The sequence below is a fragment of the Mycobacterium sp. TY815 genome, from assembly GCF_030755135.1.
Classification (GTDB): Bacteria; Actinomycetota; Actinomycetes; order Mycobacteriales; family Mycobacteriaceae; genus Mycobacterium.
The window spans coordinates 1-57,671 of the sequence record NZ_JAUFRX010000007.1; the positions used below are offsets into that span (position 1 = coordinate 1).

A 57,671-nucleotide genomic window follows, 5' to 3' on the forward strand; every position below is an offset into this window, starting at 1 on the left:
CTGCAGGCCGGCCATCGTCATACCTTGTCCGTAGGTGGGGTCAAGGCTGCACAACGCATCCCCGATCACCACAAGACCCGACGGGAATCTCGGCATCTGGTCAAAGCGGCGCCAGACCGCCGCGGTATTGCGAAGAATCGCGATCTGCCCAACGGGTTCGGCTTTGCGCAGCCCCTCCATAATCGGCTTGGGTAGGGATTCTTTTGCTAGCGAGAGCATCTCGGCCAAGTCGGCCGGTGGCCGGCCCGCCGCAGTGGAACGGCCGATTGCCAGCATCCAAGTGTCGTGCTCGCAGGCCATCAACAGGCCCCGGTGCCTGTCGATCCCTTGATTGAACAGTGCCAGCCGTTCGACGATGCACCCTTCGGGGATGCTCAACGGTTGGCTCGAATAGCCCACGTTGACCACGGACCGCTCCTCAGGTGGGCGGCCATATCCCAGGTCTTCCAGAAACGCCGGGGTGCGCGCGTTCCTGCCCGTGGTGTCGACCACCAGATCGGCATTCACGGCGGTGACAACACCGTTGTCGCGGTTGACGACTCGCACCCCAATGATGGCGTCGTCTTCAGCGATCGGTTCAGCGACATCGTGCCCGTCAAGAAACCTCACGTTGATCAGAGCCGCGACACGTCGGCGGACGTGGAACTCCAGGAACGGTCGGCTGGCCAGATACACCGCCAACGCAGCCGGATCAGCCAACGTGCCCGAACGCTTCAACTCGTAGGGACCGTTGCGCACATACACCCGCGACAAGTCCCCGTCGTCAACAACGGCCGCTCCCGCTGAGGCCAGCTCATTCGGCAGCCCGGGAAACAGTTCACTCAACACGCGGATGCCGCGACTCAGCAATATGTGCACGTGGTGTCCCTGCGGGATGCCCCTGCGATGGGCAGAGCGATCCGGCAACGTGTCGCGCTCCACCACCGTGACCGAGTCGTAGAACTCTGAAAGCACCCCAGCGGCAACCAGACCCGCCATCCCGGCACCCAGCACAACCGCATGCTTACCGACTTCTTTCACGCAAGGCCCCTTCCGATAAAGCACGGGCGCGGCATAGGGGACCACGCGACGAGCTGGTGATCACCGCCAACGCAAAAGCTTCTCAACCCCGACAAGCGACCGTACACCAAGAATAAGAAATCTAAGAATTATCTAAGGATATGGTAAGACGTGAGACGGTCGGCTGGAGGCAGGCTCGCTCGCTCGCTCGCTTTGAAAGGTGCAAATGAGCGCCAACAGATAACTGGAAAACCACTCACTCACATGACCAATGCTCGTTTGCGGCTGGTGACACGATTCTTACCGACACCCCAATTACGGCGAGATTGACGGCCGACTGTATGTCGACATGCGATTGGTGGAGGGCCGTGATCTACAAGAACTGCTGAGCGAAGGACCGCTTGAGCCATCGCGAGCAGTAGGGATCACGGAACAGGTTGCCAAGGCCTTAAACAGCGCGCACAAATCTGGTGTAGTACATCGCGATGTCAAGCCCTCCAACATCCTGGTTGACGAGGACCACTTTGCGTACTTAATTGACTTCGGTATTGCACGCGCTGCAGATGCGACCGACCTGACTGGTACCGGCGCAACCATCGGCACCTGGGCATATATGGCCCCCGAACGGTTCCAAACGGGGGCCGCTGACGCCAAGGTGGACATCTACGCCCTCGCGTGTGTCCTCCATCAGTGCTTGACTGGCAATTCAGCATTCCCAGGTGCGAGTCTCCCGGAGCAGATGCACGCGCATATCTACCTCGATCGGCCACGTCCCAGTCTTCAACGTCCAGGTCTATCAACAGGATTCGACGAGGTCATTGCTCGTGGTATGGCAATAGACCCCGACCAAAGATATGCCACAACTACGAAGCTGGCCGCTGCGGCCCGCGATGCCATCACCGCCACCGTCCCGTCGACCAGAACAACACCGGCCGCCGGCAGACCTCCGTCTGGCGGGGCTACGAAGCCGAACTCTGCCAAGGCGGGCGCTGCGAAGGCGAGCCCGGCCAAAAACCGCGCGAATACGGCTGTGCCGAACGACAGCCCCGCCACGGGTACCTCGACGGCGAGCAAGGCCAGACCTTGCAAGGGTCCAGGCAAGGCAAGCCCAACACAGGGGCCCACACCAACACCCTCGGCCGACGAAGCAAGGGTGCTTGCGCCCCGACCGACCAGGACCTCAGTAGGGTCATCAACGAAAACCTCGTCGCGAGGTAAGCGACCAACGGACTCCTCGTCAGACAAATCGGGCGCGAAAGGGGCAACCGCAGCCGCCAAGTCCAGCAATGTATGGTCGAATTCCCCCCGACGGATTGCACTGACAGCGGCCACGATCGCAGCCGTCGCGGCCCTTGCATGGGTGGCCTGGCAAGAAGATCACCGAGACACGGCAAGACTTTCAACTACTTCTGCGCCGGTGAGCACCGCGTCGCCAGCACCCCCTGTGGGCAGCCCAACCATCGCGAAGACTGATGTGCAGACGACTATTGCCATCTTTGGCAATCAGCTCGTCAGTGGCTACCGCGAGGTATATAACTCGCCTGATAAGCGTCTGTCATCGTGCGGCGAGCCATCGCCCGCGGCAGTGACAGCGAATGTCTACTTGTGTACGCCATACGCAGAAGGCGCGGACGTGTGCTGGGCGGCAGCGTCCACGTCAATGCTGTGCCTCGATGATCCATGGTCCAAAGGACTGCGTCGATACACCTACAACACGACGCTGCTTCAGCAGGTTTATCCCGAAGACAACCCGAAGCCCTATGCGTTACTTCTGGAAGACGGCACTCGGTGTCGTCTGTTGGTCGGAGGCACACGCTGGGTTCGCCCCGATGGCTACATACAGGCCTACAGCTGCGGCCTAAAAGCGGGCTCAGACCTGTCGGTCATGATGCCTTCTGACTTGAGCCCGATCAACCGATCTTCGCCACTATGGACGGTTGTCGTCGGGGTAAAAGATTCGACCTTACAAACCCATTCAGTCGCTACGGCCTGGTTCGCTGGCTCTGAAGGTGATGGGTGACATCACACTCACCCGGCTCAGGACCGGCTTTGTTTTCTCGGCTTCTGGCCATGGCGCGGCCACTAAGAGCCCCGGCCTTTGGGAAGTCGAGGCGGTGCATTCGTCGATATCCGCGACCTACGGTCACTGATTTGTGCACGTCTTGACTGCTATGTTTACTTTGTTCTGTGGATCTGCAGCAGTGGCAACCCGCCAGAAAGGTGATCAATGTATGTGAAACCGGACACACCCTATTGCGGTTTCATGAGGCGGCTGGTGAAGGATCCCAGCGGACGCCGGGTCCATAAGTTGTTCATGCCGCGCACCGGACCGCATGTTCTGATCACAGCGCCCACGGGCACGGGCAAGACGAGGAGGGTCATGGCTCCCGCAGCGGTGCTGTGGGGCGGGCCCGCGGTGGTGGTGTCCTCGAAAGACGATCTCATGCAGCTCGTCATGCAACGCCGCTACGGTCCCACAGCTCTAGTCGACTTACGGCCGGTCCGCAGCCCGGTCTATCCCGTGGGTGTTGATGCGGTCGCGTACGACCCGACGGCGACGATCACTACACCTCTTGAGGCGTTGACCATTGCCGAGACGATCATGCAGATGGCAACCGTGGGGCTCGGTGCGGGGGCGGATCAAGTCTCGGACGGCGGGGTCTGGGAGTCGCAAGCAGCCGGTCCGCTCGCGGCGTTTCTGTACGCAGCCTCCCCGCAAGGCAACAACGAAGGTATGGACTGGGTTTTAAGGGCCGTCGACAATATTGACACCACCAGCCCGGACGCGCGGTCCAAGCCGGGATGGCTACAGGCGGCGGCGATCTGTCACCGCTACGAGGTGTTGGCCATCGGCATGAACCGCATCTTAGAAATGGAGCCACGCCAACGTGATTCGGTTGCTATTACGATGCGCAAGGCCATCACCCCTTGGTTGAGGCAAAGTCTGATGGTGGCTGGCCTCAAGGATCTGCGTAGGAAATTCGACCCGGCGTTTCTCGATGATCCCCACGCGACTCTTTTCGTTCTCGCTCCGGCCGACGGTACAGCCGCCGGCGCGGCGGTCACATTGCTTGACTCGCTCGTCCGGCGTTGGCGAGATAAGACCTCGGCGTTAGAACAGATGCACAGGCTGCTGATGGTTGTCGACGAGTTGCCAAACACCGCGCCAATCCCCAGCTTAAGGCGCATCGTGGGCGAGGGCCGGGGACTGGGCATCAACCTGATGGCGGTCGTGCAGGCGTCCTGCCAGCTCGACACTGTCTATGGCCCGGCTTACGCCCACGAATTGCGGCACATCTTTCCGGTGAACTTCATCATGTACGGGGCGCACGAAGAGGAGCTGCTTACACCGGCTGAAGACTGGTCTGGACTTACTTTTCGCCGCTCCGAGAGCTATGGACAGGCCGACGGACATAAGGGGCTTACTAGCGACTTCGGGCCCGCGCTGCGATGGCAAGAGTTGCTGCCCCCCGATCGCGAGCATGCGCGCGTGATCGTACGGGGAGGGCTTGGGCATTGTGTGGAAAGTCCAGATTGGAGTCGCTTCTGCGCGATGTATGACGCTGCGGTGCAGCATCGCATTGTAGGGTCTCACGCCTGATGTCTATGTCTGATACCCAACGTGTGGACGACCTTCGTGAGGTGGCACGAGGGCTGCGGCGGGGATCGACGAACTTGCCAGCGCGACTCCGTGGCGGACGTTCACGTGGCACCGGCGGAGAAGGTTGACATGCACGACGTACTACGGGATCTGGTCGATCGCCCATGAAGCCCTACTTTGTTCGCTCCGACGAAGCCACGATCGAAATATGGTCTGGAAAGCGAATCCAACACGGCGACGAAGCCCGTAGTGATTGGCAACGAGCAGTGAAAAGCGATGTACGACAGGCAGCTTCGCGATGGACAATGCCGCCGGACGCAACGCTTGCGGGGTACTACAACACCACCAGTTCGGACGTCACAGATGTCGAGAACAGCCTCTTCACCAACATGGGCGAGACCATGCCCCGTTCATTCACCACGTTGCGTTTCGAACGCGGCACCGGCACTCCCAAGTCACCGCCGGTCCCCATCGACTTGATCAGTGGCCACCTTCACTACTACCGCTATAGCGTCGGCGGCCCCTGGACCACATGGGTGCCCGACCAGACAATCGCCAGTTGGAGGCATGTCCCACGCCGCGTCTCCGTCGGTACCGACACAGCACGCCCGGTGTGGTTCGCCCTCCGTTACGCGAACTCCGACGGGGCCGTCGCCGTTGAAAACGTCGCTGCATTACAGCCCGGAGCGATCTTCGGTCTGCGCATCATCGTGCACACGACGAAAGCCCGTTCTCACATGGCGATCTCGAACAGCGAGTTCGTGATCGACGGCGCGATCGCTGCCTTCCATCACGATCCACTATCAGATGAACTCGTCGCAGCACTCCTTTCGAAGCTGCCCACCGTCACTGAGTCTGACCTTCGCCATGCCCTGAGCCGATTAGCCGGGCCGGTGTTCCCTACTCCTGCGGTGCAGATCTCAAAGAACGGCTCCCTGCGAATCGATCCTGCCGACGACCGCTGCTGGTTGGGTGAATACACCGTTCGCGAAGACTCAACCAGCCAGTGGCCAGAACTCAGCGGCAAGCTGTTCACTATCCGGCCAGTACAACCTGGTCAGCAAGGCGGGAGGTAATTGGTCCGCACAGGATATTGCCCGCAGATGGGCGTTTCCCACGCCGGTTGATGTCGGCGCCAGTTTCGTCGCTGTGGTTCGTGGAAAGGGCGTGCGAATCACCGCCAGTGCGGTGCCGTCAATGATGCAGCTTGTAGGTTCTCAACGCTGACTGCACTTCTCAGGACTGCTGCACGCGAGAAATGTTGATGGACCATTGAATTGGTGGACTCGATGCCTGAGCCAGCTGTTAACCAGGGCTACTGGTCCGGTGAGCAAGCCAGTGTGCAGCTCGTTCGGCGGCTGCCCGATGGGGCTCTGGCACGGTCGCTAGGCGGCCAGTGATTTCTAGTGGGTCCACGAGGTCTGCCGTAATGAGCGCGTCGACGAAGTTCTGGTCCTTTTCCCTGAGAGCGCACAATTTCGCAACACACAGGTCCTCCTTGTCGAGGCACCAACCGATGAACTGAGGTTCTCCCGACGGGGCGGCAGTGTTCGCGTTCTGAACTTTGATGAGCCGACCACGCCATCCCTCGGGTAAGGCCGAGGTCTGCAGATCGACACCGTCGATGTTGAAGCCGTGGAGCTCGGCGAAGGGGGAGAACTCGCCGGCCACTCCTTCGATTTCGTCTGCCAGACGTTCGATTTCGTCACTATCATCGGCGATCGGCAGCACGTCCACTTCTGCTGACCTGGTGGCGTAGAAGGGCAATTCATCTTCGCTGTAGGTACCGAGGATTGCCTGTGAGCCGACGATGATCACTTCAGTTCGGCCAGTGATCTGGCACGCGGCCCGGATGGCGTGCTCGAGCTGGTCGCGCCGCATTAACCGACCGAGCGCAGCAAGCGGATGCGCTGTTCTTCGGAAAGAAGACCACCCATCGGGGAGACTTCACGCATCTCGATGCAGTCGCGGCCTAGGCCAGTCAAGACACGATGAATAGCCGGGATATCGCCGTCACCGAGGAGGGACTGCCAACGGTCGAGGTTGCGCACGTGCGGCTCACCGGTGACGTTGGATCGTAAACGTCGTAGGTTCCGTTCGATCGTGGGTTGCCACTGTGTGAGGGTGGAACGTGTGAGGTGTTTGGCGAGCTCGCGGTGAAGCTTCCATGAGCGGCGTTCTGACCGAGTCATCTCGGGAGTGATTGCGCGGCGGGTAATTTCGAGTCGATATCCCATGCAGGACAACAGCCGGTCTAGCTGCTCATCGCTGAGTTCAACCTTGCCGGAGAGGAACTGGCTGATGCTTGGCTGATGTACGCCACTCAGCCGGGACAATTCAGACTGGGTAGTGCCCGTTTGGTGCATCACCGTTCGCAACACGCCGCTACGATCACTCATAGCTAATTATAGCAGATAGTACTATAGTTGTCGGCTTGCGCGCACCACCCGCGTGCTATCCCGGCATTCGCGAGGCAGGTGGGGACGGGTTAGGAGATTGCAGCACTCTGTGAGAGACAAATTCCGCGCCATGACTGTGAGACGAGCCTCACGGAACGTACAGAGTGGTGCGCTTCTCCATCCGTCGCACGGCAGCCGGGTGAGGTTCAGGATCGCATTCAGCCGGCACTCGCCGGCCAGAAGTTTCTTCGCAATCAAAGCCTCTCTCTGCGTATTGTGTCCCGATGGAAGGCACGGCGTTCGGGCGATATCGGCTGGTAAAGATGCTGGGCCGTGGGGGCATGGGCGAAGTCTGGCGGGCCGATGACACGGCTACCGAACGGGTGGTGGCGTTGAAATTGCTACAAACGCATCTTGTTAATGATCCGTCGTTTGAGCAGCGGTTTCGGCGGGAGGCTCGAGCAGCAGCTGGGCTCAAGAATCCGCACATCGTGCCCATCTACGACTTCGGGGAGATAAATGGCCGCTTCTCGTGAGGAAGGGATCCAATGCGCGGTGTTCTAGACAGATGTAAGCGTTTTTCGAGGTTGATTTTCTTCGTGGTCATCGCCTCGATGATGTACGCGGCTCTGGTGGTCCCGTTTCAGGCTCATGCAGACTCGCCCTTGGCGGCGTTTTGCGCCGACAACGCGGCTCAGCTTCAGAGGACTTTTCACGAGTCGGGGCTTGATCCGGCGCAGTGGGCGAGCGATCCAGCGAACCTTGCCAAGTTCGGCTTCCACGGGCCTGGGGACATCGACACCCTCTACCACATGGTCATTGACGCAGGTGCACCCAAGATCATATCGCACTACTCGAATATGAATGGCGGTATCGAATGGCGCTGCGCGGGCCAATGACTGGCCGTGACAGTGTGCTTTGGCCCCGGCTGCATACTGCGACCAAATGGGATGGCGTCACTCCGGGCTGAGGCCTGAGACTTGCGGCCAGTGATGCGGTCACTGAACAAGAGAGTCAACGCTTAGGCGAGGGTTCGCGCCTCTTGCCACAGCAGTCGAGGCGCCGTACAGGCCACTCAAAACTGGCTCGTGTTCGCTGAAAGTTCCTGCGAAATAGCTTGATTGAGCCCGACGATGACCGCTCCGATCATCCACAGCGCGCCTAGCAGACATGCCGCTAGACCGAGGTAGGCCCAGCGAGTGGGTTGAGCAGATTGGCTGATCTGGGTAACGGGGGTCAGGTCGACCGCAGATTCGGGGTCAACCATCTCGAACAATGCGGGCGCGGTGAGGTCGTCGGGATCCAGCGAAAAGCTGAAGTCGACTGGGATCGGCGGTGGCGTGAGTGGCCACCATGCCGCTGAGCCGTCGATGGCCAACCATCCGTTGAGGATTCCGTAAACGCCCGCCGTCGCGAAGGTGGCTGGGATCTGAGCAATGAGGTAGGGCGCTCCCGCGGTAACGGCAAGTGAATCGTCGGGCGTGTAGAGCAGTGCGGTGAGGGCACCGATCCCTGTGGCGGTCCATAGCAACGCGGGGATGGGGTAGGCCCGGAGCCGATCGGGGATGAGTTCCACAATGCGGCCGTAAAGGACGTATCCCAGGGGCCATCCGATCGGCGCTACAACCGCGCAGATCAGCACAATCGCTGCTTCAAACCATGCCTCGATCGTTGAGCCTTTGCGTGCCCATAGCGGATGACTGATGTTGTCGTCGTAAGGATTTGGCCGGGCGCCTGCCGTCAGGCGGATGCGCTTGCGGATACGTCGGTTGAGCAGTTCGGCGCGGCGCTTTTGCACAGTCCAGACGCCGGCATGTTCGGCAATCCACTCACGCCGCAGTTCGTCGAATCGGTCAGGCAATTCGTGTTCCATTGATGTTCACCTATTGATTTGGTTGATGTTCTCTGACACACTGTGTCGTCATGGGAGTGAGCGTAGCGGCTGGCGGCGGATTCGTCGCCATCTCGACGGAGAAGGGGTGACGGTGATGTTGCTAGTGCTTGCGGCCGGGCTATCTGCGCTGTTGACATGCGCTTTTGGAGCACTTCTCGTTGCATGTCTTTTGCTGGACAGCCCGAGCGGCACTGCGATTGATCCCCGGCTTCACCCGCGCCGTCGAGCGAGTCTGTGTGCGCAACCGTTGAACACATCGATTGCGCCTCAGAGTGTTCACGGCGGGATTCGGCGTGAAAACGTCGCCGTCGGGAGAGCGATCCATGAACCGGCAGCCGTACTGGTTGCCGCGCGACCGTTTCCCGGGCAGCAGCGACGCCCGCCAGCACTAGCGCGTCAGCGGCGGCAGCTCAGTGCGGTGGGGTTTCGTATCATCAGCCACAGCCCGGGCGCATGACGAGTTCCTTCGAGTCCGAAGACGAGTTCGCGGCCAAGGTAATCAACTTCGGCCGGCACGACGATGAAGTTGGTGGTGCTCCATCTTCGGCAGGGATCACTCCGTTCGAGCCGACTGCCGATGGCGCCGAGGACCCGATGTCATTGAGCGAAGAGGACATAGACCACGCTGGGGAACGGCCGCAGGAGCGTTTTGACCATAGAGTCGCTTGGCGATTCGGCGGGCTCGTCGCGTGCGGGCTGGTAGCAGCCCTGGTTGGAGCGGTCGTTTTGTATTCCCACGGATCACCCACACCACATGCTGGCGGCCGATCGCTCAGCGAACCGCAGGCGGTAGCGGTAGCCAAAACGTCAGCGACGCCTTCCCCGGCAGTAACTGGTGGTGATCGGCCGCTGCCGTATACGGCTGACGCGTTAGGCTCTTGTGCGCCGGGTTCATCTGCAGCGCAGACGATGTCGGGCAGCGATCCGCGTAACGCTTTTGTGTGTGTGCGCGCGGGCGGGGACGGACAAACCATCCTGATTGATTTGGGCCACCCTTACGTCATTACGGCGATCGCGATCGAACCGGGATGGGTCAAGCTCGACGCTAGTGGGGTTTCACAGTGGTCTCAGCATCGGGTTGTCACGTTGGTGCAGTACGTATTCGACCACGATCCGACCTCGTTGGTCCTCCAGGACACCAGAAATGTCCATGGCGAGGCGGTGCAGCCGATCAAGCACCAGGTGGCATCGACAATTCAGGTGTTGATCCGTCAGACGTCACGTCCCCCGACTCAGGCCACCTCAGCACCGTCGGCGCCTGCCTCGCCACCCGGGGGTGGAATGTTCGGCATCTTTGGTTCTGCGGCACCGGGAACACCAGCTGATCTACCGGCACTGTCGGGCGCTCAGCCGACGGGCACGGCCGGTGATACCAATTCCGATCCAGTGGATGCCAGCTTTGCGATCGGCAGCCTGCAAGTCATTGGCAGAGAGGCGCTTTAACATGCCGAGAATAGGGGAGTGGCACGCTCAGACGCCGCGATATTGCACAGCACGAATCACCCCTGGGGGCAACAGTGTCCCCAGAGTTCATGGATGGCGCAGCCTCGGGTTGTGGTTGCTCCTTCTATCGGTGACTGGATGGGCCCTTCGCGGTAGGTGGGGGATTGGCACAGACCACCACTGGCTTGACCACCGATCACCGGCTATCTCGGTGGGCACGGTGTGCGATGCGCTTGAGATGGCCGAGGACATGCTCCTCCCCCTAGATTTTGAGAGTCAGCTGTGGTGCGCAGCGGCGGTGAGGCCGTTAACGGCCCTTCTTTATGCTTTCTCACCGGCCGGCAACGGCCAGGGGTGGGACTGCCTGATCGCGTTGACCGAATCACTCTGCCTCCATGATGCTTCCGCGGCTTGGGATCGCGCCGCGGCATTGGTTAGCGATGTCGATGTATCCCTGTCCTGCTGGGTAAGCGAGGTGAGCCAGTGGGAGGCGCGTCAGCGCGACAGCCTGGCCGCCGTGGTTCACCAGGCAGTAAGCAATGGCGCTGGGCTGTCACGGTGAGACTCAACAAGACCTGGGATACGCGCCTTTCGGCATCGCGGTCAGTCGCAACCAGCGTCGGCCGGTACGCCGTCATCTCGCTGGCTGTACTGGGAGGTCTGAGCGCGTTGTGGCAGTGTCACTTTGGTCAGGATGCTGACATTGAGACGCCGTCTCGGTCGGTGGTGAACAAGTCGGCAGTGGTGAGCTCTTTTGCTCAGGACTTCGTCACCACATGGCTGACCGCGACCTCGACCGGTGCTGAGACGCTAGCTCAGTTTGTGACCTTGGACGCCAGGGGGTTGCAATTACCACCCACGCCACCGGTAGTGATCAGCGCTCCCACGGTTGTCGCCGTCACCTTCGAAGGCGTCGCGGGCAAAAACGCTGATTGCGAGATTTTTTCGGTGGTGGTGGGGGTCAACGAACGGGCTTATGAGGCCTCGCCGGCAACTCGGGCGCTCTATCGCGTCCCTGTCGTGTGGTCGAAGTTCGGGCCCCGCGCGGCGAGCCTGCCCGCTCGAGTACAAGGCCCCGGCAATGGTGCCGACCTCGCGCTGGCTTATCGGACCGCCCTTGTTCCCACAGACCCCGCCTACCAAGTGGTCTCGGGCTTCATCACCGCATACCTCACCGATGCTGGCGGAGTGGATCGCTATGTGACCGCGGATTCGATGCTGGTTGGCCTGGGCGGGGCCTACCTGAACCGACTTGACGGATCGGGCCACCCCATTCCGATGGTAAGCGCAGTGTCTGCCACAGCGACCCCCGATGCCGCCCCCGCAGACGGGCAGACTGTGCACGTTCTTGCCACCGTGACTGCGGTGACATCTCAATATGCGCCAGTGTATTTGACCTACCCGCTGACACTGCGCGGGGTGGGCGGACATTGGGCCGTGGCCGGAATCGACCGAGCACCAGTGATGTCCTCAGCGGACGAGTTGGTACCTGTAGCCAGCACCACAGCTAGCCAGCAACCTAAATAACACCAACCGGTTACACGAATTGTCGGAGAAGGAGAAGATCGTAATGATCGAAACAATCGTTTCTGCAGCCGATTTGGTAGACGCGATCCCCTCGTTGTGGGAGTCAATCAAGAAGCCCGGCGCCATCCTCCTAATCATGGTGGGTTTGGGTGGAGCCATTATGGGCCTGGGCAGGGGATTTGGGACCGCCGCCGGAAAGCTGCTGGGCGGGATTGCTCTGGCTGCAATCACTTTGGGAGCTGTCGGCCTCATGGGCTCGCTGGACGCAACAGTAAACCGCCATGGCGGAGGCATCCTCACCGGGCAATACGGCAACTAGTCCTGCCTACCCCTCAGCACAAATGACGAAGAATGGTCCCGTAATCGACTCGACAGCAAAGGTTTTCGCTGACGTTATCGACTTTCCCATCTACTTGTCGCGTATCGACGACCAGACACGCATCATGGGCGGACCCTGGCGTGGTTGGGACTTGGCGACCGCACTGGCTGGCGGGGGCCTGACATGTGCGGGAATATACTTCGGCTTCAACTCTGGCTACGCCTCATGGATCGGCGTATTCGGTTTTGCGTTGACCGCGGGACTCACCTACTTGGCCAGGCAGATGCCGGTGAACAGGCCTTCGCCGTGGTTCCGCGTGCTGTGGCTGCTCAACTGTATTACAGGTACACAACACCGCACCGGCCCGGTTAAGGGCGCTGATCCATTCCTGTCACCACCGAAGGCTGTGATCGGCAACCTGATCTTCACACGGGGCGGGGTGTACGCAGAATTCTTGTTGGCAGGCCAGCCCGGCGGTATGGCGCCCTATGAAGTGAAGAGGATGGTCGCAAAGGCCCACCGACCCTTAGTGCGGCAATTGCCTTCCGGAATGGTGTTCTGGGGCATGTCAGCGCGGATCGATCCGCTGCGCTTGATGCAGCGGATGCTGACCGGCTACGAAATGAGCCGCCCTTGGGTCCGCGAGGTCCGTGATTGGGAACAGTACCTGCACAGCACCGAGTTCTACGAGCAAGTCTTCGGTGTAAGGATTCCGGTGGATGCGGGAATGGTGGGACGCAGCGGTGCCGGCGCGGTGTCCAGAGCGGTTCAGTTCCTGATTGGCCGCGAACACGACGCCCCGGAAACCTTGCAGGGATACCGCGCCATTGTCGATGAAATCATGAGCAAGATTCCTGAGCGGTTCGCGGCCAGGCCGGCCACTCCCCACCAAATCTATTGGCTTTACGAACGGCACTTGACTCGCGGAGCCCTTAGCCGCCCATTTCCCCACAGCGACGGTGGCCCGCAGCGCCTGGCAGCAGAGGACTTCTCACAGTTGACCGCTGACTTTGACGAGGGTGATCAACAGGGCCGCAGACAGTTGCGGTCATGGCTGCGTCGAAGGCTCCCCTCATTTCAGGCTGTCCTACGGATCAAGACGCACAACGGCCCCGAGAGCTATCAGGCATCCGTGGCACTGGCTGAGCTGCCGCGCACAGGCCTGGCCTTTCCCCGCGCCGAGATTCTGCTGTCCCCCTACGACGTCGGTGTCAACGCCACCGTCGATTGGTATCAGCACGTCACAACCCACGCCCGGGAGAAGGAGCTGATCCGGGTCGACCGCGCCCAGAGAAACCTTGAGGACCAAGCATTTCACCTATCGGGCCGGCGCGCCAGCAACACCGACCTCGCGCGACGCTTCGATGCCGCAGAAACCTACCTCGCCGAACTTAATTCCACACAGCTGGAACGCGCCACCGAGTCGACCACCGTCATCGCCGTCGGTGCGTCCACAGCCGAGGCGGTCAGTCTGGCCGTCCAGCAGTTGAAGACCCATTTCGCTGAAGAACTCGACACAGCACTTGCTTGCCGCGCCGGAACCCAGACATCGCTATGGCAACTAGGTCAACCAGGCAGCGAAGGGCGCGCACCACGTAGCCAATTCAAGCAACCCACCACCACCGACCATTGGGCGCGGTTCGCGCCGCTGGTGACCGGCGATCTCGGACACGAGAGCGGAATACTGCTGGCACACAATCTTGCAACGCGTCAGCGCACTCCGGTGTTTGTCGATCTTGAAGGGACCACTGACCGACGTGGCGCCCCAGGAATGCTGTTCATTGGAGCACCTGGTGGCGGCAAGTCACAGACGGCCAAGCGCGTAACCGATGCGCTACTCAAGCGCGGTCACCAAGCGTCGATCATTGACCCGGGCACCATGCGGGAGTGGGAACCAGCCTTGGCCCACCACGGCGACCGGGTCGCGGTCATCAAGCCCACCGGCGGGTCCTGGTCCCTCGATGGATTGCGGATCTTTCCCCGCGAGAAGGCAGTGGAACACACACTCGACCACCTGCTGCCGATGATGGGGCTCGAAGCCACCTCATCGCTCGCACGCCAAATGCGGCAACTGTTGCGTCCTGACCGGCGCGTGGCCGAGAGCCTAGGGGGGCTGGTGCGCTATCTCAACGGGTTGGAACGCCGCCAGTACACCGAATACGCCGAACTCGCTGACACCTTGACGTACTGGTCGGAGATGGACTATTTGCGATCGATGTTCGACGAGTCCCTGCCCGTCCCGCCGGTCGCAGACAAGGACGCAGTGATATGGCTGACCGCTGATCTTGAGTTGCCCGAGATCGTCGAGGTCGAGCAAACCCACCTGTACAAGCGCCAATCAGCACGCGCGAGAGCCGGATTGGCGATCTACGGCATGATCGCGGCGCTGACCCGATTGACTTACACCGACCCCGCGCGGCGGCGGCCAGACGCCTTCGGCTGGTTCGTCGCTGAGGAAGCACGGACGTACTTTTCCTCCCCGGTCGGACGCAAAGACGCCCTACGCATCGCCACGCAAGGCCGCAAAGAGCACTACGGACTGCTAGGGATCTCCCAGCACGCAGAAGAGTTCGACGCGATAGGCGCCCAGAACCTCCCCATGCGGGTGATCACACCGTTTAAGGCTACGGAGCGCGAGTATGCGCGCGCCTCATTCACCAAATTAGGCATCGATCCCGACGAATATCCCGAAGTGCTCGATCTGCGCACGTGCGAGGGCCACGGCTACGCCTACTTCCTCGACGATCTCGGGCGTGCGGGGCTCGTTGATTTGCTACCACCCGTCCAACACGATCTCGTCGATGCCTTCGACACCCGCCAGCTCAACGCCTACCCGCAGAAGGCTGCGTCTTGATTACCGACTTTCTGGCCGCCTGGCTCTACACCCACCCCCGCGCACGCCGGGTATGGATGCTGTCCCAGCTGCTCTGGGGAGGCTCGCTTACCGCCGTCGCTACTGCCCCCCAAGCAGCCGCGGAATCCCTCGCGGGCAGCTTATCCTTCACTGGCCTGCATGACAGCTACGGAGTGCCGATCGGCTCGATGTTCATCTCCGTATTGCCCATGGCTGAGGTGGTCGGAGCGCAGGGCCCCCAGTTCAGCACGAGTCCAGATACCTGGGTACCTGCCCTGACGGCGGCGATGCAGACGACGCTGACCTACACCCAACTGGCTGGATGGCTAGGTCTTGAGTGCGCAGTCTTCCTGTTCATCTGCTCGATCGGAATATGGTTCATCAAGTTCGCCCTGGGCACCATTTGGTTGAGCTGGCTGGCCGCCGTCGCAACCCCGGTGGTTGCGAACGTTCAAGCTGTCGTCGCACGCATGCATCTGGTCGCCGGCGGCATGGTGATATCCCTCATCGTCGGCGGGATTACCTGCTTAACAGTCGGTTACGGGACTGGAATGGGCATTATCGCCGGCGGGCTCCTAGTTGTACTGCTGGCATCGACACTGCTGCGCGATCCTGTTGGTGAACTGGTCAGCGACAACGGTGTTCTGGGTGTCGGCCGATCAATAGGTTTCACTCTGTCCCAGGGTGTTGGCTACAACGGGCCGCTGGCCGGCGGGGGTACCAGCGCGCAGTTGGACACACTGACCAGCTGGCTATGCGATGTCCTGGTGCGCGGGGTCGTCCAACTGATCTCATTCGGACAGGTCGTCGACTCAATTCCGGGCTGCGCCACGGCATTTAACCAGGCGATCATGTCGGGCATGACGTCGGCACCAGCGCAGGCGATGAAAAACTGTGCGCCAACGGCTTACGCCCACTCACAGCAGCTCTCCATGACAACCGTCGGCCTGTTCGCGATCGTCATCGTAATGATCGCAATTGTTCTGCTAGCCCTGGATTACATCGCTTGCGAAGCCTTCCGGATCGGCTTCACTGCGTTTTGGGACGCCTTAGTCATCGTACCCGCTGTTGCAGCAGCGATGTTCCCTGGCCCGACGCGCCGCTTCGCTAAGAAGGCCGCCCTGAGACTCCTCCTGCACGGAGCTGAAATGATCGCCGCGACAGCGGGTTTGGGAATCATAGTGATCATGATGGCACGAGCGACCCGCGGAACATTGCCTGCGGCAACAGGTATGGCCGTACCACTGGCCATGCTGCTGGTGGTCCTGCTGATCGCGGTCTTCGGTGCGATCGGATTTCGGCAGATGCTGCACAAGTTTGGGGATCCGGGCATCCCAGGACCGATACGCACCGCCAAAGCGGGCCTGAGCACAGCATTTTGGACCCAGCGGACCCTCAGAACCGTGGACTTCTACACCAGCGGCAAACCCAGATCCCGCAAGATGCTCGCGGCACGGCCTGAAAAGTCAGCCGGACAAGGGCAATCCGAACAAGGACACACAGGACAGGGCGCACCTGGTCGTCAGGCACATCCTCCCACCGCAGCGAGCACAGCACCCTCACGCAGCTCCCCTGCGGGCACCCCTCGTCCCCCCGACCCGGGCCGCACATCCACAGACACCGACAGCAGCCGCTACCGCAAACCCGCGGCTCAAAGGCAGGCACGCCCCTCCCACACCGACTCACAAAGCACGGTAGGCGACGTGGCCCACAGAGCCGGGGCGAGCCTGGCACCCGAAGTGGCCATTCCAGCGGCAGCCGCAACGGCAGCGGCCAGGCGCGGCAAGCCCACGGCGTCGTCGTCGGCGCCCGGCCGCACCGGACCACCAACGGATCGACACTTGCCGGGGCACGGGCTATCTCGTGCTGGCGCGGAAGACGGCCAGAGACGCACACCGTCAGACGTGAGCTCGGCGCCAGCACTGGGGCGGCGTCCACCCGCAGGGGGACACAAGGACACCAACAAATGACACGAATGCCAGCAATAAGTCTATGGCGAAGGAGGTTAAGCGGAATTGGCAAGTACCCGGTTTAGCCCCATGGAGAACCACGGGCGTGACCCGCGGCCACGAGTGCATCGCTGCGGCGAGCACGCCCCCGGGGGCTCGACAGCAGTATCGATTACCAGTCGATTCAGCAATCCCTTTGAAGTGTCCGACGTTCCTGAGCAAGATCGCTTGGGTGCGCTGGTCCGCTACGGCGTGTGGTTGGCGGCTCAGCGCGACCTGTTGAAGGAGCTGCGCGGGCTGGCGGGGCGAGACCTTGCATGCACATGTGCGTTGGACGACGTGGCGTGCCATCGCAATGTTCTGCTTGATGTCGCCAACCCACCGTCAGGAATGACGGGTGGTGGCCGCGCGATGGGGCTGACCGTTCGCCGGCCATGGGCTTCGTTGCTGTTGGTTGCAGAAGAACTGGGAGGCAAGACCGTTGAGAATCGAACCTGGTCCACGGACTACCGAGGGCCAGTGCTGCTCTACGCCGGAACGAGAATCGACAACGTCGGGATCAGCGCAGCTCAACATGCAGGCTTGGACGCCGACTGGCACACCGAGCAGCGGGGCTGGCTCGGCGCGAGCGCACTGATCGACGTCCACGCGGCCATCAACGGATGCTGCCAGCCCTGGGGTCAGCAGCAATCACGCTCGGCGACAACGGTTTATCACTGGGTGTTCTCTCATCCGCATCGCCTAGCTGACCGAACCTGGGGTCGCGGCTTTGTGGGTCTTCGCCCGACATCATGGGCGGTCCTTGTGCGCCGCAGCGCTCTGGCACCCTTTGCCCCGTCTGCGAGCGTGCCGAGATGACAGACAACCTTGACGACGCGCTACGGATGGAGGCTCAGCGCCTGGCGCGTCGGCGTGCCCGCAAGCGCCGCGATTCCCTTGCACTACGCGTGGGTGTTCTCGATGACCTATGCATTGACCGAAATATCAGGCTTCCCGCCGAGCCGACCATCGTCGATGTTGCAGCGTTCTTTGAGATCGACCGTGGACCCCTGACAACACTGCTACGCGACTACCGCGAAGAACTGCTGCGCGACGGGTGGGAGCCTCGACATCCACGCCATGACGGCCAAGATTACTGGAGTGAAGAAGCCATAGTAAGGGCGGCACTGCTTCTTGACAGCGCCGTTGGGTGTGACTCGGAAGTGGCAGAACAGATTCGGTATTTCCTCGGGCAAGGTGAACTTCCACTGGTGTTTTCTGTGACCGATGCACGATTGTCACAGTCCGCGAAGCTCTATAGTCGCGCAATAGAGTTGGTTGCTGATGTTCACGGGGAGCAATGCCCTGCTGCAGTGTGGCGTGAGCTGCAGGATATGCCGCGCTATCAACTGCAATCGCTGGCCATCGCGTTGGCCGCTATCGTTCCCGACGATCGGCCCGGCCTAGGCAGATACTTGTGCGAGTTGTCTTCGCGGCCGGGCTCGCCGGGCAGCCGTGAGCGCGGCCTGGCGCTGCTAATCCCTCGATGCTCGAAGCTGCTGAAGCGACGCCGACAGCCTGGGCGGCCTCAGTGCTCGTCGGAGCCAGGCGGCGCCACGGTCGTGGCTGAGCGATGACGACAGCCGACACCATCCGCCTCCGTGAAGCCCTGCTCAACGAACTACGCAAGGCCCACCGGCCCGTTTCGACGGCAGAACTCGCAGCGCTCATGCCCTGGCGGGTCGAACGCACTGACGACACCTGCGCCCTGCTCTGTCAGCACGCCGGGGGCAACAAAGATGTCGAAGTTCTTGAATGCCATGGGAGTTGGCATGTGGTCCAGTATCGACGTACTTCTCAGGGCTACAGCGGCATCTACCGACACCTGCGCAGCCTCGAGCAGCAGAGAATCGTCCGCCGCACGCTGCATGACGGACGTAAACGCGTCTGTTGGAGCTTGGTCGTATCTGAGACTTCAGCTGGCTTGCCCGCAGACCAGGGTGATCGTGGTTAGGCGGTTCTGTCAGTGTCGTCACTTCGGGCGCAAGGACGTCGATTGATCAGCAGCCCCGGCAATGAGGAGGCAAAGGCAGTGGAGGTTTCTGCGAGTCGGCAGGCGGTGACCCTGACGCGTCTGACCGCCGTCACAATCACTTTCGGAGTAGGAGCAGCCAGTTTCGCCTTGTCGTTCACAGCGCTCCGCGACCTCGCCACCCGTGGTCACATCCCAGCCGGGCAAGCGTGGTTATGGCCGCTGATGGTGGACGGTGCAATATTGCTGGCGACCCTTGGGGTGGTGATCATGGCAGGTGACGACCCCCAGTACCGCGACGACCGACGCTTCTTTTGGTGGGTGTTGGGCGGCGGTGCGGCGGTGAGCATCACCTGCAATGCGTTGCACGCGATCTTGCCGGCAGATCAACCTCTTAACGCATGGTTTCGTGGCTTTCTGGCTGGGGTAGCTCCTGCTGCGCTGCTGGTGACCACCCACGGCCTCACGCTCTTGACTCGGATGCAGCGTCGCAACGCCGTGAACCCGCTGTTGCCACGGTCCACTGAGGATCAGGCGCAGCCGTCGGTCATGGCCACGGATGAGCCCGCCGCCGAGGTCGGTCAACCGATGCCCAGCGTTAAAGAAGCCGTGCAGTGCAATCAGGCGCTCGTACCGTGTGACGATTCACGCAGCGATTCGGCGGATCCACATCCCTACACAGTGCCCGCAGATAGCAGATGGCACCAGGTCGCACCCCGAGTCTTGGAAAACATCTCTCTCAAAGATGCCGGTTGCGGTGACGTTGCCCAAGTTCTGTACCTGAGCTTCGAGCGCACGATGACTAACCGCGAGATCGGCCGCCATCTCGCCATGAGCCATCACACGGTGGGAAAGATCCAGGCCGCGGCTGCTCGTGTACTTCGCGATGAGCAAGATTTGGCATCCGTCGCATCATGAGATATTCGGTATGCGGCCAACTGCGGGGGTCGCCAAGTCGACGCCGCGATCCATCCAGAAACCGTCACTTCTACGCCCTGCCGTATCGTTCGACGTTCCGACAACACCTTTGCATGCAATCGCTCAGGATGGCCGCGCGGATATTGCGCTTAGACGCTACGTGTAGGCACGAAAAGGTATTAGTCGTCACCACGGTATTCCCGACGATCACATAACGATTCGTGATGAACCCGGATTTTGAGTAAAATTTTCGTTTTGACTCAACGGGTTGAAGTCGGGCCTTCTGGCATTGGTGCGGCTCACTGGTGGGGCCACACTTGGGCGCGCCGAAAGCGTGAGCGCAGATTGCGGATAGGTGCTGGTACAGGAAGGAGATGACGTCGATGGCGGTCGTCGAGGTCAATCGAGAAGGATTGACCGCCGCGGGTAAGGAATTAGGTGCTGCCAACCAAGCGTACGCACCGGCGCTCGCGGTTCCTCCGGGGGAGGACCTGACCTCGGTCAGTGCAGCTGAGAGCCTAAACGCGCTGTCGCGGGCCCTGGCTGCACGTTTAGACCACGGCAGCATTCTTCGTGAACTCGGCGCCCAGGCCGTCATCCATACGGCCATGACTTTGTCCGGCCAAGACGACGCTAACGCGGCAGCAATCACCAACGGAGCGCCGGTTGGTGAGCTTGCAGGTGCACTGATGAGCGTGCCCACGGTGCCCGCGCCGGCGCCGCCCGCCATCCCGGCTATACCAGGGGCACTGACACCCCTGCCAGGGGAGGCCCATGCAAAGCTTCTCTACGCAGGCCCCGGCGCAGGCAGTGTGCGTGAGTTCGCCGATGCTTGGTCGAATTACGGCGAACACTTGCAGGCCCTCGCTGAAACGCTGAACGGCGTGGCCGGGTCCATCAACGACAGCTGGGATCGGGGGCAGCAGCAAGCTGGTGTAAACACACAACGCCACGGCTACTGGGTCGCTGAGATGAGCCAGCACGCCCACGACCTTGCCGGGTATGCACGCAGTGTCGCAGCGGGCTTCGATACCGCCCGGAGCTCAACTCCTGGTCCCGAGGAATTCACTCAAACCCGCAAACAGCTGCAACAGGCAGTGCAACGTTTCAGGGCCACCAAGGGCGCCAACGCTGCAGAGGTCCAGCATTTCACCCAGCGCTATGCCAACTTGCAGGCAGAAGCTACCCAGGCAGCATTGGACTATCACGCGCACGTGACTTCTGCCTCTTTCGGGATCGGTGAGGTCAAGGACGCGCCCGCGATCACTGGTAGCGGGCCGGCAGTGCCGCTGAATTCAGGACCATGGAAACCTGGCGATCGCCGCCACATCCCCTATAACGCCGGCCCTGGCGGGCGTCCGCCCTCCAACTGGGTTGATAGTCCGACGTGGATTGAGATCGGACCTGGATCCGGCCAGTTTGTACGGGCGGATGAGCTTCCTGGCGTGGTAGTCCTTAAACCCGGTGAACTGGGACCACCGGGTTATTACGGCGGCGGCGATTCGCCAAATCACTACATCGAGTTGGCTCCACACTCGGGTGTTTGGGTACCACAGGAGAGTTTTCCCGATCGAATCGTGGTTAAGCCTGGGGAATTACCACCGCCGTTCTACCAGGAATACCTCCCCGGGTCGGGCATGTATCTACCAAGCAAGGATCTAACTGTTGATCCTTTCACCAAGTTGGATCCCAACCGGACGTTTCCGTCGTGATGGGTTGAGAGTGTTTCTCCGCTTCTCAGCGCTCTCGCCCGGTGTCGCGGTTGAGTGCGGGGTTGCCGTTTACGAGTGCTGAATTCACCCGGTGAGTGCTGGCGTGTTGGCGGCGCAGTTGGCGGCGTTCCTCGACGGCGGCGGCGACCTCCGGGGTCAGCAGCTGCTGCGAGCAACGGTCCGCTTGGTCGAGAACCGGATCTAGATCGGGTTGTGGGTGCGCAAGTCTGGCTGGTGTGGCAGAGGCGACGCTGAGGACCTCCGACCATGGCAGGTCGTGTTGTAGAAGGGTGAGCAGGGGCGCCGACGGGGGTGGTGGCCATCCGCGGTTGCCGTCGTCGAGCAACAAGACTCTCGCCCGATGTGCTTGGGCATGTTCGGCGAGGTCGGCTAGGACGGCGGGATCGGCTGTCGCGGCGCGGTCGACGATAATGGTGGTGGATGTGTTGATGGTCAGTTCGCCGGTTGCGATCTGTTCATGGGCTTGGTCAAGGTGCAGGATCGTGTCGGCGACGCCGGCGTCATTCAGTTGTGATCTGCGGTCGTCACCGGTGTAGCACCACAGGATGCGGTGGTCGTGAGATTGCGCTGCATCACGCAGAATTGCCATCGCGCGTAGCGCTACGTCGTCATCTTCGCCGTATAGGGCGGTCACGGTAAATCCGCCGTTGGCCACGTTGTTGATGGCGCGCGCGGTCAGGTCGGGCAAATCGTCGGTGGCGGCGGCGGGAAGAGCGAACCCACGTTCGATGTGGTAGTCGCCTGCGACGCGAAGCATGTCCAATTCGGTGTGCAAGGCCTCGATGTTGTCGATCACGTGTGCGGCGCTGCGGGTTTGGGCTTCAGCGAATGCCCTGGCGGTGGCCGCTTCCGCACGATCGAGGTCCTGCCTGATGTGGTCGCGGCGCGCGCGTGCGGTTGCCAGAGCACGCAGATCCTCGTCGAGGGCGCTCCGACGTGCGTCCTCGACGTCATCGTCGGTGATGATGCGGTTGGGATCGTCAGCGGCCGCAACGCGTCGGGCGATAGCTGCGGCGAGTTCATCACGGAATTGTTCGGCGGGCGTGGTGGCGGGTACGGCGAGCGTGGCCAGGTGGACGCCGGCTCGTGCCGACGCGATGTCGAGCGGGTCGCTGTCGGGATCGTTGAGCGCGGCATCGAGTTGATGTTGGCTCCAGTGCAGGTACTCGAGACCGTTTTCGTAGCTGGTTTCGGCGTCTGCCCAGCGGGCGAGGATGTCGTGGATGGCCAGCCTGTAGGGGCGGTCGCGCTCGGCGCGTACGCGCAGTTCGAGAAGGTGTTGGTCGGCGGCGCGCAGTGCGGGTCCTTGTCCGCAGGCGATCTGGCTTTGCAGCGTGTGAAGTGCGTTGGTGCTGTCGTGGTACTGGGCGCGCAGCTGTGTGACGTTGGCCAGCGCGGGGCCAACCGGTTGGGTGAGCGGCCGCTGCGTGAGCAGGTCGTCAAAGCCCAGGGTGCCGTCGCTGTAGGTGTCGAGCAGTTGGGGGTCTGGTGGCAGGGTGCTGCTCTCGTCGGGTGCGATGAGGGTGGCGCCGTAGCCGAGTCCCAACATTTCCAGCATGGCGTCGTCGGTGAGGGTGTGCCCCGGAATATGGGGATCAGGGACGTGATGGCGAAGTTGTTCGGCTTCCTCGGGTGTCATTGGGACATCGCTGGGCACCGGAATGTCGAGATGGTCGTAGGGGGAGTCGCAGGTGAATAGGTCGATGGAGTATGTGAGTAGTTGTGCGTATTCCTCTGGACGTAGGGGGTCGTTGGGGTCCTCGACGTCGCGGAGATGTTCGTGGGCTACCTGCAGCAGTTGCAGCGGTGTCCAGCGCGCCGGGTCGGCGCTGGCGATGGCGGCGACCAGCCTGGCGAATGCGGGGTCGGCAGCGATGGTTTCGGCGGTGGCGGTGCCGAATTCGTGGTGCAGGTCGGGCAACCAGGTCGGACGCAACATCGGCATTGCCGTGTCCAGGGCTGCGGGTTGGATCCGACCAGCCAGGCGCCACCAGAGCGCTGCACCGGGCATTTGGTCGGGTAGGGGGCCCTCGGCGGCGGCATCGGCAAGTAGCTGGTGCAGGTCTACCCCGGTTCTCATGACCTGGGCCAGATGTGCAGCCAGCTGGGGCCAGTACGGGTCGCGGCGCACGCGAGGGTCGATGTCATCGACGATGCTGTTGAACCGGCGGGTGTCGGGGTCGCGGCGGCCGAGGTGTTTGTCGGCGAGCTTTTCCAGGAGCTGTTGAGTCCGGCGGTCCCGCACGGCGTATTGCTCCGGCCCTGTCAAGCGGGTATCGGCGTCGCAGATGTCGTGGGCGGCGCGGAATACGGCAATCTCAGCGCGGATGCCGGGGGTTCCGTTAAGGAGTGGCCGAGCCCATCGCGGGGCGCTGACGGTATCCCAGTCTGCTGCAATCTGGCGTATCGATTGGGCGAGGTCGACGACGAGGTCATGGCGGGCCTGGAGGTAGCGCGCCCAGTCGGGGTTGGCATTGAGCGCGGCGGGGATTGCGGGAAGCCAGCGCAGCGGCCCGTTGCCTGTTGAGTGTTCGCCGGTCTCGTCGAGGCGCCAGTCCAGTGTCGCGGCGGGATCTGCCGTCGTGTGCAGTTCTCGCCGAGCGGCGGCCTCGGTGAGAAGACTGATGGGGTCATGACCGTTGATGGCCAGCAGCGCCAAGTGCATGCGCAGTGTTGGCCAAGCGGGCATTTCAGTCAGCTGGGGGTAAACGTTTGCGGCGCCGGTGTCGATCGCGGCCATTGCTGCGGTGCCGAGGCGGTCTTCGGCAAGCGCGCCGATGGCATGGACGTAGGAGCGGGCGGCGTGCGCGAGCCGTTGGCGTGGGTCTTCGGCGTCGCGTTGCTCGGTGGTGGCGGAGCGTTGGGATCCGTCGCGGGCCAAGACGCGCTCAAGAACATCCAGGGCAGTTTGTGGGTGGGTGGCCTTCGGGCTCAGGATGCGGTGAGCGTCGGTTTCGGCGGTGGCCAGGTAGACGTGATTTTCATCGGTGGCTCGTGACATTGCGGTGTAGAGCTGCTGGCGCGTGAGTTGGTCAGAGCCCATCACATGGCACGTCCCAGGTGTTTTTCTGTTGCCGATGGTCATGCCCTGCGACGCGTCGATGGTGGAGGCGTATCCCAGCGTTACGTAATTGCGGACATACCAGGGCGGCAGCGTCGCCTTTTGTCCGGTGTCCAGTCGGGCAACGCTAAGAGTGCCGTCGTGGGTGACCATTTCCACGCGCCAGCGGTAGCCGTTGCGCACGAAGTCGCGCCCGCCGCCGATGCGCAGGCTGCGGTTGTTGCGACGGGTGGCGATGGTGTCACCGACTGAGGCGCATAAGCCGTCGGAGAGGATAGCTTGCAACGAATTCGCCGAGCGCATAACGCTACTGGCGTCACGGGCAATGGTTTCCAGTCGCTGTAAGCGGGCGCGCTGGTTAAGTTCGGCGACAATGGAGTTAGTTGGCGCCAGCATCGTCGTGTCGTAACCGCGGGCGTGATCAGCGGCCCACCGCTGGTACACCATGTCGATAACAGTGTCGTCGGAGCCGACGTGAATACGCTGTTTGTCGGCGTAAAACGCCAGTGCGGCAGGGTCACCGACGCGGAGTCCCAGGCCCGCTTGGGCTTCAGCGCGCGAAGTGAACCTCACCACTTCTGTCAGATTGAGCGCCCCATAGGTGTGTTCGATATCGCGCAGAACGCCGCCGGCCGACACCGACGCCAGTTGGCGGTCATCGCCGACGAGTCGCACGCTGGCCCCGCGGGCTGTCGCGATGGCGATGACGCCAGCGAGCTGAAGGGTGCTGGCTTTGCCAGCTTCATCGATGATGATCAGCGTGTTCTCGTCGATCGCATCGAACCACCCCCGCGCGGGATCATTCGTTGCGTCGGGGTTGTTGTGCAGCCAAAGAAATTTGTCGACGGTGTCGGTGTCGGTGCCGATGTCGTTACGCAACAACTGCGCTTGGCTGGCTCCGGGAGATAAGCCAAGGACACAGCCGCCCGACTCTTCCCATGCTCGCGTCAACGCCGACATCGCTGTCGTTTTGCCGGAGCCGGCGGGAGCCAATGCGAGTTGGACCCGCACGCCTGAGCAGGCCATCTCGCGCACAACGGCTTCTTGCCCGGGGTTGAGGACGCGGCCCTGGATGGCCTTTTCTGCCATCAACGCAAGGTCAACGTCGGCCTGCGTGGCGCGGCGTCCGTCAGTACGTCCTGCCGCATCTAAGACACGCTTTTCTGCAGCGAGGATTTCGCCGCTGGTGAACAGTTGCGTGCCGTGGGTGGTGTAGATGCTGGCCCCGTCACGGCGGCGCAGCTGACCGGGTTCGCCCAGGTCGTTGTCGGCGACGCGGGCATATGCTCGACTGAGCGGCTCTGAGAGCGCGGCCGCGGTGATGATGTCGGCCAAGTCGCGTTGGGTGGCCAGACCAGAGGCCCGTACGCGGCGCTGAGCCTCGGCGTAGATGTGAATGCGTTGCCAGCTCGAGCGCGCCTGAGAGACCGTTTCGACGACCACGCGTGCTTGTTCGGCGATCCACTCATCGGAGCACTTCGCAGGGTGCTGGTGTCGTGGCAAGCGAACGTTGGCCAGCATGGCTGAAAGGGCGTGCGGGCTGCCCAGGTGTTCGATTGCTTGGGTGCGCCACGCCTGGCGCTGCTCTGCCAGTGAGCGGGGCTCATGCTTGGCCGTGCGGGTTTCTAGGTTCGCGCGTTCACGTAGCGCGATGGCCTCAGCGGTGGTGGGTTCTCGGCCGTGGTCGCGCTGAAACTGCTTAGCTAGATCTGTATATCGGTGGTTGATCATCACCCGCCGCGATGAGAATTCCTCACACAACTCCTGGGGAACACCGACCACCTCGCGGACCGCACGCTTGCCTCGCTCAGCAGGCTGGCGCTCCTCGAACGCCAGCGCCGCCTTCTCCATTGCGTACGCCTCTAGGCGTGTGTTGTAAAACTCCGAGGCCGCAACATTGTTCTTGAAGACTGGGCGGCCATCTAATGCCAGCCAACGGCTAATGCCGTCGGGCCCGCTGGCGCGAACCTTGGCGCTGATCGCGACGTGGGTGTGTAGGTCAGGGTCCCCAGCGCGGCTATCGCGGTGGGTGAATTGGGCCGCGATGAAGCCGTCGCTGTCCACTTGAGCGACTCCGCCGGTGCCCATTCGCGTAAACGCAGCGTTGTCTTGCAGGTAGTCCAAAGTGTCAGAAACGGCCAGATTGTGGCATTCCTCAAGGATTTTGGATAGCTCTGTGGGGGCCAGTGCCCACAGGACTGAGAAGCTCTTTACCGGGCTAAAGGTTAGGTCGTACCCGGCGGTGGAGGTGGTCTGATCGCGCGACTGCGCGGCGACAAAACCGGTTAGCTCCCGCCCATCCAACGGAGCCCGTCCATATTCTCGGGCGAAGAGGTCCCGAGCGATGTCGGTACGCATCTGTGCGCGCAGGGTCTCTTCGATCGGCGTATTCCACGGCAGGCTGTTGCTGAGGTTGTGGTCGCGATAGGCCACCGCCAGACGCCGCCCCAGCTCGGTTGAGGCGTCGTTGATCAGGAACGGACGACCAAGGCTGACGGCGGCTTTGGCTGCAGCTTTGCTCGCGCCTTGCAGAATCAGGTGCTCGGCGATTACACCCGCGTTGGGGTGTAATCCCAGACCGAAGAGGGCCTTCATTTGGCCTTCGGTGACCTGCGAACCGGACGCGATGTTCCACTGCGCCCGCTCATGATCGGTCAGCAGCACCCGCCCTGCCGGCTCCGCGAGCCCGGACAGCCCGCGCCCGACCCAACGACCCGGGGACTCACCCTTATCCGTGTAGTAGTCGCTGAGGGATCCGCGTCCTCGTTTGTCGGCATCTTGGGCCGCAACTTGGCGGATCAGATAAAGGTATCCATCGCCCGCGGTGAGCTTGTGCAAACTCATCATCGCCGGATCACGCGGCGACCCTAACTCGATCTCCGTACGCCTCCAGCGATCCTGGAAATCAGTGTGCGCGAGCGAGTGTCACCCAAACGTGACCTAAGTGCATGAGGTGTGTGGTGCCAGGGAGGGGCCAGTCTGATGGCTGGTGGTGACGGACACGGGATGTCCCGTACGGGTGAAGGCTGCAGTGTTTCGGTGAAGGCTGCAGTGGACGTTGCAGTGTCCGGGTAAAGCTTGCACTCGGGTGCGAGTCGCTGCGGTACTGCGGTCCCGTGATCGGGAAGCATGTTTGCCGTGACAGCGGCGCTGGCCGAGGCGGCCGGGATGGTGATCAAGACGGGCAGTGTTGAGGTCGATTGGGTGACCGCCGACGGCGATCGGCGGCGGCTGGCGCTCGACGCAGCCGCGGTTGTGGGTTTCGAGGATGGGGTGCCGGTGCGGCGGTTCACGCCCCGAAAGGGGCAGCGACACCTGGGTGGCCGGTGGTGGTGCGCGACGACCGGCGGCCACGTCGGATTCGAGTCGTGGCTGGAGCGCGACCACGTGATGCTGCTGGACTTCGATCCAGCGGTGGTCGGCATCGCGGCGCAACCGTTCTGGCTGTCCTGGCCGAACGAGGCGGGGACGCGGACAAGGCACGCGCCAGACTTGTTCGCCCGCCGCATCGACGGCACCGCGCTGGTGGTCGACTGCCGCCCGGTCGAGCGACGCCGGCCGCAGGACCTAGCCAAGTTCGCAGTGACGGGGCATGCGTGCGCCCGGCTGCGTTGGGAGTATCGACTGGTCGCCGGCTTGGACCCGGTGCTGGTGGGCAACCTGCGTTGGCTGTCGGGTTACCGTCACCCGCGCAACGACGTCCCGGCCGTCGGGGTCTCGCTGATGGATGTGTTCGCGACGCCGACACCGCTGCTGGCCGGTGCCGAGGCGGTCGGTGATCCGATCGCAGTGTTGCCTGCGTTGTTCCATCTTCTGTGGCGGCAGGTGTTGAGCGCGGACTTAAGTCGGCCGCTGGGTGAGGCGACGCTCGTCGCGTTCGGGGTTGCTCCTTGACGGCGGCACGACCGGCGGTACTGCGCCCCGGCGATCGGGTGGAGTTCGACGGGGGCGAGCACCAGGTGCTCGGGCTGGTCGGCACCGCGGTCCGGCTGCGCTCGGGTGAAGGTGTCGAGCAGGTCGTGCTGGTATCGCATCTGTTGTCCTCTGCGGCGTTCGCGCTGCTGGGCCACGACGACCCGGTCGGGTTGGAGCCGTTCGGGCTGCTGGACGGCCTGCCAACCGAAATCGTCGATGCGGCGCGTGAGTGGGAACGGCATGTGGTCGAGGTCGAGACCGGATTGCCGCCGGGAGCAGAGCCGGGCGCGGTGTTCCGCGGCGGATATGACCCGGCGTTGACCACGGTCAGCCAGCGGGCCGAGAAGAAGGCGGCCGAATTGGGTGTGAGCGTGCGCACGGTGCACTCTCGCCGCGCGCGGTATGCACGGCAGGGTTTGTGGGGTCTGGTTGATCAACGCGGTGCACGCCAGGTGGCGGTCACTGGACGCGCCGACGCGCGGTTGGTCGCAGCTGTGCGCGAGGCGCTGGACGCCGAGACTCATACCTCAACCGGCACGCGGACGCGGCTGATGCGCCGGGTCGTTGCGCAACTGGAGTCTGAGCATGGGCCGGGGGTGGTGCCGCTGCCGGGGCGCTCGGCGTTCTATCGGCTCATTGAGGCGTTGGCCACTGGCCGGCACAGTTTCGGGTCGGCGGTCACGCGGAGGCAGACGGCGAACCGCCCGTCGGGGATGTTCACGCCGAGTTTCGCTGCGAGGCCGGGTGAGCAAGTGCAGATCGACTCGACCCCGATCGACGTGCTGGTGCTGCTGGATGACGGCACACCGGCACGCGCGGACTTAACGATCGTGGTGGATGTGGCCACACGCACGATCTGCGCGGCGGTCCTGCGACCGGTCGGGACGAAAGCGGTGGATGCCGCGTTGCTGCTGGCGCGGATGCTGGTGCCTGAGCCGATGCGGCCCGGCTGGAGTCAGGCGTTGCGGATGTCGGCGTCGGTAATGCCGCACGCCCGGTTGCTGGACATCGACATGCGGATGGAGCTGGCGGCGGCCAGGCCGGTGATCGTGCCGGACACGATCACCATTGACGGCGGGAAGGTGTTCGTCTCGGACACGTTCACCAGGGCATGTGAGCGGTTGGGGATCTCGGTGCAGCAGGCCCGGCCCCACACGCCAACCGACAAGGCGATCGTGGAGGCCACGTTCGGCTCGATCAACACGCTGTTCTGTCAGCACGTCGCCTCCTACACCGGCGCGAACGCGACCCGGCGGGGGGCAGACGTGGCGGGGACGTGGACTCTGGTCGAGTTGCAGGACCTGCTCGATGAGTGGCTGCTGGCCGGCTGGCAAACCCGGCCACACGACGCGCTACGCGACCCACTGGCACCGCGGCGGATGCTCAGTCCGAATGAGAAGTACACCGCGCTGGTCGCCGCCGCCGGGTATCTACCGCTGACCCTGACCGGGGAAGACTACTTGGAACTGCTGCCGGTGACCTGGCGGCAGATCAACGCCTACGGCATCAAAATCGACTACCGCACCTACGACTGCCCCGAACTCGGGCCGCTGCGCCTTCAGCACTCCGGTGTCACCGCGCGGCGCGGGCTCTGGGAGGTCCACTACGACCCCTACGACGCCACCCGGGTGTTTGTGCGCACGCGCGAGGGATGGCTCACCGTCCCCTGGACCCATCTGCCGATGGTGACCGCGCCCTTCGCGGAATTCACCTGGCGCCACGCCCGTACCCTGACCGCGCAGCGCGGCGGTGATGCCAGCAACGAGACCCAGGTCGCCCGTGTGCTGGACGACCTGCTGACCCGGGCGGCGGCCGGGCCGGTCGACAAGCGCACCGACAGGGTCGCCGCACGCACCCGTCTGACCGGTGTCGCCAGTTCGCTTATCCCGCTGCCCGACCGCCCCGAGCCCGAACCCGAGTCGACCGCTGAGCCCTTGGCGGCGTTGATCCCGTTCGGGGTCTTCGATGCCGACGCCGAAGCCGACAAATGGTGAACCAAAGCAACGGCGACGCCGAGGCCAAGTTCGGGGCGGACGAGCCGCTAACGACTAAAGAGGGATGGCGGCGGTTCGTGGACCGCCAACCGATCGCGCCGGAGGGGCACAACCCGGCGACGCTAGACCTGCTCACCGAAGCCGAGCGAGACATGGTCAATGAGACGCGGCGGGCCTATCACGCGGACTTGCCGTTGGCGAACACCCCGACGATCCAGAAGGTGATCTCCACGGCGCGGCTAATGCTGCAGTTGAACCGAAACCAGGTCTCTGCCCGGCGGGGTTTGATCGTGTCGGGGGAGTCGGGCACCGGCAAGACGACCGCGCTCACGCTGTTGGGCCGCACCCACGAACGCCATATCCGCCGCCGGTTCCCACATGATGCACATCGGCTGCCGGTGCTCTACGTGACCGTCCCGCCGACCTCGACCGCGCGGATGCTGGCGATGGAGTTCGCCCGGTTCCTCGGACTGTCGTTCACCGGCCGGGTCAACATCACCGACATCGTGGACGCGGTCTGCCACACCGCCGCCCGCACCGGTGTCGAGCTGGTGCTAGTCGACGAGCTGCACAACCTGAACCTGGCCACTCGCGCCGGGGCCGAGGTCTCGGATCAGTTGAAATACTTCGCCGAGCGGCTGCCCGCGACGTTCGTCTATGCCGGCATCGACGTCGAAGCGGCCGGGTTGTTCACCGGGGTCCGGGGCCGCCAGATCGCCGGCCGGTTCACCGTGATCCCGGCGACCGCGTTCGCCTACGGCACCGGCGAACAGCGTGAGCAGTGGCGGGCGCTGATCGCCACGCTGGAATCCACCCTGCGGCTGCACCGGCACAAGATCGGCTCCCTGGTCGCGCTGGACGAATACCTCTACCGGCGCAGCGGCGGCATGATCGGCAGCCTGTCGCACCTGGTCCGCGGCGCAGCGATCCTGGCCATCGAGGACGGCACCGAAAAGCTCACCCGCGCGCTGCTCGATATCGTCCCGGTCGATCACGCTGCCGAACGGACCGCTGCCGCGGATCGTTCGCGTCGGGCGATCGGCTGAGGGTGCTGGCCCGCCTGCCGATCCCGGCCGGACCGGCCCGCCACGAGATCGTGCCGTCCTACCTGACCCGACTCACGCTCCTGCACGGCCTACCAGAGGGTGAACTCTTCGAACACCTCAGCACCAACACACCCGCAGACCAACCCGCCCGGAAGCGGGGCCGGGTGGTGGCCGACCGGCTCGCGGTCGTCACCGGCCGCCCTGTCGAGCACCTGGCCCTGGCGCTGCCCGAGCTGCGCGACCCGGCACTGGACTGGACGGCCTGGCGGCACCAGTCGCAGCCCGGCTGCCCGCGCTGCGACGCCCGCCACATCGGCGGACCGGTGCTACGGCTGCTGCCACATCACTACTACGTCTGCACCCGGCATCGCTACTGGATCGGCCCACCCGACGCCGGGCAACCGCCCACTCCACTGCACGATCTGGTCGGCGACCAGATCGTGGCCGCCCAACACCGGCACAACCGGCTGCTGGCCCGCCACGGCGCGGCTGCCGCGTTCGATGCCGTGCTGACCGGGTTCCTGCTCTGCGGTCACCTGTGGAACCACGGGCAGCGCGAGCAGACCGCGGCCGTTCACGAGTGGGAACGGCGGGCAGAGTGGCTGATCCCGCCCGGAACCGTGACCACCGCCTACAGCACCTCGCTGCTGTTCGCCGCCGTCTATCCCGAAGCCGTCAGCTTCGCCGCGCTGATCGCCTCCCCGACTTGGCGGCACCTCGCCCACGGCGACACCGACGAGCAGCGCGTGTTCCTGTCCGAATCGTGTCGCCGTGTCGGGCGAGTCGTCCCCGACCCCGGTAGCGAACGCGCCGACGCGATCCGGCACTGGATGATCTTCGACAGCCATCGGCCCCCCAGCCGGCCGGACAAGACTTTCCCCGAAACCCGCGAGTACGCAGCGAGCCGGCCAGCCAAACCCAACAACGCTAGCCTTGCGCGCACCCAACGCGGCGCACGCTGGTTCGCGGCCAACCGGTACGGCGGCAGCAGCATCCTGCACCACCGCCACATCCGACCCGTTCTCGCCCGCGAGTGGGCAACGAAGATGGACGGCATCACCGCGACGATCTCGGCCAGCTCCTCGCTGTTCGACTACGGCGGCATCCGTGCGCGAGATTACGAACGGCAGCACAACGAAAATGCAAAAGAGAACTGGCCCGACCCCAGTTGATGGTCCGGGTCATGTGGTCAGGAATCGGTGATAGCAATTGATCGGAGGTCTTTGACCAACGCGAGCCCTAGCGGGCCATTACCTTGGCCGACGGCGCGAAATCCTTTGCGTTCGTAGAGACGCTTGGCCGGATTGCGGACGTGGACGTTGGTGCACATCGTGTCGTGATCCGTCGCAAGATCGACAAAGAGCGCGTCGAGCAGCAGGCCGCCGATAGCCGGCCCTGCGATGCTCTGGTGCAACGGCTATGCACAGTACGGGCAGCGGCACGCCCGCCGCGTCACAGCGCAACGGCGGGCTGCCGTGATAGGTCCACACCGCACCAATAGGTGTGCCGCTGTGATCTTCGGCGATGATCGGCACGACCCCTGCAGGCGAGAGCATCTCCTCCTCGTGGAGGACCTTGCACGCTACCTAAAGCGCACACCGACCGCAGTTGCCGAGCGGATGATCAATCTTCACGGCGCACACAGTGAGTCGGGTTACCCGGGTACCCGTTGGCATTTCACGAAGCTCGACCGCAAGGCGGCCGACCGCCAGCAGGGCGACTGATGATCTCAGCGGAGCTTACGGCCTGATGCCCTGGGAGACTCAACCGATCGGACGTTGCTGTACTTCAATTCCTAGACCGATCAGCGACCCCGATTGCCGCCGGCGACGGTTCCTCCGACGGTGGAGATCAACTTGTCAGACTCATGGAACTGTGCGCTGCAGGGTCGTCGATGACGCGCTGGCGTTCGACCGGCGTGATCCTGAATAACCAGGCAAAGCAATCTCAGCAATCTCTCAGCGCGCGATTCCTACTATTGCCTGAAGTGACAGTCACGCCGACTAGCTGAGGGTGCCAAATGTGTACATTGGCGTATGCAAATACGCAGTGGCGGAACGCTTTCTGGGACGGACCGTTGAGCCTGCTGGCGGCGCTCGGTCCACCGCGACGTTGAGTTGCAGCGACAACACCATCGCGATGGCCACGTTAAGGACGACCGAGGCCGGCCTAGAATGGCCGCCGTGCTTACAAAGCGGAGCCGCGGCGACTAAGTCACTCCTTTCGGCGCGGTGTGCATCAGTGCTGCGTCTGCGCGGATGATGATGGACGGCTGATGCTCATTGAGGGTTTCTGCCTGGATCAGGTCACGGTGAGTCGCGGCACGGCGACGCTGTTGTCGCAGGTCAGCATGAGTATCCCGGCCGGCCGCTGCACCGCTGTGATGGGTGCCAGCGGGGCCGGGAAATCGACACTGCTGCGACTGCTGAACCGGCTTGCTGAACCCACGACCGGGCGGATCACGTTAGACGGTGTGCCCATCGCCGAACTAGACGTCTCGGCCTTGCGGCGGCGTGTAGGCCTGGTGGCACAGGCTCCGGTCTTGCTGACTGACCGAGTACTGGACGAGGTCCGCGTCGGCCGATGCGACTTGCGCGAAGCGGGAGCGGTCGAGTTGCTCGAGCGCGTGGGGCTGCCGCCGGAATTCACGATGCGCGCGACCGCGGAGCTGTCGGGTGGGGAGGTGCAACGGCTGTGCCTGGCGCGGGCGTTGGCTGTTGAACCCACTACGCTGCTTCTCGACGAGCCGACGTCGGCGCTCGACGAGGCCTCGGCCGGGGTGATCGGCGCGTTGGTGAGCGACTACGTGAGCGAAGGCGGAACCGTGGTCTTGGTCAGCCATGACCGCGGCTTGGTCGAAAATATCGCCGCGCAGGTCTTATTCCTCGAACGTGGTCGCCTTGTCACGGGCTCGCGACACGACGGCTTTGATCTCGGTACGAGTTCGCGATGAGTATCGCAAGCGTCGACGACGACTTTCAGGGGTGGCGGTCAAAGGACGTCACGTCCCGTGTGCAGGCTGACACGGTGTGAAAAGTTGGAAATGATCCGTAAAACAAGTTGAAGGGAGTTTTCGCGATGGTGTGGCATGGGGTATTGGCAAAGGCGGCACCCACGGTGGTCACTGGTGTGGTCGGGGCGGTTGCGTATGACGGGCTACGCAAGGTGGCGAAGAAGCCACTGCGAGCAGCAACCGTTTCCGTGACGGCGTGGGGTCTTCGCGTCGCACGTGAGGCGGAGGAAGGCGCCGAGCGAGCGCGCTTGGCGGTCGCCGACGTGGTCGCCGAGGCTGCGGAGCGCGTGGGGAAGGAGACTTCGCCGCCGGCGGCCCAGTCCGCAGATGAACTCGCGGAGACTGATGATGCCGTGCGCTGATGCCGGCGTTCGACCGACTGTCGTCTCGGCTGCGGCGGGACGAATGCGGTTGCATGCCAGCGGTTTTCATCACGATACGGCGCGGGCAGCCGCGATCGAGGAGATGGTCGGCAAGGTAACCGGTGTGCGCGCAGTGCGGGCATATCCGCGTACCGCATCTGTCGTGGTTTGGTACGCACCCGGCATGTGCGACGCCGCTGCCGTCCTGTCAGCGATTTCCCGTGCGGAGCCCGTCGTTGCCGCGCCGACGGGCCAGCACACTGACCGCTCCGCTCTTGCTCGCGGCCGCCGCAGTGTGCCGAGCAACATTGTCGACCGCCTCGCCCGAGTGTTATTGAGCCCGCGCGGCGAGGTGGTGTCAAGCGATCCGCCGGAGATCCAACGGCTGCGTGCGGCCTTGGACCGTATCGGCTATCACATCGAGCCTGCCGACAGCGGTCAGCAGACGCCGGAGAAGGTCATCAAGCGCGGTGGAGTTGGTGCGGGCGCACGGTGGATATGGCTGGCCTTGCCACTTGGGGTGGTAACGCTCAGCTTGACCGGCGTCGCCGTTCACCGGGCACTCCGGTGGTCGGCTAGTATCGGCCTTCCGACAGCACAATCTCGACGGCTACGGATCGGGCGCGCGCCATCACCCTTGGCCGCGATCGCTACATCGGCGCTGGCCGTACCGAGTTGGTCTGGGGTGGGCGTATCGCTGCTGCTGGTCACCGTGGCAGGTGCGGTCGCCTATCGGCAGCGGCTGGATCTGACTAGGGAGGTCGCGGTCGCCGCTGCCCGCGCCGCCGTGCAGTTGGTCACGGCCGGCGCTCTTCTTCGCATTTTGTTCCGGCGGACGAGTGTGCTCGGCGCCGCCGGGTGGGTGACCATGATGACAATCATTGCCGGGCAGGTCGCAGGTCGGCGTGGTGCGGGGATACCACAGGCCAAGGTCATTGCCACGGGCGGAATTGCCACCAGCACCGGTGTCACACTCGCTGCCTTGCTGGCCGGACGGGTGATCGCCGCCGAGACCCGCGTGATTGTGCCGGTCGGCGGCATGATCGTCTCGACTGCCATGCTGGCCGCCGGAGGTGCGTTGCGCCGGCTCAACGATGAAGTTCGCCAGTCGCAGCCAGCCATCGAAGCGCGATTATCCCTTGGCCAACCCGGACGAGAAGCGATATCGCCTTACCGGCGATCCGCGCTGCGTACCGCGTTGATTCCGGCGATCGATTCCACCAAGGTTGTGGGGTTGATCAGCCTGCCCGGTGCCATGACTGGGTTGATCCTGGCCGGGATCAGCCCGCTTACCGCGATCCGTTACCAGATCGTGGTGATGTATATGCAGCTCGCCGCCTCCGCGCTGTCCGCGCTCGTCACGGTCCGGCTTGCAGAGGAGTCGCTTTTCGATGACGCGCAGCGGCTGAATGAGGTGAATGTGTCTAATGATCCGAGCTGACCTTCGCCGGCGAATCGTCGCTGACATCGCCAACATTGCACCTGGATACTGACAACTGTGATTGACTTCGCCACGCCTTTCTCGCGGCTAGGGCATATCGGGGTGTCGACACGATACGTACGGGGTGCGGCCGATCCGGCCGTTGCCACCGCGACCCACTGCATCTCACTCGTAGGTCAGGCATGGCACAGCAAAACATATTCGGAATACTCCCAGAAGCCTTTGGGGCTGCCACTTTCAGGTCGCCAGTCCGGGAATACTGTTGAGCCACTCCGTTTTTGGCGGTGTGCAGCGCGGAGCGATGTGGGCGAAGGACGGTGCGGTCCGCATATGAAGGTAATTGTGTGAGGGTCCTGCTCGTCGAGGACGAGGCGTGTTTGTCCACGACGCTGACCCGCGGATTGCAGGCCGAGGGCTTCGTTGTAGTGGCCGTCGATACTGGCATCGATGGCCTCCACGAGGCGACCGGGAGCTCCTTCGATGTGGTTGTCCTTGACATCATGCTTCCCGGCTTGAGCGGATATGAGGTGTTGCGTCGAATGCGAGCTCAGCGGGTGTGGACACCGGTGTTGATGCTGACCGCGAAGGACGGCGAGTACGACCAGACGGACGCGTTTGATCTTGGTGCAGACGATTATTTGATGAAACCGTTCTCGTTCAGGGTACTGGTAGCACGGTTGCGCGCGTTGGTGCGCCGTGGTGCGCCGGAACGCCCTACCGTGCTGAGAGCCGGTTCTCTGTCGTTGGATCCTGCACGCCGCACGGTACAGCGCGGGTCGACCGAGATCACCTTGACCCCACGCGAATTCGGGTTGCTGGAGTTCTTGATGCGCAATCAGGACCAGGCTGTGACAAAAACCCAGATATTGAGCAATGTTTGGGACGCGCACTATCACGGCCCCGATAATGTGGTGGAAGTTTACGTCGGATACCTACGGCGCAAGATCGATATCCCGTTCAACACCAGCACTATCGAGACGGTTCGAGGTGTCGGTTACCGATTGACATGCTGAGGCAGAGTCACGGTCATGGTGGTTCCACCGCCGGGACGGTCGTCGACGGTGATCGTGCCGCCATGTGCAGCGACGACCTCGGCGACGATGGCAAGGCCCAAGCCGGCGCCTCCGCCGCTGCGGGCGCGGTCTGAGTCCAGGCGCACGAAGCGCTCGAAGACCCGGCTACGGTCAGCATGTGGGATGCCCGATCCGTCGTCGCTGACAGACAGCACGGCTGTGCCGTGGCTGTTGCTCACCTCAATGTCGATACGAGAGTCGGCGTGCAGCAAGGCATTGTCTACCAGGTTGCGCACGACCCGTGATACGGCCACGCGGTCACCGGTCAGACGCGCAGGGCCGATATCGGTTCCGACCGTGCAGGTGCCTGCTCGTCGCGCACGGGCGGCCTCGATACCGGCGAGGTCGTCGAGGGCCATCTCTTCTTCTCGCAACATCAGACGTCGTTCATCAGCGCGCGCCAACAACAGCAGGTCTTCGACCAGACTGTGCATGCGTTGCGCTTCGGGAAGAAGTGTGCGAGCAGCTAGTTCGGTATCAAAGACTCCCGGGTGGATCTCGGCAAGCTCTAGCCCAGAAATAATCGTGGCCAGCGGACTTCGCAGTTCGTGCGAGGCATCGGCGACAAATCTTCGTTGCGCCTGCTGTCCGGCTTCAATGCGCGCCAGCATTTCGTTCATGGTGATGGCCAGTGCCGCTATCTCGTCGCGGTTGTGAGATACCGGCACCCGTTGGGCAAGATCAGAGGTCGTAATAGCGGCGACTCTGCAACGAATTGCGTCGACTGAGCGCAGCGAGCGTCGCACCAGCTGATAGGCGGCAGTCGCAGCCACCGCGATAATGATGGGCGCTCCACAAGCCAGTAGCAGCGCGACGGTCCGTGCAGTGGCTTCGACTGCCTCACTGCCTCCGCCGGCTAGCACCGTGTATTGCCCAGATGCCGTGTTGACCCGCTGTCCGCTCAGTCTCATGTCGTCGCTGGGCAGCGCGTCGTCGGGGATGCCGCGCCGCAGTTTGGCGCTGAAATCAGAAACGGGGAGCAGCGGCGTGTCCGGGGCAGAGCCCGACCGCCGTACTACCGTGCCGGAAGGATCAATCACTTGAATGGCGACCACATGTTGGTCGGTCTTCAGTAACGCGTTATCCATGTCGTCCAGCGATTTGGATTGCAGGGCCGCGGCGATAGTTTGAACCCTGGCGGCGGTAGCGTCGTCGATCCCGTCGAGCAACGACCGGTAAAGAATGAGATCCAGCCCGGTCCCGGCAAGGGCGAGGGCAAACAACACCAACACTGCCGATACGACGGCTGAACGTGTAGAGATTCCCCAGTTGCGGGGCTTGGCAGAACCCCACAGCCTTGATCGCGCCTTTACCCAGACTTCGTGCACATGCGCATTCTGCTCCGCGACGGCTAAGAGCCGGCTGAGGACCAGGAGCCAATCAATCAGGCCCGTAAGCCAGATAGCGCATCCCGAAATGCTTCTCAGCGGCCTCTCAGCGATCCCTAGCTAGCGTCGACGCTGCCACACCCAAGACGGCGTCCAGCTCGGCTTGGCGGCGCAGGTCAGCAACGTGCCCGGCCAGTCTGTGCATCGATATGCGGCGTTAACCCGTTGTGAGGGAGGGAAATAGTGAGTCATTCATCTGGTTGTTCATTGTTTGAGCCGGCGGTTCTTGCAGTCGGCGAGACGCACGCCGGCGACAGCGTCGCCGGCCTCCTAACCAGGCCCCGCATGCGCGGCTGGATCCACCTCTACTGCGCCGTGGCGGCAGTTCTTGCGGGTACAGCACTGGTAGTGATGTCTTGGGCGCGCGTTTCCAAGCTCGCCGGACACGCCACGCTGGCGTACGCGCTTGCCATCGTTGCGATGTTTGCGGTCAGCGCCACATATCACCGCGTCTACTGGAACTCGGCGATAACCCGGAATTGGATGCGCCGCCTGGACCACTCGATGATCTTTGTATTGATCGCTGGTACTTACACGCCGTTGGCGCGGCTGGCGATGCCGCGCTCGACAGGGCATGTCGTGCTCGCCGTCGTATGGGGCGGGGCGCTGGCAGGTATTGCGTTGTCCCTATTGTGGCCATCGGCGCCCCGGTGGGTGGGCGTGACGCTGTATCTACTCCTCGGCTGGGTGGCGGTGTGGTACACCAAGTTGATCGTGCACAATGCAGGGCTGACCGTAATGGTCCTGCTGGGCGTCGGCGGTGTGCTTTACAGCATCGGCGCAGTCTTCTACGCCTTGCGCTGGCCTGACCCATGGCCAGCCACTTTCGGCTATCACGAAATTTTTCACGCGTGCACCGCGCTGGCCGCCATTTCCCAATACGTCGCAATCTGGCTCGCCGTCTTCTAACTCTAACCCGCATCGGCAGCGCAGGTAAGGCACCGCCGAACACGCCGCGCCAGACTCGACGCGCGCTGCCTCTCACTGGCTCCTCAACGACCTGCGCCTAGTTTCACTGCTTGGTCACGATGGCTCACTCGGCGCGTCGCGATATACGGCCGGGCTCCCACGGCCACGGTGCGCGCAAAGGAGCGTGATCGGAGCAGTCACCAAAATTCCACCGAAGGACACCATTGCCGAACCAGGAACACGATCTCGCCGCCGATGTCAGCACACGACGACGTTGGTTGACGCTGGCAATCTCGGTGGCGGCCACTTCGTGCGCATTTCTATTCATCAATTGTGGGGTGTTCCTCATTCCGGCGTTGCAAACCGAGCGCCATACCTCACTTGCTCAGGCGGGCTTGTTGTCTGCGATGCCAAGTTTCGGCATGGTCTGTACGCTGATCGGCTGGGGTTATCTGGTGGACCGCCGCGGTGAGCGTTGGGTCCTCACGACCGGCCTAGGTGTGACCGCCGCGGCCGCATTCGCCGCAGCACCGCAGCGCTCCCTCTTGGCGATCGGTGCACTGATGTTCCTCGGCGGAATGGCTGCCGCCAGCGCCAACACGGCTGGCGGGCGGCTGGTATCCGGTTCCTTTCCATCCCACCAGCGCGGCCTGGCGATGGGAATTCGTCAGACTGCGCAACCGCTGGGCGTTGCGATCGGCGCGGTAGCGCTACCTGAATTGATTGAGATCGAGAACGGCTTCTTCGCCGCGCTGCTCTACCCAGCGATCGCGTGCGCGGTCTCTGCCGTGGCCTGCTACGTCTGCTTAACTGATCCTCAGCGGCCCCCTCGTGCAGTCGCCTCCCAGGAGCAGTTGACCAACCCATATCGGCGCTCAAGAACCCTTCAGCGTATTCACCTGGTGTCGGCGCTGTTGATGGTGCCCCAACAGGTCACGATTACGTTCATGCTCGTCTGGCTGATTACGGAGCATCACTGGTCGATACCAGCGGCCAGCGCGCTCGTGACCATCGCGCAATTGATTGGCGCGTTGGGCCGCATCGCCGCCGGCCGGTGGTCTGACCGCGTAGGTTCTCGGATGCGTCCGAAGCGGTCGATTGCCGTTGCTTGCTTCTTGGCATCGGCGCTGCTGGCGTTGAACGACTATCTCGATTCGCCTGTCACAGCTGTCACGATGGTGATCGCAGCTGTGACCGCGGTGGGTTATAACGGTCTAGCCGCTACCGCGATAACGGAATTTGGCGGGCCGTTCTGGAGCGGACGAGCCCTCGGAGTGCAAAACACGTGCCAGAGATTGACTGCCGCCGTCACTCCGCCCGCTTTTGGCGCACTCGTCACCGCGGCAGGTTACCCGCTGGCCTTCGCCGTATGCGCAATATTCGCTCTGGCAGCGGTACCGCTCGTGCCGGTCGATAGCGAACGCATCAAGTACCGCGACCTCGGCACGGGCTCGTTCTGACTCGGTCGGCGTTGGGGCACATTCGCAGATCACGTTGCCGCCCATACATTTTCATCCCGTGTGTCATCGAATTGGATCAGGATCCGGCTAGAGTTCACGCCAGTCCGTCGCATCCGGCAGGATCTCGATCGCACAACCACGAACGCTTCGTGTGATGCGAAGGCCGCACCTGTGGGCGTCTAACTGCTTGCCCGGACCGCAACGCGCGTATTACGACCCGGAGTGATTTTGCTGTGATGAGTTCGCCGGTGTCAATCCGGTCGGCGCCGTCGCTGGAACTGTCGATCCAGGCTCTCGGTGCTGGGTGCGGGAGCGATTGCGGATTGGCCACGCCAGGACTACGACCATCACTCCAGCGTAGAGAAGCCATGCCGCCACTTCGATGAGCCGAGGATCAGTAGGAATGCCGAAAAGACCAGTGATTAAAGCGCCCTGCACCGAGTCCTCCGGGATCCAGAACGACAATTCGGCGACCTGATGCTGACCGATGTTCAACCAACCCGCCTCGTGGGCGGTCCGCAACACATTCAGTCCCAGCCCGGCCGCGATCAGCACCAAGAATATGCCGGTGATTCGGAAGAAGCGATCCAAGTTCACTTTCAACCCGCCGTAGTAGATACCGACGCCTACCGCGATCGACACCGCGATTCCGCTCAGGCCTCCGATTACGGCGAACCAATGGCTGCTATGCGACGTGTCTGCGGCGGCGAGCAAGAACACCGACAATTCGAAGCCCTCTTTGAGCACAGCGAGGAAAGACATGATCACCAGCCCGAGCGATCCACCCCGGCTGAGTGCCTCTTCGGCTTCATGCTCCAATTCACCCTGGAGTCTGCCAGCGTTGCGAACCATCCAAATGATCATGGTGGTCACGAATACGATGGCCACGACACCGATGACGGTTTCCATCATCTCCTGCTGTGCCTGCGGCAAACTCTTTGACAGTAGGGTCAGACCAGCCCCGCCAGCGATGCAAATCAATATGGCGACGGCCACGGCGGCAAACATCGAACGAGTAGGCTGGCCGTTGCGCTTCATAAAAGCCGCGGCAATACTGACTATGAGTGTCACCTCTAGGCCTTCGCGTAGCCCAATCAGAAAAACTCCGATGAAAGCACCGTATCCGCCCTGCATGTTGCGCCTGTCCTTTCCCCCAATCGGAAATTTCAGCCACCGGTCCAGCGATGACTTGTTAGGACCAGAAGCCTATGGGGCAAGCGCTGAGAAAGCGCTGAGAAGGCCGCCGAATTGACTGGTCGACTTACCGTTAGACGGGCCGAGTGGGTCCCGTGCTGTCTCCGTCTCGAAGGCCGGTGCCGTGTCCACGAAGCTACTGGAAATCCGTCAATCGTGCGCTGTGCCTATAGTGCTTACTATCGACCGTGAGAGAAGGTGACGAAATCTAGCGGGGTATCGGGTCTTCCCCGGTCCTAGTGAACACTTCATCATCATAGTGGCCCCCGGTGCACGCGCTACCCGAAACGTTCGACAAGCCGCCCCAGTGAGTTGCACGATAGGGCCAGGCACTGGATTGGGCAGGGGAAATACTGTGGTCAGTTTGGTGTGACTGATACCGCAGGCAGGGCACGAGATGTCCTCCTCGGTGTTTCTGGTCCACGCTCCGTCTTCAAAAATGAACAATTCGTGCCGCCCACTACCGTCAGTCTGCAAAAAGGCTCAGGCATCGGTCCCCATCGCGTAGGCAAATCGTGTCAACGCTGCAATCTGCTTCCTCGGGTGGCTTGGTGGACTCGCCAGTGACCGTGGTTTTCGAGTGATAGAGGCCGTGTAAATACAGAGCTTTGGATAGCTTGTCGGCCGAGAGGTCAGCCGGGTTGGGCACGCTGGCAATGTCGGCATCGTCAATTCGAGTGAACGTCGCTGTTCGTTTGATGTAGCAACCAATGGAGTCTTCTATCCATTCGCCAGACAGTGTGCCGTTCGGCTGTTCTCGCAGATAAATCCAATGCCATTCTCGCTCTGCTTTGCCGTTGCACGATTCGGGCGCGTCGACGATGGTCGTCCATACCAGCGATTACCGATAAGGTCGAAGACAAGACCCGGCTCGTCGAAAGCATCTCCCGAAGTTCTCGCCGTGCCTTGAACGTTCGTGAGGAAGCCCTCACACGCTGGGCAGCGCATACCGAACAACTGGCTGGGACATCCGCGACCAACGCGGGCGGCGAAGCCGTCAGCCAGGCGGGGAGCAAGAGTAAGACCGACCCCCACGCGGGTCCGGCCCTTAGGCCGGCGGCATCTGCGATGAACCGCGAACCACCCAGCGCCGCCTAACGGCCAAGGGAATCCACCGCTTTAGAGCGGTGGAGGATGTCAAGATCTCGGCCGCGCTCGCCCTGCCGCTCAGGCGTCCGCGCAGAGGAATGCGACCGTCCCTACACCGAAAATGCAAAGTACTTCGGGACAGACCACGGCGAGATGTCCCGAAAGACCTTGCAAAACTCGTGAACCACGATGGCCCGACTGCAACGTGCAACGAGATCGGACACGGGAGGGGCAAATCGGACCAGGAAGCTGTTGTGTCCATGGTGGGAGGCGACGAGGGGCGAAAAGCAAGCTGGGCTGCAATGAAGTACAGCCACGATGGGTGCTTTGGACGGTGCACTCTTCGGCGAGCAGCTTGGTTGGTTCCCGCCGGGCCGTTGTGTCCGTTGACGACTCACGATCAGCGAATGCGTACGGAGTTTGGCTTACCATCGGGCGCGTGGAGAAGACGACGAGCCGGAAACTGGCGCGTGCGCGGCTACTGGAGCGGCAGCAGGCTGCTGCTGCGGAGCGTGAAACGCGTGAAAGGGCCAACATTGGCAATTTGACGGAGTTCACAGTGCGGGCTGCGCAGGCCGATGAAGTCGACGAATGGTTGCAGGTGCGTATTGAGAAGCTACGGGCTGAGGCGGAGGGTCGGCGTCATCGTCATCGCGTTGCGGCGGGGAAGGCCTTGCACGCGATGCGCTTACGCGGTGAGAGTATTTCGGCCATCGCTGCTCAGGCCGGTTTACCGGTGAGTCGGGTGCGCGAGTACTTGCGTGCCGCGCTCGAGACGAGTGCAGCCGGGCAACCGCCGGCGAACGTTGTTCCAGCGCAGGTTCTTCCGCTGCCCAGCCAGCGTGTTGTTTCTGAGGTCGGGTGTGCAACTGGTGACGAGATTGGGTGCGCCCAATGAGCAGCGCGATGACCGAGGTTGGGCGACAGGAGATTGGCTGGCCTCCACGCGCTAAGCGGTGGTCGCAACCGCTACCGTTGCGGGTGGAACCTGAGGAGCATCGTAGCGAGCTTGAGCGGTTCTGGTCTCGAGTCGTGCGGGGTCCTTTGGAGACCGATTGTTGGGTGTGGGTCGGGGGACTGAGCGATGACGGCTACGGGGTGTTTCGCATCAGGCGGTACGGCGTGCGACACGTAGTCCGGACATCTCGGTATGCGTTGGCATTGTCGTTGGCGGGAGATGAGCTTCCGCCAGAGGTGCTGGCTCTGCATGAGTGCGACAACACGGTGTGCGTGCGTACGCTGGACGCTGCTGAGTTACGTCGGGGCCTGCCGGCGCATGTGGTTGGCGGCGATCAGCAGTTGAACATGATGCGCATGGCCCGGATGCGCCGCGGCGGCGGCCGACGTGCGATCATCGCCCGTGGCGCCGGAGTGGCGGCCAGGGCCGAACGCGCGCGAGCTATCCGAGAAGCCGTCAAGGATGGGTGGGATCAGGAGAGGTTGACAGCGGCACTGCTGGGCGACGCCCAGCAGCCGCTATGGTGACCGGCGTTGGCCCGCACCCGACCGCAATGCGGGCCGTGCGGCACCTCCTGGGGCGCCGCTGCTGTGCACTTGGGGCGCATCACGCGGACACCGGGTGTACTGACGGGACGACTGCGTCGGCTAGCGCCTTGATGCGGTCGGGGCGGAATCCGGACCAGTGGCGGTTGCCGGCGACGACGACCGGCACCTGGCTGTACCCAAGTGCCATGACGGACTCGCGTGCGGCGGGATCGGCGGTCGCGTCGATGACGTGGTGAATAATGCCGTTCTTCGTCAAAGCGCGCTTGGTTGCATCACACTGCGGACAGTTTGGTTTGGTATAGAGAATTACAGACACGAAGCGCTCCCTCAAATTGGCGAAGGTCTTAATTATTTAATATTGATAATAGCGCACTTAGCAACTGAGCGCAGCATTGTTACCCCGCAATTCCGTGGAAAGGAGCAACAATTATTTCGTAAGACCTAGCGCGGGTGATAGCCGCAATTATTCATAGAGTGTTTGGCCGTGAAGAGCTGGCGGGAGAAGCTTTGGCGGCCTCAATTGTGTCATTCTTTTTAATGGTCAAGTTGCGCACCCCGTCGCCATCACTTCGGGACATCTCACCGCCCCCTTATGTGCCTGCAAGAAGGCGGACGATGAAGCCGCCGAGCCATTGGGCGACGTTGGCACTGACGGCATTGCCGAAACCCATCGTTTGCTCGGACTTGTTGCCCACGACGGCGTAATCGTCGCTGAATCGCTGAGCCCGGCCATGCTCGCGTGGATTTATCTAGAGGTGTTGGACAGCTGTTCGTGACGTAAGGAATAGAGCGCGTGTCGATTCTGAGCATTCGTGGTGTACACCGCTAGCGTTGTGTTCGCTACGAAACAGCTCACTGCGAACAGGAGTGTGGTGGACGTACAGGCGGTGCGTAGTCCTGTTGATGGTGGCTTGTCGTACACGGTGCTTGGCGCGGATGGGCGAATGGTGTCGGAGATCGAAAGGTACTTGACACATCTGACGACTCTGGGCAAATCTCCTAACACGATCCGCGGGTACGCGCGGGACATCGCGGATCTCTTCGAGTGGGTTGCGGAATACGGCCGTGATTGGCGCAGCCTGGAAGTCGAAGACATTGGTACATGGGTGAAGTGGTTGCGCACGCCAGAACACGCCCGCAGCGGGGCAGTCCTCGTGCTTCCGCAGGTTCAGCCCGCAGTGGCCATGCGTACCGTGGCTCGGAAGCTGACGGCCGTGAATGCGTTTTACGTGTTTCATGCGCGTCATGACGAGGCTGTGCGAATGTCGTTAACTCGCTGGTATCCGGGCGGTCGTAGGTCATACCTCCCGTTCCTCGCGCACGTTCAGAAAGGGAGTCGCCGCAACGAAATTCGTCTGCGTTGCGAACCTCAACGTCCGCCGCAGATCGTCACACGCGACGAAGTGAGCCAGCTGCTGGAAGCGTGCTCGATGGTGCGAGACCGATTCCTGCTGAGCTTGCTGTTTGAGACGGGCGCACGAATCGGTGAGGCTCTGGGCATGCGCCACGAAGATCTGAGTATTGCGAACGAGTCAATACGAATCGAGCCGCGGCACAACGACAATAATGCGCGCGTGAAGAACTGGAAACCTCGTTCTGTCCCGGTTAATCGTGAGTTGTTCACGTTGTATGCCGACTACATGGACATCGAGTACGGCACGATCGACTCGGATTACCTGTTCGTGAATATTTTCAGAGGACAGCGCGGCCATCCATTGACATACTGGACGGTGCGGGAGTTGGTCAAACGGTTGCGCCGTGAGACCGGTCTTGAAGGATTCAGTCCGCACCACCTCCGCCACACCTTCGCTACGGATCTGATTCGGCGGGGCACCGATTGGCATGTGCTGCAACTTCTTCTCGGTCACTCCAGCGCACAGACAACGATGTCGGTCTACGGACACCTCACAATGGAGGATGCTCGGCGCGCGCTGGTTGAAGCGGGATGGCTCAAGAACTGATGGAGGGTCACAAGAAGGACGAACGCTCCGTTGAACGATCGCCGGCAGCGCACGGGCTGCTGGCAGCTCTGTTTGCCGCAGTACGGCCGGAGTGGCGGCGGGAGGTGATAGTCGCGCCCGACGTCAATCGTTTGTTTGTGAATGGAGACTGTCGTGTAGTTGACTGTGGCGCAGTGGCTTACACGAGAAGAGGGTTGTGTCGAGCTCACAACTTACGTTGGGTCAATGCGGGCCGTCCAACGATTGAGGAATGGGTTGCCACGCAGGAGGGCCCGACTCTTGGGCGCCGTGCTCTTTCCCGGTGCCAAGTCACCCTTTGCGAGTTTGGACGGGCACAAGGGGGACTGTGCAATCGCCACCATCACCTGTGGCGGCGGGCCGGGAAGCCGCCGCGCGATGCGTGGGCAGCGAAGGTTGCCCACGATCCAGCTGTTTTCGCTGATTTTCCGCGGTGCATTGTCGAAGGATGCGATCTATTAACCACAACAAATAATCAACTGTGCAACTCGCATTACGCCCGATTGGTTAGGCAAATCAAGGCTGGTCAGGATCCTAGCGTCGAGGCGTACTGAATCGCCCTGGTTCTGCCGGAGACTCGGGCTATTGGATTCCGATTAGTGGTTGGTCGGTCCGTTGTGCATCGTAGAACGCGGCTTCGAACTCGGTGGGCGGTACGTCGTTCAGGTAGCCGTGGAGGCGGCTGTTGTTGTGCCAGTGGACCCAGCCCAGGGTGGCCAGCTCGACGTCCTCGACGGTCCTCCACGGCCCGCTGCAGGCGGGGCCGTAGATCAACTCGGCCTTGTAGTAACCGTTCACCGTCTCCGCCAAAGCGTTATCGAAGCTGTCCCCGACCGACCCGATCGAGGGGACCGCGCCGATCTCGGCGAGCCGCTCACCGTATCGGATAGACGTAAACTGCGATCCAGCATCGGAGTGACATGTCAAGCCCACCAAGCGATTTCCGCGTGACCAACGTGCCATCTCCAACGCATCGAGCACCATCGTGGTGCGCATGTTTGAGGCGACTCGCCAGCCGACGATCATCCTGCTGAAGGTGTCAATGATGAAACAGACGTAGGCCACCCCGGCCCAGGTCGGCACGAACGTCAGATCGGTCACCCAGAGCTGGTTCGGCGCGATCGCCGTGAACTTGCGCCCGACCAGATCGGGGTGTCGCGCCGCAGCCGGATCCGGCGTGGTGGTGCGCACTCGTTTGCCACGCCGCGCCCCCGCGATGCCGGCGGCCCGCATCAGCCGCGCGACCTGATCCCGCCCGACGTCGTGGCCTGCCCGACGTGCCGTTTTCCACAGCTTGTGGGCCCCGTATACCCGGTAGTTGTCCTCCCAGAGCTTTACCAGGACAGGCCCAAGCTCTGCGTCGCGTTGGGCGCGCGCCGAGGGAGCGCGAGTCTTGGTGTCGTAGTAGGTGCTCGGGGCCATCGACACCCCTGCTGAGCGCAGGACGGTGCAGATGGGCTCGACCCCGAACTCCTCGCGGTGGGCGTCGATGAAGTCGACTATTTCTTGTGTTGGCGGTCGAGCTCCGCCCCGAAAAAACTGGCCGCGCGTTTCAGTATTTCGTTGGCACGCTTAAGTTCTCGTATCTCCTGCTCGAGTTCTTTGACCCGCTGCGACTCAGCTGTGGACATTCCGGGCGCATGCCCATCATCGATGTCGGCCTGGCGCACCCAGGCACGCACCGACTCCACGCCATAGCCCAGCTGGCGAGCCACCCGTGACACCGTGCCCTGCTCGGTGCCCAACTCGGCCCGCAGTGTCCGCACCATCCGCACCGCCGCTGACTTTTCCTCCGGGCTGTAGCGACGCGCCGTGGGCTTCCCAGACGCCTGTTCCTTCGGCATACCTGCATCCTCGTTTCCAAGGTCAGGAGCCTCCGGGATTTCCAGGGCGATTCATCGACGCCCACCGCGAGGAGTTCGGGGTCGAGCCCATCTGCACCGTCCTGCGCTCAGCAGGGGTGTCGATGGCCCCGAGCACCTACTACGACACCAAGACTCGCGCTCCCTCGGCGCGCGCCCAACGCGACGCAGAGCTTGGGCCTGTCCTGGTAAAGCTCTGGGAGGACAACTACCGGGTATACGGGGCCCACAAGCTGTGGAAAACGGCACGTCGGGCAGGCCACGACGTCGGGCGGGATCAGGTCGCGCGGCTGATGCGGGCCGCCGGCATCGCGGGGGCGCGGCGTGGCAAACGAGTGCGCACCACCACGCCGGATCCGGCTGCGGCGCGACACCCCGATCTGGTCGGGCGCAAGTTCACGGCGATCGCGCCGAACCAGCTCTGGGTGACCGATCTGACGTTCGTGCCAACCTGGGCCGGGGTGGCCTACGTCTGTTTCATCATTGACACCTTCAGCAGGATGATCGTCGGCTGGCGAGTCGCCTCAAACATGCGCACCACGATGGTGCTCGATGCGTTGGAGATGGCACGTTGGTCACGCGGAAATCGCTTGGTGGGCTTGACATGTCACTCCGATGCTGGATCGCAGTTTACGTCTATCCGATACGGTGAGCGGCTCGCCGAGATCGGCGCGGTCCCCTCGATCGGGTCGGTCGGGGACAGCTTCGATAACGCTTTGGCGGAGACGGTGAACGGTTACTACAAGGCCGAGTTGATCTACGGCCCCGCCTGCAGCGGGCCGTGGAGGACCGTCGAGGACGTCGAGCTGGCCACCCTGGGCTGGGTCCACTGGCACAACAACAGCCGCCTCCACGGCTACCTGAACGACGTACCGCCCACCGAGTTCGAAGCCGCGTTCTACGATGCACAACGGACCGACCAACCACTAATCGGAATCCAATAGCCCGAGTCTCCGGCAGAACCAGGGCGATTCAGTCCGCTCGGGTGCACCGCAGGTGCCAGCTGTATCTACGATTCACCTTGTACTGCAACGTAACTCATTGATCACTCCCCGGGCGCAGCCGTGTCCGGCTTTGCGAACCGCTTCGCCCAAATGTCGGGCTTCTCCAACTCCGGCGGCATCGATGTATCGGGCTTCCAGAACTTCGGCACACGGGAATCGGGCTGGGCAAACCTCGGCAACTCCCTGTCCGGCGTGTTCAACACCAGCAGGTACAACTTCGGCACGCAGCGTTCATCTCCGGCTTCGGTAATTACGGTGCCCAACTGTCTGGGTTGCTCAACAGCGTTCTCGGGCCCTATCAGCTATTGGCCTGGTCCTCCCGGGAGTCGACATCCGGGTGAATATCTTTGCGGCCGCGTGTTACTGGCACACAGGTTCTCAGCGGGTTCTCAGCGACGACTTCCTACCCTGGCGTTCCATGTTGAGAGAATCTGGCCTCCTTGTTCTGACACCCTCGTCTGTGGTCACTCAGCTCTGCGGTTGCTATGCGGTGATTTCTCCGCGCATCCGGTGCACGACGTAGCGTGCTGATATGCGGGTTCTGCTCGTTGAGGACGAGGCCCGGCTATCGACGATGCTGGTGAGAGGGCTGACCGCCGAAGGCTGCGTCGTTGTGGCTGTCGCCACAGGCGTCGATGGACTGCACGAGGCGGTCGAGAACACCTTCGATGTCGTGGTTCTGGACATCATGCTGCCCGGTCACAGTGGATATGAAGTGTTGCGCCGCATGCGCGCGCAGAATGTGTGGACCCCGGTACTGATGTTGACGGCTAAAGATGGCGAGTACGACCAGACCGATGCGTTCGACCTGGGGGCCGATGATTATCTGACGAAACCATTTTCGTTTCGGGTGCTGGTGGCGCGTTTGCGCGCGTTGGTGCGTCGCGGAGCGCCAGAACGACCGGTGGTGCTGGCGGCGGGATCGCTGACATTGGATCCCGCGCGACACACTGTGCACCGAGAGTCGACCGCGATATCGCTGACTCCCCGCGAGTATGGGCTGCTGGAGTTTCTGATGCGCAACAAAGACGCAGTGGTGACCAAAGCCGAGATCTTGCGCAATGTTTGGGACGCGCACTACGAGGGACCCGACAACGTGGTCGAGGTTTATGTGGGATATCTACGGCGCAAGATCGACGTTCCGTTCGGTACCAACACTATTGAGACGGTTCGTGGTGTCGGTTATCACTTGACGTGCTGAGGCAGTGACACGCGCATTGTGGTCCCACCGCCGGGTCGGTCGTCGATGGTGACATCGCCACCGTGGGCCGCCACGACTTCAGCGACGATCGCCAAACCCAATCCGGCTCCGCCCCCGGTGCGGGCGCGATGTGAATCGAGACGCACAAAACGTTCGAACACCCGGCGACGATCGGCCGGTGCAACGCCCGGACCGTCATCACTGACTGCGACCGTTGCGGCACCGTCTCGACTGCTGACTTCGATGACGACGCGCGAATTCGCATGACGGACAGCATTATTGACGATATTGCGGACGACTCTGGATATGCCGTCCGGGTCCGCGACCAGGCGGGCCGGTGATATTTCGGTATCGACCGCGCATCCGCCTTCCCGTCGCGCACGAGCGGCTTCGGTTTCAGCAATCTCATCCAGCGAGGTCTCGACTCTGCGCAGCACCACACTTTGCTCGTCGGCGCGCGCCAGCAGCAGCAGATCCTCGATCAGAGTGCGCATACGTTGCGCCTCTGGCAGAAGTGTGTTGAATGCCAACTCCGCATCGAGCAACTCAGGGTGAGCCTCAGCGACTTCCAGCCCCGAGATGATTGTGGCCAGCGGGCTGCGTAGTTCATGTGAAGCGTCGCCGACGAACCGCTGTTGAGCGCGGTGACCGGCCTCGAGGCGTGCCAGCATTTCGTTCATGGTGACGGCCAACGCCGCAATCTCGTCGCGACTGCTGGGAACAGGTACGCGTTCTGCCAAGCCGGACATGGAGATTTCGGCGACTCTGCTGCGGATCGCGTCCACGGATTGCAGCGATCGTCCGACGAGTCGGTAGGTTGCCGCCGCTGCGACCGCGACGATGATCGGAGCGCTGACGACCAGCAACAGCGCGACGGTCCGCGCGGTCCGTTCGACTGCCTCGCTGCCTCCTCCTACGATCACCGTGTAGTCACCCGACGGTGTCATGACCCGCTGCCCACTGACTCGCATGTCGTCGTTGGCCACCGCATCGTCGGACATGCCGCGGCGCAAAGTGTGGTCGAACTCGGTGATGGGGACCAGCGGTGTTGTGGGCGCGGCTCCCGACCGCTCGACGACCTTGCCATCGTGGTCGATCAGCTGGATCGCGACCACATGCTGGTCGGTACCAAAAAGGGCGCTATCAAGGTCATTCCAAGAGTTGGACTGCAGCGCCGCAGCGATATGACGCACTCGGCCGGCAGTGGCATCGTCGACGCCGGCCAGCAGAGTCCGGTACAGAATCAAGTCCAGTACCGCACCTGCCAGCGCGAACGCAACGAACACCACCGCAGCCGATGCGGCGGCTGAGCGAGCTGAGATGCCCAAGTGCAGGGGCGACATTGATCGCGTCACCGGGCCGTTGCGCCGAAACGGCCAGATCGCAGACATTGGCACAGTCTGATTCTGCCGGGCTGTGGATTCGCTGAGGAACAGGGCGTTCTGCTGCGCCGAGTCTTCTGAACCTGACCACTCTGGATCCCCGCCGCAACTCGACAAGGGGCTTGGAGGCGACAGCAATCACCGAACTCGCCAGGCCGTTCTAGAGTGGACGTGCACTAGGTTTTCAGAACACCACGCAGCGCATAAACTCGGATGTCCGGCACAGTGATGACTGCTTTCGTCTATCTGCCCGGCGCGGGCGCTGTGCGGGCTGTTCCCGTTACCGGCGATCCCGCTGGTGCCGGCCGACTTGGTGCCATCCGGACCGGAGACCCAAGAACGACCAGCTGATGTCCGATGACAGCGGTGGTGGCGTTGAGTTCGCTGACGAGAGGTTGATGCCCGTGCATCCAAGGCGTGAACAATGTTGCCGCAGTGCACACTTCGACAACATGTCAGTTGATCGCCGATGACCGAAACGACGAGCGCGACGGCCGTTGCGGTTCCGCCGGGACGTCGCCTGCCGATGCGAGCCGCTTTCCTGCCGAGTCGGGGCCTGAGGTTCCTTTCTGCCTGCCAACGCCGCTACGGCAACGTTTTCACGGTACGAGTCCCGCTGAGAGGCACACTGGTCTATCTGGCCGACCCGGCTGACATCAAGACGGTGTTCGCCGGGGATCCCAGCGTCTTCCATGCCGGCGAGGCAAACACGACATTGCGCGGGCTACTGGGGGACAGCTCGCTGTTGGTGATCGACGACGAAGTCCATCGGGACCGGCGCCACCTGATGATGCCGCCTTTCCACCGCGCCGCCGTCGCCCGGCAAGCTGACCTGATCGCCCAGATCGCCGCGGCGAACGTGGCAACATGGCCGGTCGGCACGCGCTTCGCCGTGGCGCCCAAGATGTCGGAAATCACGCTTGAAGTGATCCTGCGGACAGTGATCGGGGCTACCCAACCGGCGCGGCTGGCAGCGCTACGCAAAGTGATGCCACGTCTGCTCAATATGGGGCCGTGGGAGGCACTGGCACTCGCCAACCCGCGACTGATGCGCCGCCGCCCCTGGCGTGGGTTACAGCGCCGCATCGCAGAAGCCGACGACCTTCTCTATGCCGAGATCGCCGATCGCCGCGCTGACCCCGACCTCGCCGCACGGACTGACACACGCTGGCCATGCTGGTGCGGGCGGCCGACCAAGACGCACGCACGATGACCGACCGAGAACTGCGTGACCAGCTGATGACACTGCTGGTAGCCGGCCACGACACCACCGCGACGGCGCTGGCGTGGGCGCTGGAGCGCCTCACTCGTCATCCAGCCGCTTTGGTCAAAGCGGTCCATGCGGCCGACGCGAGCGCGGCAGGCGACCCGGCCGGTGATGAGTACCTGGACGCTGTGGCCAAGGAGACTCTGCGGGTTCGTCCAATACTTTCCGGCATCGGGCGGATGCTGACCAGGCCGGCAATGGTCGCCGGTTACCAGCTCGAGGCTGGCACCATGGTGGTCCCTGCTATCGGGCTGGTACACGCGAGCGACGCCATCTATTCCGATCCGGAACGCTTCGACCCTGACCGCATGCTCGGCACCAACCTGAGTCCCACAACCTGGCTGCCCTTCGGCGGTGGCAACCGACGCTGCCTCGGCAGCACCTTCGCCATGGTCGAGATGCGAGTCGTCTTGCGGGAAGTCCTGCGCCGGACCGAATTGAAATCCACTACCGCCGCAGATGAGCCGCAGAATTCGAAACACGTCATCCACGTTCCCGGCCGGGGCGCACTCATCCAAGTGCGCGCGGTTAGGCAGGTTCCATCAGCCTTGCCCGCTACCTGCCCAGTCGCTCACGACACGCAACTGCCTTAAGCGGCGCGGCCAGCCGGTGTCGGACCCCTGCATGCGGCGCTTGCGGTCTACGCCCAGAAACGCTTCGATGGTCGCCGCATGATGACGGTGTGCTTAGCACGACTCGAACGCGGCTTCACGATCGCGTACCTTCCTGCTCTCCCAGAGAAAAGCCACCAGCACCGCGACTACATAAAACGCCCAGGCGAGCACTTCGATCAGCCGGGGATCGGTAGGTATGCCGAACATACCGGTGATCAATGCGCCTTGCACCGAGTTTTCAGGAATCCAGGATGACAAGTCGACAAGCTGTTGCTGGCCGACGTCCAGCCATCCTGCCTCGTGCGCTGTGCGTACCACGTTCAGCGCCAATCCCGCGGCAATCAGCACCAGAAAACCCGCGGTGATCCGGAAGAAACGGTTCAGGTTGAGTTTCAAGCCGCCGTAGTAAATCCCGACGCCCACCGCGATCGCCACCGCGATGCCCGACACGCCGCCCACAGCTGCCGGCCAGCGGCTGCCGTGCGAGTTCTGCGCGGCCGCCAGCAGGAACACCGACAGCTCGAAGCCTTCCTTGAGAACAGCGAGAAAAGCCATGACGACCAGCGCCGTCGACCCGCCCCGTGTCACCGCCTCCTCGGCCTCGTGCTCCAATTCGCCTTGCAGCCGGCCGGCGTTGCGGTTCATCCAGATGACCATGGTGGTGACAAACGCCACGGCAACGACACCGATGATCGTTTCCAGCATCTCCTGCTGCGCCTGTGGCAGATCTTCAGACAGAATGTTCAGGCCGACGCCGACGCCGACACACACCAGCACTGCCACCCCAACTGCAGCAAACATGGCACGGGTTGATTGGCCGTTCCGCTTGAGGAACGCCGCGGCGATGCTCACGATGAGCGTCACCTCTAGGCCTTCCCGCAAGCCGATCAGGAAAACCCCGATGAACGCGCCGTATGCACCCTGCATTTCCTATTTCCTTTCCCCGCTGGGTTTTTCGGTCACGCGATTCGACTCAGTGCGTGGGGTTGGGTCAGAAGACCGCATACCAGATTGCGATGTACTGGCAGACCGCCGCGAGCGCAGTGAACGCGTGGAAGAACTCGTGATAACCGAAGGTCGCCGGCCACGGGTCAGGCCAGCGCAGCGCGTAGAACACCCCGCCGATGCTGTACAGCACCCCGCCCACAATCAACAGCGCCGTCGCCATCGCTCCGGCGTTATTCAGGATCATTCCCATGTACCAAACCGCGACCCAGCCCAGCAGTAGATAGAGCATCACGCCTACCCAACGCGGAGCTGACGGCCAGCACAGAGTCAGCGCTATTCCGGCCACGGCACCGCCCCACACGATGGCCAGCGCCGCCAGCCCAGTCGAGTGGGGCATAGCCAGCCTCGCGAACGGGGTATAGGTGCCGGCGATGAACACAAAGATCATTGAGTGGTCGAGGCGGCGCATCCATTGCCGGGCTTCCGCGGACTCCCAGTGGACGCGGTGATAGATCGCACTCACGGCAAACATCGCAACGATTGCCAACGCGTATGCCAACGTGGCATGTCCGGCACGATTGGATACCAAAGCCCAGGACACCACCACCAGTGCGGTCCCGCCGAACATAGCCGCGATGGCGCAGTAAAGGTGTATCCAGCCGCGCAACAGTGGCCTGGCCAACGCATCGGAAGCACCCTGGGCGCGTCGATCAGTGAGTTGATTGTCAACGGCGTCGTCGCCAACGGCGACCTGACTGAGATAGTGGGGCCGGGAGACCGAATCGGTCTGATGGGTCATCATTTGCTCCATACTCGTGACGGGATTTCGGTTGAATGCCGCCCGAAATCGCTGAACGCGAACGAATTCGGGATTACACGACCCGCGTGACCGAAAAGCAATGCAAGATTTCCTGTCCGTGGGAGTGTCAGCGTATGAGCGGGCCGCTGAGAAGGCGCTGAGAAATTCACAACAACTGAAGTACGACGCACCACTCGGCCACATCCGGGTCGTGTCTAGGCCCGTGTGCCCACTACCCGGGGGTCAGAAGATTCGTTGTAAATGAAGAGGATTCGCCCCAGCCGAACGGGCATCGGCTGTCGATCGCTATACCGAAAAACAGCAACGCTGAGATAACGCTGAGAGCGATTTGCCAGGTGTTGCGACTTGCCATAAGCATTTCATCCCAAGGTTTGCGTCCGGAAGAAATGAGGGGGCGTGGTGGAATCGGAAGGAACGCCGTTTGGCCGATACCGGCTGATTCAGCTGATTGGTCGCGGAGGCATGGGTGATGTATGGCGTGCACTCGACACCGAAACCCATCGCGTGGTTGCAGTCAAAGTGTTGCCGGCCAACCTGGGGAACGATCCGATGTTCGCACAGCGATTCCGTCGGGAGGCACTGGCAGCGGCGGGTCTCACCGAACCGCATGTGGTACCAATCCACAACTTCGGTGAAATCGACGGCCGACTCTACGTCGACATGCGACTGATCGACGGTCGAGACCTCCAGTCCATCATCGCCCAAGGTCCGATTGAACCCCGCGCAGCGGTGGGAATCATCGAGCAGATCGCATCGGCGCTAGCCGCCGCCCACCGGATCGGACTGGTGCACCGCGACGTCAAGCCATCTAACATTCTGGTCGCCGAATACGACTTTGCTTACTTGATCGATTTCGGCATCGCCCGCGCGGCCTCGGACAGTTCCATCACCGGTGCTGGCAGCGTGATCGGGACCTGGGCCTACATGGCGCCAGAACGAATAAACACCGGGCACAATGACCCTCGCGGTGACATCTATGCACTGGCATGCGTCCTGCATGAGTGTCTGACCGGCAGCCAACCGTTTCCCGGGAACAGCGTTGAACAGCAAATCGGAGGTCACCTGGGCCTGCCCCCACCCCGGCCTTCAGCGTTAAAACGAGGATTGCCTCCCGAACTCGACACCGTCATTGCGACCGGAATGGCGAAGAATCCCGACGACCGCTATTCCACTGCGCTCGAGATGGCCGGGGCGGCCCGTGCGGCATTGGGCGAGGTCGGGCCGCTGACGCGGACCGCAGCGATGCAGGTGCCGGTACCCGTTCACCTCGACACCCGGATACCGATGCCCGGCAACGTGCCGCGAAACTACTACCCGACCACGATCGGCGGTCAGGTCTCACACACCGACGCAACCCAAATCACTCCGTACGCGACTGCGGGGTACAGAAATGCTGGCGAACCCAACGTTTCTGGCCATCCTCCGACGGGACCTCAGACGCAAGGCGCCGGGACTTCGCCGGGCGGCGGCATTGCGCATGAACCACAACGTAAACG

Annotated in this window: 44 protein-coding genes, 4 pseudogenes and 1 other annotated feature (1 of these 49 running past the window's edge); of the genes and pseudogenes, 34 read left to right on the forward strand and 14 right to left on the reverse strand. The window is 62.5% G+C overall.

Annotated elements, in window-relative coordinates; all coding sequences use genetic code 11:
- The coding region (locus QXK92_RS32925; protein WP_306248979.1) for an NAD(P)/FAD-dependent oxidoreductase at window positions 1-978 on the reverse strand (978 nt) is incomplete at its 3' end.
- 358 nt (window positions 979-1,336) lie between these two features.
- Between QXK92_RS32925 and QXK92_RS32930 the strand changes: the two are divergent.
- The 4 genes and pseudogenes from QXK92_RS32930 to QXK92_RS32945 all read left to right on the forward strand — a co-directional run.
- Window positions 1,337-1,846 (forward strand): annotated as a pseudogene (locus QXK92_RS32930) (serine/threonine-protein kinase); the annotation flags it as partial.
- A gap of 597 nt (window positions 1,847-2,443) precedes the next feature.
- Window positions 2,444-3,019, forward strand: coding sequence for a hypothetical protein (locus QXK92_RS32935; protein WP_306248897.1), 576 nt, complete (start codon window positions 2,444-2,446; stop codon window positions 3,017-3,019).
- A gap of 207 nt (window positions 3,020-3,226) precedes the next feature.
- A complete protein-coding gene (locus tag QXK92_RS32940) occupies window positions 3,227-4,600 on the forward strand; it encodes a type IV secretory system conjugative DNA transfer family protein (RefSeq protein ID WP_306248899.1) in 1,374 nt (457 codons plus the stop codon).
- A 164-nt stretch (window positions 4,601-4,764) separates the two neighbouring features.
- Window positions 4,765-5,676 (forward strand): hypothetical protein, encoded by a 912-nt coding sequence (locus QXK92_RS32945; RefSeq protein WP_306248901.1) that lies wholly within the window; start codon window positions 4,765-4,767, stop codon window positions 5,674-5,676.
- 229 nt (window positions 5,677-5,905) lie between these two features.
- Here the strand turns inward: QXK92_RS32945 and QXK92_RS32950 are convergent, their stop codons facing one another.
- Both QXK92_RS32950 and QXK92_RS32955 read right to left on the reverse strand, forming a co-directional pair.
- Window positions 5,906-6,481: a DUF6036 family nucleotidyltransferase gene (locus tag QXK92_RS32950; protein ID WP_306248903.1), complete on the reverse strand. Its 576-nt coding sequence runs from the start codon at window positions 6,479-6,481 to the stop codon at window positions 5,906-5,908.
- Window positions 6,481-6,999 (reverse strand): helix-turn-helix transcriptional regulator, encoded by a 519-nt coding sequence (locus tag QXK92_RS32955; protein WP_306248905.1) that lies wholly within the window; start codon window positions 6,997-6,999, stop codon window positions 6,481-6,483. The genes QXK92_RS32950 and QXK92_RS32955 overlap by 1 nt, the downstream gene beginning before the upstream one ends.
- Before the next feature lie 284 nt (window positions 7,000-7,283).
- On the opposite strand from QXK92_RS32955, the pseudogene QXK92_RS32960 reads away from it, so the two are divergent.
- A pseudogene (locus tag QXK92_RS32960) lies at window positions 7,284-7,526 on the forward strand (serine/threonine protein kinase); the annotation flags it as partial.
- Between the two features lie 72 nt (window positions 7,527-7,598).
- Window positions 7,599-7,898 (forward strand): hypothetical protein, encoded by a 300-nt coding sequence (locus QXK92_RS32965; protein WP_306248907.1) that lies wholly within the window; start codon window positions 7,599-7,601, stop codon window positions 7,896-7,898.
- Between the two features lie 176 nt (window positions 7,899-8,074).
- On the opposite strand, the gene QXK92_RS32970 is transcribed toward QXK92_RS32965, so the two are convergent.
- Window positions 8,075-8,872, reverse strand: coding sequence for a hypothetical protein (locus tag QXK92_RS32970; protein WP_306248909.1), 798 nt, complete (start codon window positions 8,870-8,872; stop codon window positions 8,075-8,077).
- A gap of 474 nt (window positions 8,873-9,346) precedes the next feature.
- Between QXK92_RS32970 and QXK92_RS32975 the strand changes: the two genes are divergently transcribed.
- From QXK92_RS32975 to QXK92_RS33020, 10 genes are all read left to right on the forward strand, one after another.
- Window positions 9,347-10,336 carry a hypothetical protein gene (locus QXK92_RS32975; protein ID WP_306248911.1) on the forward strand — a complete coding sequence of 330 codons (990 nt, stop codon included), beginning with the start codon at window positions 9,347-9,349 and terminating at the stop codon, window positions 10,334-10,336.
- Between the two features lie 558 nt (window positions 10,337-10,894).
- Window positions 10,895-11,863, forward strand: coding sequence for a conjugal transfer protein (locus QXK92_RS32980; RefSeq protein WP_306248913.1), 969 nt, complete (start codon window positions 10,895-10,897; stop codon window positions 11,861-11,863).
- Between the two features lie 43 nt (window positions 11,864-11,906).
- The gene (locus tag QXK92_RS32985) at window positions 11,907-12,182 is read left to right on the forward strand and encodes a hypothetical protein (RefSeq protein WP_306248915.1); all 276 of its coding nucleotides are present in this window, start codon (window positions 11,907-11,909) and stop codon (window positions 12,180-12,182) included.
- 22 nt (window positions 12,183-12,204) lie between these two features.
- Entirely contained in the window at window positions 12,205-15,036 is a 2,832-nt protein-coding gene (locus QXK92_RS32990; protein WP_306248918.1) for an ATP-binding protein, read from the forward strand.
- Complete coding sequence (locus QXK92_RS32995; RefSeq protein ID WP_306248921.1) at window positions 15,033-17,006, forward strand: hypothetical protein; 1,974 nt, start codon at window positions 15,033-15,035, stop codon at window positions 17,004-17,006. Before QXK92_RS32990 ends, QXK92_RS32995 begins: the two co-directional genes overlap by 4 nt.
- Window positions 17,007-17,075: 69 nt before the next feature.
- Entirely contained in the window at window positions 17,076-17,843 is a 768-nt protein-coding gene (locus tag QXK92_RS33000) for a DUF4326 domain-containing protein (RefSeq protein WP_306248923.1), read from the forward strand.
- Window positions 17,840-18,601 (forward strand): hypothetical protein, encoded by a 762-nt coding sequence (locus QXK92_RS33005; protein ID WP_306248925.1) that lies wholly within the window; start codon window positions 17,840-17,842, stop codon window positions 18,599-18,601. The genes QXK92_RS33000 and QXK92_RS33005 overlap by 4 nt, the downstream gene beginning before the upstream one ends.
- Window positions 18,598-18,978 (forward strand): hypothetical protein, encoded by a 381-nt coding sequence (locus tag QXK92_RS33010; protein WP_306248928.1) that lies wholly within the window; start codon window positions 18,598-18,600, stop codon window positions 18,976-18,978. The genes QXK92_RS33005 and QXK92_RS33010 overlap by 4 nt, the downstream gene beginning before the upstream one ends.
- 42 nt (window positions 18,979-19,020) lie before the next feature.
- Window positions 19,021-19,914, forward strand: coding sequence for a DUF2637 domain-containing protein (locus QXK92_RS33015; RefSeq protein ID WP_306248930.1), 894 nt, complete (start codon window positions 19,021-19,023; stop codon window positions 19,912-19,914).
- A gap of 383 nt (window positions 19,915-20,297) precedes the next feature.
- Window positions 20,298-21,626 carry a PPE domain-containing protein gene (locus QXK92_RS33020; RefSeq protein ID WP_306248932.1) on the forward strand — a complete coding sequence of 443 codons (1,329 nt, stop codon included), beginning with the start codon at window positions 20,298-20,300 and terminating at the stop codon, window positions 21,624-21,626.
- A gap of 25 nt (window positions 21,627-21,651) precedes the next feature.
- Here the strand turns inward: QXK92_RS33020 and mobF are convergent, their stop codons facing one another.
- Window positions 21,652-27,552, reverse strand: a complete 5,901-nt coding sequence (gene mobF / locus QXK92_RS33025) for a MobF family relaxase (protein ID WP_306248934.1) — start codon at window positions 27,550-27,552, stop codon at window positions 21,652-21,654.
- 294 nt (window positions 27,553-27,846) lie between these two features.
- Between mobF and QXK92_RS33030 the strand changes: the two genes are divergently transcribed.
- Genes QXK92_RS33030 through QXK92_RS33045 form a run of 4 tightly spaced genes read left to right on the forward strand, consistent with a single transcriptional unit; the run spans window position 27,847 to window position 32,835 of the window.
- Window positions 27,847-28,602 (forward strand): TnsA-like heteromeric transposase endonuclease subunit, encoded by a 756-nt coding sequence (locus QXK92_RS33030; RefSeq protein ID WP_232004265.1) that lies wholly within the window; start codon window positions 27,847-27,849, stop codon window positions 28,600-28,602.
- A complete protein-coding gene (locus QXK92_RS33035) occupies window positions 28,599-30,617 on the forward strand; it encodes a Mu transposase C-terminal domain-containing protein (protein ID WP_047316151.1) in 2,019 nt (672 codons plus the stop codon). The genes QXK92_RS33030 and QXK92_RS33035 overlap by 4 nt, the downstream gene beginning before the upstream one ends.
- Entirely contained in the window at window positions 30,611-31,663 is a 1,053-nt protein-coding gene (locus tag QXK92_RS33040; RefSeq protein WP_065045566.1) for an AAA family ATPase, read from the forward strand. The genes QXK92_RS33035 and QXK92_RS33040 overlap by 7 nt, the downstream gene beginning before the upstream one ends.
- Window positions 31,664-31,665: 2 nt before the next feature.
- Window positions 31,666-32,835, forward strand: coding sequence for a TniQ family protein (locus QXK92_RS33045; RefSeq protein WP_052915561.1), 1,170 nt, complete (start codon window positions 31,666-31,668; stop codon window positions 32,833-32,835).
- 17 nt (window positions 32,836-32,852) lie between these two features.
- Here QXK92_RS33045 and QXK92_RS33050 read toward each other — a convergent pair whose 3' ends face one another.
- On the reverse strand, window positions 32,853-33,077 hold the full coding sequence (locus QXK92_RS33050; RefSeq protein WP_047316152.1) for a GNAT family N-acetyltransferase: 225 nt from the start codon (window positions 33,075-33,077) through the stop codon (window positions 32,853-32,855).
- A gap of 97 nt (window positions 33,078-33,174) precedes the next feature.
- Between QXK92_RS33050 and QXK92_RS33055 the strand changes: the two genes are divergently transcribed.
- The 5 genes from QXK92_RS33055 (at window position 33,175) to QXK92_RS33075 (ending at window position 37,492) form a co-directional block, all read left to right on the forward strand.
- Complete coding sequence (locus tag QXK92_RS33055; RefSeq protein WP_136623050.1) at window positions 33,175-33,387, forward strand: hypothetical protein; 213 nt, start codon at window positions 33,175-33,177, stop codon at window positions 33,385-33,387.
- A 551-nt stretch (window positions 33,388-33,938) separates the two neighbouring features.
- A complete protein-coding gene (locus tag QXK92_RS33060; RefSeq protein WP_065045565.1) occupies window positions 33,939-34,616 on the forward strand; it encodes an ATP-binding cassette domain-containing protein in 678 nt (225 codons plus the stop codon).
- A 125-nt stretch (window positions 34,617-34,741) separates the two neighbouring features.
- Complete coding sequence (locus QXK92_RS33065) at window positions 34,742-35,038, forward strand: DUF1490 family protein (protein ID WP_047316153.1); 297 nt, start codon at window positions 34,742-34,744, stop codon at window positions 35,036-35,038.
- 184 nt (window positions 35,039-35,222) lie between these two features.
- The gene (gene fetB, locus QXK92_RS33070) at window positions 35,223-36,479 is read left to right on the forward strand and encodes an iron export ABC transporter permease subunit FetB (RefSeq protein WP_082978086.1); all 1,257 of its coding nucleotides are present in this window, start codon (window positions 35,223-35,225) and stop codon (window positions 36,477-36,479) included.
- Window positions 36,480-36,823: 344 nt separating this feature from the next.
- Window positions 36,824-37,492 (forward strand): response regulator transcription factor, encoded by a 669-nt coding sequence (locus QXK92_RS33075; protein WP_065045564.1) that lies wholly within the window; start codon window positions 36,824-36,826, stop codon window positions 37,490-37,492.
- On the opposite strand, the gene QXK92_RS33080 is transcribed toward QXK92_RS33075, so the two are convergent.
- Entirely contained in the window at window positions 37,474-38,847 is a 1,374-nt protein-coding gene (locus QXK92_RS33080; RefSeq protein ID WP_082978085.1) for a HAMP domain-containing sensor histidine kinase, read from the reverse strand. The genes QXK92_RS33075 and QXK92_RS33080 overlap by 19 nt on opposite strands.
- 276 nt (window positions 38,848-39,123) lie before the next feature.
- Between QXK92_RS33080 and QXK92_RS33085 the strand changes: the two genes are divergently transcribed.
- Both QXK92_RS33085 and QXK92_RS33090 read left to right on the forward strand, forming a co-directional pair.
- Window positions 39,124-39,849 (forward strand): hemolysin III family protein, encoded by a 726-nt coding sequence (locus QXK92_RS33085; RefSeq protein ID WP_371934635.1) that lies wholly within the window; start codon window positions 39,124-39,126, stop codon window positions 39,847-39,849.
- Window positions 39,850-40,073: 224 nt separating this feature from the next.
- The gene (locus tag QXK92_RS33090) at window positions 40,074-41,309 is read left to right on the forward strand and encodes an MFS transporter (protein WP_047316156.1); all 1,236 of its coding nucleotides are present in this window, start codon (window positions 40,074-40,076) and stop codon (window positions 41,307-41,309) included.
- 210 nt (window positions 41,310-41,519) lie between these two features.
- Here the strand turns inward: QXK92_RS33090 and QXK92_RS33095 are convergent, their stop codons facing one another.
- Complete coding sequence (locus QXK92_RS33095; protein WP_082978082.1) at window positions 41,520-42,443, reverse strand: FTR1 family protein; 924 nt, start codon at window positions 42,441-42,443, stop codon at window positions 41,520-41,522.
- 1,588 nt (window positions 42,444-44,031) lie between these two features.
- Between QXK92_RS33095 and QXK92_RS33100 the strand changes: the two genes are divergently transcribed.
- Both QXK92_RS33100 and QXK92_RS33105 read left to right on the forward strand, forming a co-directional pair.
- Complete coding sequence (locus QXK92_RS33100) at window positions 44,032-44,490, forward strand: hypothetical protein (RefSeq protein ID WP_306248946.1); 459 nt, start codon at window positions 44,032-44,034, stop codon at window positions 44,488-44,490.
- Window positions 44,491-44,714: 224 nt separating this feature from the next.
- Window positions 44,715-45,077 carry a hypothetical protein gene (locus tag QXK92_RS33105; protein ID WP_306248948.1) on the forward strand — a complete coding sequence of 121 codons (363 nt, stop codon included), beginning with the start codon at window positions 44,715-44,717 and terminating at the stop codon, window positions 45,075-45,077.
- A 79-nt stretch (window positions 45,078-45,156) separates the two neighbouring features.
- On the opposite strand, the gene nrdH is transcribed toward QXK92_RS33105, so the two are convergent.
- Window positions 45,157-45,414, reverse strand: a complete 258-nt coding sequence (gene nrdH / locus QXK92_RS33110) for a glutaredoxin-like protein NrdH (protein WP_306248984.1) — start codon at window positions 45,412-45,414, stop codon at window positions 45,157-45,159.
- A 556-nt stretch (window positions 45,415-45,970) separates the two neighbouring features.
- Between nrdH and QXK92_RS33115 the strand changes: the two genes are divergently transcribed.
- Window positions 45,971-47,059 (forward strand): tyrosine-type recombinase/integrase, encoded by a 1,089-nt coding sequence (locus QXK92_RS33115; RefSeq protein WP_306248950.1) that lies wholly within the window; start codon window positions 45,971-45,973, stop codon window positions 47,057-47,059.
- Between the two features lie 600 nt (window positions 47,060-47,659).
- Here QXK92_RS33115 and QXK92_RS33120 read toward each other — a convergent pair.
- Window positions 47,660-48,921, reverse strand: a protein-coding gene (locus tag QXK92_RS33120) for an IS3 family transposase (RefSeq protein ID WP_306248790.1) whose coding sequence is annotated in 2 segments (ribosomal slippage) — window positions 47,660-48,612 and window positions 48,612-48,921 — 1,263 coding nt in all. Because the reading frame shifts where the segments join, the coding sequence is not laid out codon by codon here.
- Window positions 48,491-48,622: a sequence feature (AL1L pseudoknot), on the reverse strand. It overlaps the preceding gene by 132 nt.
- 50 nt (window positions 48,922-48,971) lie before the next feature.
- Here QXK92_RS33120 and QXK92_RS33125 point away from each other — a divergent pair.
- Window positions 48,972-49,883 (forward strand): annotated as a pseudogene (locus QXK92_RS33125) (IS3 family transposase); the annotation flags it as partial.
- Between the two features lie 101 nt (window positions 49,884-49,984).
- Here QXK92_RS33125 and QXK92_RS33130 read toward each other — a convergent pair.
- Window positions 49,985-50,167, reverse strand: coding sequence for a hypothetical protein (locus QXK92_RS33130; RefSeq protein WP_306248951.1), 183 nt, complete (start codon window positions 50,165-50,167; stop codon window positions 49,985-49,987).
- A gap of 308 nt (window positions 50,168-50,475) precedes the next feature.
- Here QXK92_RS33130 and QXK92_RS33135 point away from each other — a divergent pair, with 308 nt between their 5' ends.
- On the forward strand, window positions 50,476-51,144 hold the full coding sequence (locus QXK92_RS33135; protein WP_306248953.1) for a response regulator transcription factor: 669 nt from the start codon (window positions 50,476-50,478) through the stop codon (window positions 51,142-51,144).
- On the opposite strand, the gene QXK92_RS33140 is transcribed toward QXK92_RS33135, so the two are convergent.
- Window positions 51,129-52,535 carry a HAMP domain-containing sensor histidine kinase gene (locus QXK92_RS33140; RefSeq protein ID WP_306248956.1) on the reverse strand — a complete coding sequence of 469 codons (1,407 nt, stop codon included), beginning with the start codon at window positions 52,533-52,535 and terminating at the stop codon, window positions 51,129-51,131. The genes QXK92_RS33135 and QXK92_RS33140 overlap by 16 nt on opposite strands.
- 460 nt (window positions 52,536-52,995) lie before the next feature.
- Between QXK92_RS33140 and QXK92_RS33145 the strand changes: the two are divergent.
- A pseudogene (locus QXK92_RS33145) lies at window positions 52,996-54,386 on the forward strand (cytochrome P450).
- Window positions 54,387-54,479: 93 nt separating this feature from the next.
- Here the strand turns inward: QXK92_RS33145 and efeU are convergent.
- Entirely contained in the window at window positions 54,480-55,334 is an 855-nt protein-coding gene (efeU, locus tag QXK92_RS33150) for an iron uptake transporter permease EfeU (protein WP_306248958.1), read from the reverse strand.
- Between the two features lie 64 nt (window positions 55,335-55,398).
- The gene (locus tag QXK92_RS33155; protein WP_306248960.1) at window positions 55,399-56,154 is read right to left on the reverse strand and encodes a hemolysin III family protein; all 756 of its coding nucleotides are present in this window, start codon (window positions 56,152-56,154) and stop codon (window positions 55,399-55,401) included.
- A gap of 420 nt (window positions 56,155-56,574) precedes the next feature.
- On the opposite strand from QXK92_RS33155, the gene QXK92_RS33160 reads away from it, so the two are divergent.
- A protein-coding gene (locus QXK92_RS33160; RefSeq protein ID WP_306248986.1) for a serine/threonine-protein kinase crosses the window boundary here: on the forward strand, window positions 56,575-57,671 show its 5' portion. The gene runs 958 nt beyond the window's last position; the window shows 1,097 of its 2,055 coding nt (coding positions 1-1,097); the start codon lies at window positions 56,575-56,577; its stop codon lies beyond the right edge, outside the window.

Excerpts from the sequence above, each read along its gene's own strand:
- QXK92_RS32940 (WP_306248899.1), top strand. The coding sequence starts at position 3,227 with ATGTATGTGAAACCGGACACACCCTATTGCGGTTTCATGAGGCGGCTG.
- QXK92_RS32945 (WP_306248901.1), top strand. The coding sequence starts at position 4,765 with ATGAAGCCCTACTTTGTTCGCTCCGACGAAGCCACGATCGAAATATGG.
- QXK92_RS32950 (WP_306248903.1), bottom strand. The coding sequence starts at position 6,481 with ATGCGGCGCGACCAGCTCGAGCACGCCATCCGGGCCGCGTGCCAGATC.
- QXK92_RS32955 (WP_306248905.1), bottom strand. The coding sequence starts at position 6,999 with ATGAGTGATCGTAGCGGCGTGTTGCGAACGGTGATGCACCAAACGGGC.
- QXK92_RS32970 (WP_306248909.1), bottom strand. The coding sequence starts at position 8,872 with ATGGAACACGAATTGCCTGACCGATTCGACGAACTGCGGCGTGAGTGG.
- QXK92_RS32975 (WP_306248911.1), top strand. The coding sequence starts at position 9,347 with ATGACGAGTTCCTTCGAGTCCGAAGACGAGTTCGCGGCCAAGGTAATC.
- QXK92_RS32985 (WP_306248915.1), top strand. The coding sequence starts at position 11,907 with ATGATCGAAACAATCGTTTCTGCAGCCGATTTGGTAGACGCGATCCCC.
- QXK92_RS32990 (WP_306248918.1), top strand. The coding sequence starts at position 12,205 with ATGACGAAGAATGGTCCCGTAATCGACTCGACAGCAAAGGTTTTCGCT.
- QXK92_RS33000 (WP_306248923.1), top strand. The coding sequence starts at position 17,076 with ATGGAGAACCACGGGCGTGACCCGCGGCCACGAGTGCATCGCTGCGGC.
- QXK92_RS33005 (WP_306248925.1), top strand. The coding sequence starts at position 17,840 with ATGACAGACAACCTTGACGACGCGCTACGGATGGAGGCTCAGCGCCTG.
- QXK92_RS33010 (WP_306248928.1), top strand. The coding sequence starts at position 18,598 with ATGACGACAGCCGACACCATCCGCCTCCGTGAAGCCCTGCTCAACGAA.
- QXK92_RS33020 (WP_306248932.1), top strand. The coding sequence starts at position 20,298 with ATGGCGGTCGTCGAGGTCAATCGAGAAGGATTGACCGCCGCGGGTAAG.
- mobF (WP_306248934.1), bottom strand. The coding sequence starts at position 27,552 with ATGAGTTTGCACAAGCTCACCGCGGGCGATGGATACCTTTATCTGATC.
- QXK92_RS33040 (WP_065045566.1), top strand. The coding sequence starts at position 30,611 with ATGGTGAACCAAAGCAACGGCGACGCCGAGGCCAAGTTCGGGGCGGAC.
- QXK92_RS33060 (WP_065045565.1), top strand. The coding sequence starts at position 33,939 with ATGCTCATTGAGGGTTTCTGCCTGGATCAGGTCACGGTGAGTCGCGGC.
- QXK92_RS33065 (WP_047316153.1), top strand. The coding sequence starts at position 34,742 with ATGGTGTGGCATGGGGTATTGGCAAAGGCGGCACCCACGGTGGTCACT.
- fetB (WP_082978086.1), top strand. The coding sequence starts at position 35,223 with ATGTGCGACGCCGCTGCCGTCCTGTCAGCGATTTCCCGTGCGGAGCCC.
- QXK92_RS33095 (WP_082978082.1), bottom strand. The coding sequence starts at position 42,443 with ATGCAGGGCGGATACGGTGCTTTCATCGGAGTTTTTCTGATTGGGCTA.
- QXK92_RS33135 (WP_306248953.1), top strand. The coding sequence starts at position 50,476 with ATGCGGGTTCTGCTCGTTGAGGACGAGGCCCGGCTATCGACGATGCTG.
- QXK92_RS33140 (WP_306248956.1), bottom strand. The coding sequence starts at position 52,535 with ATGTCTGCGATCTGGCCGTTTCGGCGCAACGGCCCGGTGACGCGATCA.
- efeU (WP_306248958.1), bottom strand. The coding sequence starts at position 55,334 with ATGCAGGGTGCATACGGCGCGTTCATCGGGGTTTTCCTGATCGGCTTG.
- QXK92_RS33155 (WP_306248960.1), bottom strand. The coding sequence starts at position 56,154 with ATGACCCATCAGACCGATTCGGTCTCCCGGCCCCACTATCTCAGTCAG.